Source organism: Lysinibacillus sp. NPDC059133, assembly GCF_042755925.1.
In the GTDB taxonomy this organism is placed as follows: Bacteria; Bacillota; Bacilli; order Bacillales_A; family Planococcaceae; genus Lysinibacillus.
In genome coordinates this window covers 24,861-71,780 of the sequence record NZ_JBHZDH010000020.1, presented here as the reverse complement: position 1 = coordinate 71,780, position 46,920 = coordinate 24,861, and the positions used below count along the sequence as shown (strand labels likewise).

At 35.8% G+C, this 46,920-nt stretch carries 47 protein-coding genes, 1 pseudogene and 2 riboswitches; of the genes and pseudogenes, 36 read left to right on the top strand and 12 right to left on the bottom strand.

The window, feature by feature from the left end; genetic code table 11:
• Positions 1-492: 492 nt before the first annotated feature.
• The 8 genes from sigX (at position 493) to ACFXN8_RS12855 (ending at position 9,035) form a co-directional block, all read left to right on the top strand.
• Positions 493-1,026, top strand: a complete 534-nt coding sequence (sigX, locus tag ACFXN8_RS12890; RefSeq protein WP_376069741.1) for an RNA polymerase sigma factor SigX — start codon at positions 493-495, stop codon at positions 1,024-1,026.
• On the top strand, positions 1,023-2,309 hold the full coding sequence (locus ACFXN8_RS12885; protein ID WP_386845548.1) for an RNA polymerase subunit sigma: 1,287 nt from the start codon (positions 1,023-1,025) through the stop codon (positions 2,307-2,309). The genes sigX and ACFXN8_RS12885 overlap by 4 nt, the downstream gene beginning before the upstream one ends.
• A gap of 313 nt (positions 2,310-2,622) precedes the next feature.
• A riboswitch (FMN riboswitch) is annotated at positions 2,623-2,813 on the top strand.
• Between the two features lie 222 nt (positions 2,814-3,035).
• Complete coding sequence (locus ACFXN8_RS12880; protein ID WP_376069747.1) at positions 3,036-3,620, top strand: ECF transporter S component; 585 nt, start codon at positions 3,036-3,038, stop codon at positions 3,618-3,620.
• Positions 3,621-3,704: 84 nt separating this feature from the next.
• A complete protein-coding gene (locus ACFXN8_RS12875; protein ID WP_386845546.1) occupies positions 3,705-4,586 on the top strand; it encodes a tyrosine-type recombinase/integrase in 882 nt (293 codons plus the stop codon).
• A 14-nt stretch (positions 4,587-4,600) separates the two neighbouring features.
• Positions 4,601-4,795, top strand: coding sequence for a hypothetical protein (locus ACFXN8_RS12870; RefSeq protein ID WP_386845544.1), 195 nt, complete (start codon positions 4,601-4,603; stop codon positions 4,793-4,795).
• Between the two features lie 974 nt (positions 4,796-5,769).
• Positions 5,770-6,681 carry a glycine betaine ABC transporter substrate-binding protein gene (locus ACFXN8_RS12865; RefSeq protein ID WP_386845542.1) on the top strand — a complete coding sequence of 304 codons (912 nt, stop codon included), beginning with the start codon at positions 5,770-5,772 and terminating at the stop codon, positions 6,679-6,681.
• A 262-nt stretch (positions 6,682-6,943) separates the two neighbouring features.
• Positions 6,944-7,396, top strand: coding sequence for a cytidine deaminase (locus tag ACFXN8_RS12860; protein ID WP_386845540.1), 453 nt, complete (start codon positions 6,944-6,946; stop codon positions 7,394-7,396).
• Positions 7,397-7,688: 292 nt separating this feature from the next.
• Positions 7,689-9,035 carry a sodium-dependent transporter gene (locus ACFXN8_RS12855; RefSeq protein ID WP_386845538.1) on the top strand — a complete coding sequence of 449 codons (1,347 nt, stop codon included), beginning with the start codon at positions 7,689-7,691 and terminating at the stop codon, positions 9,033-9,035.
• Between the two features lie 181 nt (positions 9,036-9,216).
• Here the strand turns inward: ACFXN8_RS12855 and ACFXN8_RS12850 are convergent, their stop codons facing one another.
• From ACFXN8_RS12850 to ACFXN8_RS12835, 4 genes are read right to left on the bottom strand one after another with little or no spacing between them, the layout of a single operon-like run.
• Positions 9,217-9,603, bottom strand: a complete 387-nt coding sequence (locus ACFXN8_RS12850) for an STAS domain-containing protein (RefSeq protein WP_376069762.1) — start codon at positions 9,601-9,603, stop codon at positions 9,217-9,219.
• Positions 9,604-9,657: 54 nt separating this feature from the next.
• A complete protein-coding gene (locus ACFXN8_RS12845; RefSeq protein ID WP_386845536.1) occupies positions 9,658-11,352 on the bottom strand; it encodes a methyl-accepting chemotaxis protein in 1,695 nt (564 codons plus the stop codon).
• A gap of 27 nt (positions 11,353-11,379) precedes the next feature.
• Positions 11,380-11,802, bottom strand: a complete 423-nt coding sequence (locus ACFXN8_RS12840; RefSeq protein ID WP_386845534.1) for an ATP-binding protein — start codon at positions 11,800-11,802, stop codon at positions 11,380-11,382.
• Between the two features lie 3 nt (positions 11,803-11,805).
• On the bottom strand, positions 11,806-12,936 hold the full coding sequence (locus ACFXN8_RS12835) for a SpoIIE family protein phosphatase (RefSeq protein WP_386845532.1): 1,131 nt from the start codon (positions 12,934-12,936) through the stop codon (positions 11,806-11,808).
• Positions 12,937-13,391: 455 nt separating this feature from the next.
• On the opposite strand from ACFXN8_RS12835, the gene glnA reads away from it, so the two are divergent.
• Positions 13,392-14,726: a type I glutamate--ammonia ligase gene (glnA, locus tag ACFXN8_RS12830; RefSeq protein ID WP_376069772.1), complete on the top strand. Its 1,335-nt coding sequence runs from the start codon at positions 13,392-13,394 to the stop codon at positions 14,724-14,726.
• A gap of 109 nt (positions 14,727-14,835) precedes the next feature.
• Here the strand turns inward: glnA and ACFXN8_RS12825 are convergent, their stop codons facing one another.
• The 3 genes and pseudogenes from ACFXN8_RS12825 to ACFXN8_RS12815 all read right to left on the bottom strand — a co-directional run.
• Positions 14,836-15,939 carry a hypothetical protein gene (locus ACFXN8_RS12825; protein WP_386845530.1) on the bottom strand — a complete coding sequence of 368 codons (1,104 nt, stop codon included), beginning with the start codon at positions 15,937-15,939 and terminating at the stop codon, positions 14,836-14,838.
• Positions 15,940-16,067: 128 nt separating this feature from the next.
• Positions 16,068-16,478: a hypothetical protein gene (locus ACFXN8_RS12820; protein ID WP_386845528.1), complete on the bottom strand. Its 411-nt coding sequence runs from the start codon at positions 16,476-16,478 to the stop codon at positions 16,068-16,070.
• Between the two features lie 82 nt (positions 16,479-16,560).
• Positions 16,561-16,736 (bottom strand): annotated as a pseudogene (locus ACFXN8_RS12815) (IS1595 family transposase); the annotation flags it as partial.
• Between the two features lie 218 nt (positions 16,737-16,954).
• Between ACFXN8_RS12815 and ACFXN8_RS12810 the strand changes: the two are divergent.
• Positions 16,955-17,131 (top strand): sporulation protein Cse60, encoded by a 177-nt coding sequence (locus ACFXN8_RS12810; protein ID WP_156304561.1) that lies wholly within the window; start codon positions 16,955-16,957, stop codon positions 17,129-17,131.
• A 22-nt stretch (positions 17,132-17,153) separates the two neighbouring features.
• Positions 17,154-17,363 carry a hypothetical protein gene (locus tag ACFXN8_RS12805; protein WP_386845525.1) on the top strand — a complete coding sequence of 70 codons (210 nt, stop codon included), beginning with the start codon at positions 17,154-17,156 and terminating at the stop codon, positions 17,361-17,363.
• Positions 17,364-17,394: 31 nt separating this feature from the next.
• On the opposite strand, the gene ACFXN8_RS12800 is transcribed toward ACFXN8_RS12805, so the two are convergent.
• Positions 17,395-17,724: an NUDIX hydrolase gene (locus ACFXN8_RS12800; RefSeq protein ID WP_376070018.1), complete on the bottom strand. Its 330-nt coding sequence runs from the start codon at positions 17,722-17,724 to the stop codon at positions 17,395-17,397.
• Positions 17,725-18,288: 564 nt separating this feature from the next.
• Here ACFXN8_RS12800 and ACFXN8_RS12795 point away from each other — a divergent pair.
• From ACFXN8_RS12795 to ACFXN8_RS12725, 15 genes are all read left to right on the top strand, one after another.
• On the top strand, positions 18,289-19,149 hold the full coding sequence (locus tag ACFXN8_RS12795) for an AraC family transcriptional regulator (protein ID WP_386845523.1): 861 nt from the start codon (positions 18,289-18,291) through the stop codon (positions 19,147-19,149).
• Between the two features lie 661 nt (positions 19,150-19,810).
• On the top strand, positions 19,811-20,551 hold the full coding sequence (locus ACFXN8_RS12790; protein ID WP_386845521.1) for a GntR family transcriptional regulator: 741 nt from the start codon (positions 19,811-19,813) through the stop codon (positions 20,549-20,551).
• Between the two features lie 17 nt (positions 20,552-20,568).
• On the top strand, positions 20,569-22,095 hold the full coding sequence (gene xylB, locus ACFXN8_RS12785) for a xylulokinase (protein ID WP_386845519.1): 1,527 nt from the start codon (positions 20,569-20,571) through the stop codon (positions 22,093-22,095).
• 141 nt (positions 22,096-22,236) lie between these two features.
• Positions 22,237-23,013: a glucose 1-dehydrogenase gene (locus tag ACFXN8_RS12780; RefSeq protein ID WP_386845517.1), complete on the top strand. Its 777-nt coding sequence runs from the start codon at positions 22,237-22,239 to the stop codon at positions 23,011-23,013.
• A 139-nt stretch (positions 23,014-23,152) separates the two neighbouring features.
• The gene (locus ACFXN8_RS12775; RefSeq protein WP_386845515.1) at positions 23,153-24,220 is read left to right on the top strand and encodes a substrate-binding domain-containing protein; all 1,068 of its coding nucleotides are present in this window, start codon (positions 23,153-23,155) and stop codon (positions 24,218-24,220) included.
• 113 nt (positions 24,221-24,333) lie between these two features.
• Positions 24,334-25,815, top strand: coding sequence for a sugar ABC transporter ATP-binding protein (locus tag ACFXN8_RS12770; protein ID WP_386845513.1), 1,482 nt, complete (start codon positions 24,334-24,336; stop codon positions 25,813-25,815).
• A gap of 3 nt (positions 25,816-25,818) precedes the next feature.
• Complete coding sequence (locus tag ACFXN8_RS12765) at positions 25,819-26,778, top strand: ABC transporter permease (RefSeq protein ID WP_386845511.1); 960 nt, start codon at positions 25,819-25,821, stop codon at positions 26,776-26,778.
• A gap of 20 nt (positions 26,779-26,798) precedes the next feature.
• Entirely contained in the window at positions 26,799-27,836 is a 1,038-nt protein-coding gene (locus ACFXN8_RS12760; RefSeq protein WP_386845509.1) for a zinc-dependent alcohol dehydrogenase, read from the top strand.
• Between the two features lie 13 nt (positions 27,837-27,849).
• Entirely contained in the window at positions 27,850-28,875 is a 1,026-nt protein-coding gene (locus tag ACFXN8_RS12755; protein ID WP_386845507.1) for a zinc-dependent alcohol dehydrogenase, read from the top strand.
• Between the two features lie 35 nt (positions 28,876-28,910).
• The gene (locus ACFXN8_RS12750; protein ID WP_386845505.1) at positions 28,911-29,855 is read left to right on the top strand and encodes a phosphoglycerate dehydrogenase; all 945 of its coding nucleotides are present in this window, start codon (positions 28,911-28,913) and stop codon (positions 29,853-29,855) included.
• 8 nt (positions 29,856-29,863) lie between these two features.
• The gene (locus ACFXN8_RS12745; protein WP_386845503.1) at positions 29,864-30,820 is read left to right on the top strand and encodes a phosphotriesterase family protein; all 957 of its coding nucleotides are present in this window, start codon (positions 29,864-29,866) and stop codon (positions 30,818-30,820) included.
• A gap of 19 nt (positions 30,821-30,839) precedes the next feature.
• Positions 30,840-31,793: a shikimate dehydrogenase family protein gene (locus tag ACFXN8_RS12740; RefSeq protein ID WP_386845501.1), complete on the top strand. Its 954-nt coding sequence runs from the start codon at positions 30,840-30,842 to the stop codon at positions 31,791-31,793.
• Position 31,794: 1 nt separating this feature from the next.
• Positions 31,795-32,370 carry a glucose-6-phosphate isomerase gene (locus ACFXN8_RS12735; RefSeq protein WP_376069822.1) on the top strand — a complete coding sequence of 192 codons (576 nt, stop codon included), beginning with the start codon at positions 31,795-31,797 and terminating at the stop codon, positions 32,368-32,370.
• An 11-nt stretch (positions 32,371-32,381) separates the two neighbouring features.
• Positions 32,382-33,026 carry a bifunctional 2-keto-4-hydroxyglutarate aldolase/2-keto-3-deoxy-6-phosphogluconate aldolase gene (locus ACFXN8_RS12730; RefSeq protein ID WP_376069825.1) on the top strand — a complete coding sequence of 215 codons (645 nt, stop codon included), beginning with the start codon at positions 32,382-32,384 and terminating at the stop codon, positions 33,024-33,026.
• A gap of 116 nt (positions 33,027-33,142) precedes the next feature.
• Positions 33,143-33,766, top strand: coding sequence for an HAD family hydrolase (locus ACFXN8_RS12725; RefSeq protein ID WP_386845498.1), 624 nt, complete (start codon positions 33,143-33,145; stop codon positions 33,764-33,766).
• Between the two features lie 252 nt (positions 33,767-34,018).
• Here the strand turns inward: ACFXN8_RS12725 and ACFXN8_RS12720 are convergent, their stop codons facing one another.
• Positions 34,019-34,543: a GNAT family N-acetyltransferase gene (locus ACFXN8_RS12720; RefSeq protein WP_386845496.1), complete on the bottom strand. Its 525-nt coding sequence runs from the start codon at positions 34,541-34,543 to the stop codon at positions 34,019-34,021.
• Positions 34,544-34,706: 163 nt separating this feature from the next.
• Between ACFXN8_RS12720 and ACFXN8_RS12715 the strand changes: the two genes are divergently transcribed.
• Together ACFXN8_RS12715 and ACFXN8_RS12710 are read left to right on the top strand one after the other, a co-directional pair.
• Positions 34,707-35,486 carry a GNAT family N-acetyltransferase gene (locus ACFXN8_RS12715; RefSeq protein WP_386845494.1) on the top strand — a complete coding sequence of 260 codons (780 nt, stop codon included), beginning with the start codon at positions 34,707-34,709 and terminating at the stop codon, positions 35,484-35,486.
• Positions 35,487-35,868: 382 nt separating this feature from the next.
• Positions 35,869-38,226, top strand: a complete 2,358-nt coding sequence (locus tag ACFXN8_RS12710; RefSeq protein ID WP_386845492.1) for a M13-type metalloendopeptidase — start codon at positions 35,869-35,871, stop codon at positions 38,224-38,226.
• 254 nt (positions 38,227-38,480) lie between these two features.
• On the opposite strand, the gene ACFXN8_RS12705 is transcribed toward ACFXN8_RS12710, so the two are convergent.
• Positions 38,481-38,774, bottom strand: a complete 294-nt coding sequence (locus tag ACFXN8_RS12705; protein WP_386845490.1) for a 3-isopropylmalate dehydrogenase — start codon at positions 38,772-38,774, stop codon at positions 38,481-38,483.
• Between the two features lie 536 nt (positions 38,775-39,310).
• A complete protein-coding gene (locus ACFXN8_RS12700) occupies positions 39,311-39,574 on the bottom strand; it encodes a Parvovirus coat protein VP1-like protein (protein ID WP_376069841.1) in 264 nt (87 codons plus the stop codon).
• A 221-nt stretch (positions 39,575-39,795) separates the two neighbouring features.
• Between ACFXN8_RS12700 and ACFXN8_RS12695 the strand changes: the two genes are divergently transcribed.
• The 3 genes from ACFXN8_RS12695 (at position 39,796) to ACFXN8_RS12685 (ending at position 42,956) form a co-directional block, all read left to right on the top strand.
• Positions 39,796-40,842: a DUF418 domain-containing protein gene (locus tag ACFXN8_RS12695; protein ID WP_386845488.1), complete on the top strand. Its 1,047-nt coding sequence runs from the start codon at positions 39,796-39,798 to the stop codon at positions 40,840-40,842.
• Positions 40,843-40,992: 150 nt separating this feature from the next.
• Complete coding sequence (locus ACFXN8_RS12690) at positions 40,993-41,682, top strand: hypothetical protein (protein ID WP_386845486.1); 690 nt, start codon at positions 40,993-40,995, stop codon at positions 41,680-41,682.
• Between the two features lie 14 nt (positions 41,683-41,696).
• Positions 41,697-42,956, top strand: a complete 1,260-nt coding sequence (locus ACFXN8_RS12685; RefSeq protein WP_386845484.1) for a glutathionylspermidine synthase family protein — start codon at positions 41,697-41,699, stop codon at positions 42,954-42,956.
• 597 nt (positions 42,957-43,553) lie between these two features.
• Here ACFXN8_RS12685 and ACFXN8_RS12680 read toward each other — a convergent pair.
• On the bottom strand, positions 43,554-44,027 hold the full coding sequence (locus ACFXN8_RS12680; protein ID WP_386845482.1) for a YbaK/EbsC family protein: 474 nt from the start codon (positions 44,025-44,027) through the stop codon (positions 43,554-43,556).
• A 130-nt stretch (positions 44,028-44,157) separates the two neighbouring features.
• Between ACFXN8_RS12680 and ACFXN8_RS12675 the strand changes: the two genes are divergently transcribed.
• The 5 genes from ACFXN8_RS12675 (at position 44,158) to ACFXN8_RS12655 (ending at position 46,818) form a co-directional block, all read left to right on the top strand.
• The gene (locus tag ACFXN8_RS12675) at positions 44,158-44,325 is read left to right on the top strand and encodes a hypothetical protein (protein ID WP_386845480.1); all 168 of its coding nucleotides are present in this window, start codon (positions 44,158-44,160) and stop codon (positions 44,323-44,325) included.
• Positions 44,326-44,360: 35 nt separating this feature from the next.
• Positions 44,361-45,305, top strand: a complete 945-nt coding sequence (locus ACFXN8_RS12670) for a PstS family phosphate ABC transporter substrate-binding protein (RefSeq protein WP_386845478.1) — start codon at positions 44,361-44,363, stop codon at positions 45,303-45,305.
• 31 nt (positions 45,306-45,336) lie between these two features.
• Positions 45,337-45,432, top strand: a riboswitch (guanidine-I (ykkC/yxkD leader).
• A gap of 207 nt (positions 45,433-45,639) precedes the next feature.
• Positions 45,640-45,981 (top strand): DMT family transporter, encoded by a 342-nt coding sequence (locus tag ACFXN8_RS12665; RefSeq protein ID WP_386845476.1) that lies wholly within the window; start codon positions 45,640-45,642, stop codon positions 45,979-45,981.
• Positions 45,981-46,295 carry a DMT family transporter gene (locus ACFXN8_RS12660; protein ID WP_386845474.1) on the top strand — a complete coding sequence of 105 codons (315 nt, stop codon included), beginning with the start codon at positions 45,981-45,983 and terminating at the stop codon, positions 46,293-46,295. Before ACFXN8_RS12665 ends, ACFXN8_RS12660 begins: the two co-directional genes overlap by 1 nt.
• A gap of 250 nt (positions 46,296-46,545) precedes the next feature.
• Positions 46,546-46,818 carry a hypothetical protein gene (locus tag ACFXN8_RS12655; RefSeq protein WP_386845472.1) on the top strand — a complete coding sequence of 91 codons (273 nt, stop codon included), beginning with the start codon at positions 46,546-46,548 and terminating at the stop codon, positions 46,816-46,818.
• Positions 46,819-46,920 lie beyond the last annotated feature (102 nt).

Below are 46,920 nucleotides of genomic sequence, written 5' to 3'. Positions count from 1 at the left end.
ACAGAAAACATTTGTTGCTGTCGCTGCGCTTTCGCACAGAAAACATTTGTTGCTGTCGCTGCGCTTTCGCACAGAAAACATTTGTTGCTGTCGCTACGCTTTCACGCAGATAAACAATGTGTCCGAAATCGGCTTTGTACTTGCACAAAGCCGATTTCGTGACACCCACTGAAAAGTAGCTTAAATACGGATTCTTCTCACCATCTATAGAGGTGGGAGATTTCTGTACTTGCCGTTTCACTTACGTTACATAAAACATCTGTACCTGCCGCTTCGCTTTCGGTACAAAAAACATTTGTACCTGCCGCTTCGCTTTCGGTACAAAAAACATTTGTAGCTGTCGCTTCGCTGTCGCTACATAAACACTTGTAGCTGCCGCTTTGCTTTCGCTGCCAACAACCTTGCTGAAAGAAGTTAAAAAGTGGTGTTAATTGGATGTAACTTCTATGAACATTAAGACGACAAATATAAATAGAACGGGGGTGGAGTGCTTTGAATGACTCCGTGTTCCATCGATTATACGATGCATATCATCAAGACGTGTTCCAGTTTCTTATTTATTTAGTAAAAAACCGTACACTTGCTGAGGATTTAGCGCATGAGGTTTATGTTCGCGTATTGCGCTCATATGATAAGTTCGCAGGCAATAGCAGCGAAAAGACATGGCTTTTTGCTATTGCTAAAAATGTCGCTATTGATCATTTTAGAAAGCAGGCTGTACGCCAAAAACATTCACTTGATTTTTTTGATTGGGAAACGGAACAGCTACATTCAACCACACCATTACCCGAAGACGTGCTGCAGGCAAGTGATGAATTTATGCAGGTTCAATCAGCACTTGAACACTGTACAGGTGACCAAAAAATGGTCATTATTATGCGTTACTTTCAAGATTTATCGATTGCAGAAACAGCACAAATATTAGATTGGACAGAAGCGAAGGTAAAAACTACACAGCATCGTGCCATTAAATTTTTAAGGCAACAGCTACAACAGGTTAGAGAACAGGAGGCGAAACGGCAATGACACATAATCAATTCGATGATGACCAACTGGAACATATATTGAATAATGCCCCTAAGCTTTCTGACCGCCGTTCGAAAGAAGAAATATTAAATCGATTATTGGCAGATGCTCGCTTGCAGGATCATGTCCAACTTCAGGCTATACAACAACCAATTGATGATGAAATAACATCGCAAGAACAACATAGGCAACAAGAAGGTACCGAGATAGCGACAATAAAGAAGGAAGGTCGTAAATGGCCAATTTTTATGAGTGTTGCAGCTGTCTTCGCTTTAACAGTACTTACAGGCTCTATGTTCATGAATAATAATGATGCAAAAATGGATCAGGCTAATGCTCCTGAAACTTCTCAATATTCAACAATGCAGGATAATCGTGCAGCCAATAGCTCTATCCATGATCGTATTATGGAGTCTAACATAGTATCAGAACATTCACGGATTATGTCTCTACGATCATCTGTTTATGAAGATGATTTAACTGATGCTGTAGCATTCCATATTGGTTTGGCAAATCGTGATAAGGAAAGCGTACCGATGACGTATGTTATTCCAAATGAACGAGTGGCTACTGATTTTGGAAAGAAAAAGCCTACAACATTACAAATGTACGAACAGTATGCGCCGCAAATTGATGAGGAAGCAAATGGTTTTACTAATTATCATCCATATAAAGGAGAATTGAAGGAGAAGGGCGATCAACTGGTTCATGTATTGCCGAAGAAAAATGAATATGATGTCGCTTCGAAAGATGCTGGAGAATATTTAGGGACATTACAGGATACTTTCTCAGACTCAGAGTATAAAGCTATTGAATTCAAAAATCCTGATGGTACAGCAAACGAGCTTTCCGAAGAAGAAGAGACAAGAAAGTCTATGGCACTAACAAGTTCAAATCATTTTAATTATTATTTATATAAAGATGAAAATGGAGTTGAATATTTATCACCCGATTCTCGTAAAACCTTTTCCACTGTAACAGAAGCTCTTACCGATATGAGAACTAAAAATGATGATGCATACGTTCCAGTCATTCCGGAAAATATAACATACACTGTGAAAGAGGTAGCAGAAGGCGTTATTGTTACATTTAACGAGCCGCTTGATTTAACGACAATGGAAGTGGTTCGAGCAACCCAATTAATTGAAGCAATGATGCTTACTGCTGCAAGCTTTGATCAACAAGTACGTCTAGACAATGTTGTACAGGAGAGTTGGGAAGGATTTGATTTGAAAAATTTCTTGCCAAAGCCTGTAGGAGCCAATAAACGATATATGCCATAAATAGCATAACAACAAATAAATCATGTAATTTTATAAGTGAATTTTTCGGAGCATTCTCGCCGCTATATGTGCGTGAATGCTCTTGTTAGTTTAACATCTTTCAGCAAATGTTTTTTGTAGCGAAAGCGAAGCGTCAAGTACAGAAGTCTCCCACCTCAATGTTGGTCACTCAGTCGTTACCACTGGACGTGGCGTTCTGAGCTATTAGCGAGTATCTGCAAAACATACAAGTTTAATCGGAATTTTTTAAGCAAAGCTATTTACTTTTCCTTCATAATTCATTATAGTAAGGCTATGAAATAAAAAAATATTGATTCATCTTCGGGGCAGGGTGAAAATCCCGACCGGCGGTAATAGAGTTGTAAATCGCTAATGTTTTTCATTAGCTCGAATGATTTACTAAAAACTCTTCAGCCCGCGACCTGTGCAAATAATTTTTTTTGCATGGCTGACTTGGTGCAATTCCAAGGCCGACAGTTAAAGTCTGGATGGGAGAAGATGGAGGTACGATCGTCATTCATTGTTATGAATTTAGCTATGTACGAGCGTTTTTTCGTTGTGGATTTACACAGCGGTAGCTCGAAAGTAGTTAATTAGTGGCGTTCTTTAATTATGCCTATTCTCCCTTATGCTCTTTTTGCATAAGGGTTTTTTCATAATAATAATTGATGAGGTCGTAACCTTTCTTCTTGCGAGATTGAATCAGCAAAGAGGAGAGAGTTTTCTATGAAGAAAAATGTTAAACTTCAATCGTATATTACGATTGGTATGCTGAGCAGTATTTCGTTTTTATTAATGCTTTTTAATTTCCCAATTCCGCCATTTCCAGCGTTTTTGGAAGTGGACTTCAGTGATATGCCAGCATTACTAGCGGCAATCACTATGGGACCTGTAGCCGGTATTTTAGTAGAATTATTTAAAAATGTGTTGGACTGGGTTTTCTCAGGCACGCCAACGGGAGTACCGGTAGGACATATCGCGAACTTTGTAACAGGTATTTTATTTATTCTACCAGTGAGCTTTGTTTTTAATCGCTTTAAAACAGTTAAAGGCCTTATCGGAGGTTTAGCTGCTGGAACAATTGTAATGGCAGTAGGAATGAGCATTCTAAACTATGCAGTATTTTTACCTATGTACACTTACTTTTTAGGTATGGAGCCTGTTGTAGGTGATTCACTATATAAAATGATCGTAGCTGGTATTTTGCCATTTAACATTGTGAAAGGTATTTTAATTACTATCATCATGGCATTGCTATTTACAACAATGCGTAAATGGATTGATCATCAGCGTTCTATGTATATGAGTTAATTTCGTGAAAAAAAGTATGATTTAGGATAGTGTTCAAGTAATGACACCTTATTGGACTGTTAAAGTCTAGGAGGTGTTTTTTTTTTGTTGCTTAAATTTGCGATTGCAGATTTTTTAGAGGAAAAAGAGTTTCAGAATTTAAGCAAAAGTACATTAGATGTATATAGAATATTTTTCCGTGAATTCAAACGCTGGTCGACTGAAAACGAGGTATTAGATGCTTCAGATGTCACACATGCCCATATTAAAAGTTACTTATTATATTGTAAAAATGAACGAGGGAATAATCCAACTACGATTAATGTTAAGCTAAAAAATCTCAATACCTTTTTCAACCACTTATTGGATAACGAGTATATTAAATCTAATCCATGTAAAAAAGTAAAACGTCAAGAAACTGACTATCGTATTGAAGTATTCACGGATTCGCATATTCGACAAATGCTTTCCTATTACAGAAGGTTGAGAAGAAAGGATCATGAATACACGGCATACAGAAATCACACTATTATTATCTTATTGCTCGGTACTGGCATTAGAATTGGAGAATTAAGAGGGATTAAGTGGTCAGATATTGATGAACAACATTTTCAGTTATATATATTTGGGAAAAATAGAAAGCAGGAAACAATGCCATTAACAGACAAGGTTATTGATGAGTTAAACGAGTTAAAGGCTTTTTGTACTCGCTACTTTAAAGAATTGCCAGAATACGTCTTTGTTAACAGGGATGGCTCGCAAATGGCTTATGACTCAACTAAAAGCGTGTTTAAACGTCTGCAAATAGCTATGAACTTTAAAGATGTTAGATTGTCGGCTCATACGTTTGCTCATCGATTTTTAGTTAATGGAGGAGATGTATTCACGCTACAAAAGATTCTCAGACACAAGTATCTTGCACTGTGGGGATCGGCTTTAAAAGAACAGAATGACAAATACAATCCATTAAATAATTTAGACATTTAGGAAGGATAAACCATATGAAAACAATTATCCATGAAACTTTAAATGGTATGCGTCAAATTACAACACAATGCAATCCTGAATTTAATTCAGTATCCTTTGAGGAAAATACTTTGCTACACAATGGTAGGCAATTTAATATAAGCCGAATGACATTGAGAAAAGAAGATGTACAAGCCATGCTTCAATATTTTGAGGAATTAGAGAAATAAGCAATAAAATAGAGGGTTAGCACTCGCAATGCTACCCTCCAACGCATTTAGCGGTACACCAATACAACTAAATATGAGCGGTTAACATGCCTTCATTCTACTTCAAAAAAAGTGGAAATGCAAAGTTATAGTTTTCTATTGTCTTTTTTAGGTAGCATGAGGTCATGTTGGCTCGTTGGTGGAAACCTAGTAACACCAATTGAATCTAAACTTGACAGGTTACTACCTTCCCATCGCACACAAAGGTATAGGACACCACTACAAGCTTCCTTGTTTGCTTGGGTGTCTGAATGGTGTTAGCGACCATAAACGGCTAGGGGAGGAAGGTCTGAGTAGCTACGGCTACGCAGGATACATCACACATTGTAATTTAAAAATGTAAATCTTTTCGAATAATATTTAAAAACTAATTTTAGTTATACCTCCTACTGTTTAATCTAGTGCTCCTAAAAAATACATCTACTTATATAAGGGAACATATGTATCGTAGTTTACTCGAACCTCGTTTAAATACCCCATTACAAATGGTAATTTTAATATGAGCAAAATGCTTCCTGTAAAAAAGAATATATTTGCTATTGAATTTCTGTTCAATTTTTTATCCCCCAACCAATAATTACGTTTTATTAGGAATTAGTAAACAATATCATCTTTTACCTTCATTTTAATATATTCATTCTATTTATTAAACAAATTATGGAAATATCTCACGGAAAAATAACCTTATGGATAGGCTATTTTTATTTTTTTAAAATAAAGAACTGAGAGCCGTTCAAAGGCTTTTTTTTTGTGAAGAATTATGTTAGTAAACGTGCAAAAATGGGTATTTAAAAGATTGAGTGGTTTGACAAAAGTAACAACCTGTTGTTAAAATCAAGTTGTTACTTTTGGTAGCGGAGTAAAAAATTTTTAATAAAGAGTTTCTTAGGAAGTCTCTAAAACTCTAAGTTTTCAAACTAGGGGGATGAAAAAAGATGAAATTGAAATCTGTAGGACTCACTTTAGGGTTAGCTATTTCGTTACTTTTAACAGGCTGTGGAGATGGAGATAGCAAAAAAGACAATGGCAATTCAACAGGAACTACGCCAAGCATAGGGGAGCAAGTGGACTATAAGATTATAGGAATTGAACCAGGAGCTGGGTTGACTGGTCTGGCGGAAAATACTATAGAGAAATATGAAAACTTAAAAGGCTGGGAGCTTGAACAAAGTTCTACACCTGGGATGTTAGGTTCATTAGAGCAGGCTATTCGAAATGAAGATCCAATTATTATTACCGGATGGACACCACATTGGATGTTTTCATCTTATGATTTGAAATTTTTAGAAGATCCTCAAGGGACATTAGGTGGATCGGAAAATATCAATACACTTGCGCGTAAGGGCTTGGAAAAAGACTTACCGGATGCGTATACAATTTTGGATAGATTTTATTGGGAACCAGAGGATATGGAAGCTGTAATGTTTGAAGCACAAACGAGTTCATTTGAAGATGCAGCAGACAAATGGATAGAAGAAAACCAAGACAAAGTAAGTGAGTGGACAAAAGATACGAAAAAAGTAAGCGGAAAAGAAATTGAATTAGCTTCAACACCTTGGGATTCAGAAAGAGCTTCGAGTAGTGTATTACAGGCTGTATTTGAAGAACTCGGATACACTGTCACAATCACACCTGTAGATCCTGCAATTATGTTTCAAGCTATCGCTACAGGCGTAGCTGATGCAACAGTAGCTGCTTGGTTACCAACAACACATAGCTCTTTTTATGAAAAATATAAGGATGACTTAGTTGATTTAGGTGAGAACTTAAAAGGTACAAAAAATGGATTTGTAGTTCCTGCATATATGGACATTGACTCAATTGAGGATTTACAGCCTAAGAAGTAATAAAAAGTTAACTACTGAATAATTTTGACCTTCAAACAGCCTTTCACATATTTAACCCTAAAAATGCCTCGATGTTTATCTCATCGAGGCATCTTCACTTTTAAAGATACTTTAGCATATGTTTATTTTTAATAGAATCTTTTGTTACATCTATTATACTGACAGATATCTATTTCACATATAGTATTAATAGTCCTGTCAACAAAATGTTGACGTTAAGGGAACTTTAAAAAGTTCATTCGTAGAAAAAAGGGTGGATATTATGAACAAAGAGTTATTAATGGAAAGTGCACGTAAGATGAAAGCGAAAGCATACGTACCCTATTCCAAATTTCCAGTTGGAGTAGCATTATTACTAAAAGATGGAGCTGTAATTAATGGAGTAAACGTAGAAAATGTTTCTCTAGGTGCAACTAACTGTGCAGAGAGAACCGCTATTTTTACGGCAATATCAAATGGTTATCAAAAAGGTGATTTCCAGGCTATAGCTGAGGCAGGTGATACGGTGGATTTTCTTCCTACACCTATTCTTAACGCATTAAAAAATGTTAGAAATACAGAATTATTTGTTTATAACTTAGACAATGAAGGTCTACTTCAGATTGAAGATTATAATACAGTTAAAGGTAGTTCGGTAAAAAAACCTGATCTTAAAAAAGTGTCTAAACGACTTAGGGGATATGTATATAAAGATCCTTCTTCAATACGATCGTAGCTGGTATTTTGCCATTTAACATTGTGAAAGGTATTTTAATTACTATCATCATGGCATTACTATTCACAACAATACGTAAATGGATTCATCATCAGCGTTCTATGTATATAACAAAATAATTTAGATGAGACCTCGAGCTGTTAATCGCTCGAGGTTTTTTGTGTAGAATGAATAGAATGATTGAAGTGTTGGATAATATTGCGTAAAAGTAATATATAGAATTAATCTAGTCGAGTATAGTATTTTCATGTAAAATAAAGAAGAGTTTAGAGAGTTAGAGGAGTTTGAAGAGATGAGTGAAAAAAAGAGTCAGTGGTCTAGTAAACTAGGCTTTATTTTAGCATCGGCAGGAGCTGCAATCGGGCTAGGGGCAATATGGAAGCTGCCGTATGTTACTGGACAAAGTGGTGGAGGAGCGTTCTTCCTAATTTTTGTTCTATTTACATTGTTGATTGGTTTACCGATGTTATTATCAGAATATATTTTAGGTCGTGGTACTCAGTCTGAGGCTGTGACTGCATATAAAAAAATTGCACCGACGAAAACAGGCTGGGCTTGGGTTGGTCGTATGGGTGTGCTCGGTTGTTTTTTATTATTAACTTTTTACAGTGTTGTAGGAGGTTGGATTTTTATATATAGTGGCCTTGGTGTGACTGGGGCTGTTATTGATCCTGCCAATGACCCTAGTGAGCTATTTGGAAAAATTGTAGGGACACCGTGGATTACATTAGTAGGTTTAGGATTGTTTACGCTAGTAAATGTACTAGTCATTTCACTTGGTGTGCAAAATGGTATAGAGAAGGCCAATAAGTGGATGATGCCTTTATTATTTATTATGTTTATTGTGCTTGTTGTGCGGGCTTTAACATTAGATGGAGCAATGGAGGGGGTTAAATTCTTCTTGTGGCCTGACTTTTCTAATATAACTGGTAAGGCTATATTAGAAGCGTTAGGGCAGTCCTTCTTTGGCTTAGCGGTAGGATTTTCTTGTCTTGTGACATACAGCTCATATTTAAAGAAGGATGTAAGCTTACCGAATTCTGCGGGCTCTGTTGTTCTTCTCACTGTGCTTGTATCGTTTTTAGCAGGATTAGCCATTTTCCCTGTTGTATTTGCTTTTGATTTAGAACCGGCATCTGGACCAGGCTTATTATTTACGGTTCTGCCAACAGCATTTAGTCAAATGCCATTTGGAGAAATATTCTTAGCGATGTTTTTATTATTATTTTTATTTGCAACGCTAACTTCTTCCTTCAGTTTATATGAAATTATCGTAGCGGCATTTATTGAGAAAGGGCGTATGTCTCGTTCTGCGTTGACAATGCTACTAGGTGTAGTAGTCTTTATTGCGGCGATTCCTGCAGCGCTTTCATCAAGTACATTAGCGGACGTATCAATCTTTGGGAAAACAATTTTTGATGCAACCGACTTTTTAGTTTCTAATTTAATGCTTCCGTTGGGTAACTTATTGATTGCTATCTTTATTGCGTATGTAGTTGATAAAGAATTTGTGAAGAAAGAATTGTTAATAGGAAGTAAGTTGGGGCAGGGTTTCTATTCAACATATCGTCTTTTGATGTTAATAGTGGTACCCACTGTGATTATCGTTGTGTTTGTAAATATGCTATTACAATATTAAAGAGAGTAGGTTGCAATCTTTTTTACAGAATGCAACCTTCTTTTTTATCTTCAATCAGCAAATGTGTTGGTAGCGAAAGCGAAGCGTCAGCTACAGCAGATTCCGACCTCTGAAGGTAGTGATAAAGCCTGGACGTAATTACATCCAGGCGAAATTGATAATGATGGGGGCAGCAATAGGGTTAATATTCGCTGAGCGAGAGCTCGCCTAACCAGCCTTCTTTCATGATTTGTCTTGCTTGCTCTTCGCTTTCAGTAAGAGGGAATACTTTATCGACTTGCGAAATAGCAAACAAGTTGCGAATGAAATTATCGACGACAATAATGGCGATTTTCTTTTCTTTTACAGCTACTTTCTTTGCGAAATTGACGATCATGCCAAAGCCGGTACTATCAATATTTGTAACCTTTTGCATATCGATAATGTATCCATGCTTTGTTTCCAAGCTTAACGATTGAAGCTCTTTTTTTAACTCTTCAATCATCCCGTATTCTAAATCGCCAGTAAACGCAATCAAAATATAATCAGCCCTTGTGTCAATATCCATCGCGATTTTCTTCTGATTCATACTATAGCGCCTCCATTTTCTTTTTCATGTTAGGGAATTCTAAATCTATAGAAATTAAAACTTGAATTTATTGACTTCATTTTGTAATTTATCAGCAATTGATGCTAATTCATCTGAACTTTGCGTAATTTCTGCAACGGTTGCATATTGTTCTTCTGATGTTGCGGCTATTTCTTCTGTTGCTGCTGCAGAGTCTTCAATGATACGGGAAATATCTTGAATAGCTTGTTGAACACTTAAGGAGTTGTTGTTTACATGCGTAAATGCAGCTTTCATTTGCTCAACGCCTTTTTCTGTTTCTTCGACTTTTTCAACAATTTCCTTTAAAGCTGTTCCTCCTTTATTGATAATTATTACTTGCTCCTCTACTGCTAGCAGATTGCTTTCCATTGTGCGAACGGTCACAGAGGTTTCAGCCTGAATATCATTAATGAGATTTGTAATTTGTCCTGATGCTAAACTTGATTGTTCAGCTAGCTGGCGTACCTCTGATGCAACAACTGCAAACCCTTTTCCTTGCTCACCTGCTCGTGCTGCTTCGATGGCTGCATTGAGGGCAAGTAGATTTGTTTGCTCAGCAATACCGGTAATAACAGTAATAATGCCACCGATTTCCTCGGAGCGTTTACCGAGTTTTTGGATAGAATCTGTCGCGTAAGACACTGTTTGTGTGACGTCGCTTAAATGTTTGATAGCCTCATTAATAGCCTCTTCACCTTTACGTGCAATATGGGTCGATTCTGTAGCACTATTTAACGTGTTCTCGGCCTTTTGTAAACTACTTGATACTTCTTCAATCGTTTTTTGCATCATTGACACTATTTGTTCAGCCTGATCAGATTGAGTCGTAGTGCCAACGGCGATTTCGTTCATCGTAAGTGCAATTTGGTTAGAAGCCTCACTTGTTTGGTGTGATGACTCTGCTAATGAATGCGATGAGTTAGTTATTTGGTTGGCGCTACTAGCTACGATTGTCATCGTCTCCGTTAAGTGATTTTTCATATCACTGAAGGCGTTTGCTAAAACAGCAATCTCATCTTTACCTTTAGGGTTTAATAACTTTACATTTAAATTTAAATCTGCTAAATCTTTGGCATTTGTACTTAAAATATTAATGGGTGTGATGATTTGTCGCTGTAAAAACCAACTAATCCCAACAATCATTAAAATGGCAATTCCTAAGGAGACCGCTACATTTTCAAGTGCAGACTTTGTAGCAATATTTATATATGGAGCGGTAGGTACAGCTGTTGCCCATACGCCAATAACATCTCCTTGGCTGTTTAAAATGGGGTCGTAGGCTCCTTGATGCATACTACCTAGGACGTTTGCTGATCCGATAAAACGTTTTTTTTCTCCTAACACAACTTTCGCAACTTCGTCAGAAACCTTTGTATTTAATGCGCGTTCGCCATTCTCGACTATATTTGTACTAATGCGAGTATTGTTTTGGAAGATCGAGACGACGTTTCCGTTTGTTAGCTCTCCAACTTTATCAGCGACGTCAAAATTGTCTACCATTTTGACGTCGCCTTTATACAATTGATTGTTTTTAATGGACCATTCTCCAGGGAATTTAGCATCTAAATATTCATAGCCCAGTTGAATATCTGATAAAAGCTTTGTATTTGCGCTTTCTAAAAGATTTTTTTTGGCAACATAAAAATTAATTCCAGCTAAAAGTGTTGTAAGTAACAAAATACACCCGAATATTAACAGGCTCATTTTCTTTCGGATTGACAGCTTCATGAAAACTCCTCCAATTTTACGTTTACTTTATACATGAATCTTTTTTGAAATACCAACTAAAAATTTTGTTGCAGATATATTTTCAAACCAAATATGGTCGACCATATTTTTTACAAAAAATAAACCTCGCCCACGATCTGAATAATCGAGTTCGTTTAAATCAAATTGTAGGGCCTTATCCCAATCCTTTTCAGCGATCCCTTTTGCTTCATCGGTAACCGTTATTTTTATTTCTTCATGAGAGTGGGATACATGTACTTGCATTACCTTTTTGGAGTATGGTTCAAGCTTTTCCATAGCTTCTACAGCATTTATAACTAATTCGTGTACGACAAATCGTATTTCTCTTTTAAAAGGTAGATTATATATATTTGTATAATTCTCCATAACTTGATCTACATAAGCTATAGCTTGTGTATCAGGATTTACATTGAGTATGAATTCCATCATCAATCACCGACCCTGTAATGTAATTGTTATTGAAACTACTGTTATATCATCGCTGTAATCATTGTCGAATAAGTCGTATTTTTGAGAAAATTTTCGCAAGGCATAGCTATTATCTTGTGAAGCGTATGAATGGAAAAAGTCCATATCAACGACTTGTTGCTCATTTATTGTCAATAATCCATCCGTATAAAGTATTAGGCGATGCCATCCGGATAAAGGTATCGTTTTTTTATTGATATGAATAGTTGGGAATAACCCTAGAATAGGTGTATTTGCTGGAAGGAACACCGTTTCTCCGTATTTTCCAAATAAGAAACCAGATGGATGAGCCGCATTAACATAGTGTGCAGTTCCGTTTTTCGTATCAATGAGTATGTAGATAGCTGTCATTAAAAAACGGTCCATATCTTCATCAGAAAATAACTCGTAAATTTGGCGATTAAGTTCTCGAATTACTAAAACTGGATCAATTAATTTCGTAATTATTCCTTTTAACAAAGATCTAATGGACATTGTAACGAGTGATGCGGCAATTCCATGCCCCATTGCATCGTAAAGAAGAATGGCAGTTAGATGTTCGTTAATCTTAAACCAACAATACATGTCGCCTCCTAATGTATTGGATGTAACATAAAGTCCATCGATCTGAATATGCTCCAGATTCAATGGGGGGGATAGTGCATTTTTTTGGAACTTCTTCGCGACAATTAAATCTTTTTGAATAATACTTTCTTGCTGCTTTCGGAGCTTTGTTTCCTTTTGATATTTAAGGGCCACCTGAATCCGAGTTTTAAATTGAGTGAAATCAAATGGTTTTAAAATAAAATCGAAAATCCCGGCTTCAAAAACCCTATCAATTGTAATGCTTTTTTCGTAAGTAGTAGAAAGAAGGATAGGGGTATCAACCCAGTTTTTTAGTTCGCCAATTTGTTGACAAATATTCTCGCAATTTTTAAGCGTCATTTTTGCATCGAGAATAATTAATTCCAGCTCTTCTTTCAAAGAATCTGATAAATAATTCATTGCTGCGTCAGTTGTTGTGAAGCAATGAATATTATTGATGTCGATACGATGAAAATATTTTTGCAGACGCAACGCATCATTACTTACGTTGCCAATAATTAATACTGACATGCTTCCTACATTCACCGCCTTATGTATCTTTAACAGAAGATAAAGCCTCGGACGAAATTACGCCAAGGCAAAATTGATATAATAATTTCCGACTATTATATATACGCCATATTTACTTATCTAATGAATAATATAGAAATTCTAATTTGCTATAAATTTACCAATAAATATGATATTATACAAGACTAATGTGATATAAAATATGGAAAAAAAGTTCTTGCTTCAAGCAATAAAGTCAAAATTTTTTTAACAAAAGCGCTTTATTATAAGTCTAAAGACACCTTTAAATGATATTCAGAGAGGGGACTCTATCCATCTGAAAAAAAGATAAATATATTCGATAAAATGCATGTAACAAAACCTTACATAGATATTGTGTTTTACATCCTTTTAATGTATTTTAAAAACAGTTATAAAAATCTGTGTTAATTAAAATTACATTGGAGTGGTGAAAAATGAAATGTTATACAAAAGAGGATATTAAACTTCGTGTTAAGGAAGAAAATGTGAAATTTATTCGCCTACAATTTACTGATATATTAGGAACAATAAAAAACGTTGAAGTACCAGTTAGCCAATTAGAAAAAGCATTGGACAATAAAATTATGTTCGATGGTTCATCAATTGAAGGTTTTGTACGTATTGAAGAATCAGATATGTATTTGCGTCCTGACCGTGATACATTCGTCATTTTTCCGTGGACTGCGGAGAAAGGCAAAGTGGCCCGTGTTATTTGTGATATTGTTAGACCAGATGGTACACCGTTTGAAGGCGATCCCCGTTCCAATCTGAAGAGAGTTTTAAAGGAGATGGAGGAGTTAGGTTTTAGCTCATTTAATTTAGGACCAGAGCCAGAGTTTTTCTTATTTAAGCTAGATGAAAAAGGGCATCCAACGCTTGAGTTAAATGATAGTGGTGGATACTTCGACTTAGCCCCAACTGACTTAGGGGAGAACTGTCGACGTGATATCGTATTAGAGTTAGAAGAAATGGGCTTTGAAATTGAGGCATCACACCATGAGGTTGCACCTGGTCAACATGAAATCGACTTTAAATATGCAAATGCTATCGAAGCATGTGATAATATTCAAACGTTTAAGCTTGTTGTAAAAACGATAGCTGCACAGCATGGACTGCATGCAACCTTTATGCCAAAGCCACTATTCGGTGTTAACGGTTCTGGTATGCATTTCAACTTATCATTATTTGAAGGGGATAACAATGCGTTTTATGATGAACGTGCAGAATTGCAATTGAGCCAAACAGCGCGTAGCTTTATGGCAGGGATACTAAAACATGTACACGGCTTTACAGCTATCACAAACCCACTTGTTAATTCCTATAAACGATTAGTGCCGGGCTATGAGGCTCCTTGCTATGTAGCATGGTCTGCACAAAACCGATCACCACTTATTCGAATTCCAGCTGCAAGAGGATTATCAACACGTATCGAGCTTCGTTCCGTCGATCCGGCAGCAAACCCTTATTTAGCAATGGCTGTTATTTTAGCATCTGGGCTCGATGGAATTCGCAAAAATCTCACACCACCGGATGCAGTAGATCGAAATATTTATAAAATGTCACGAGCTGAACGTGAATTGAATGGTATCGACAGTCTCCCATCGTCATTGGAATACGCACTCCTTGAACTTGAAATGGATCATATCATACGCGAAGCACTTGGGGACCATATCTTTGAAAAATTCACTGCTGCAAAAGAAATAGAATGGAATAAATACCGCACGCGTGTCCATAACTGGGAGCGGGAAGAATATTTAAGAATGTATTAGAGGGGAGTGTTGGGGCTTGGTGCTCCAACACTTTTTTGATCTAAAATGTCTTTCAAATTTTATAAAGAAGAAGGCCATCCCAATCTTTCCTTGATAGGGATAGCCCTTTTTAGTTAGTTAGCTTACTTTGGATAACTAAATTATATTTTCCATTTGGAAGTTCTTGATCATGGATATAAACACCATTTTCAGCTGAAAATCTATAAAAGTTAGGTATTTCTAACCAGCCATCCTCAACTAATAGATGATCCTTTATCATAAATTTTTTATAGTACTCATTTTCATTGAAATATAAAAATATTTGATCATTAAAATCAGTGTTAAGATCACTTACACTATCAATATCCGAAACAACTTCTTGCGTATGATTTGTCGAAGCGTCATAAAAAATTAGCTTACCATCACCAGTTGAAGGTTCAGAAGGGTCGTCAAATGTTAGGTAAACCCATTGTCGATCATTTAGTAGTCTTGCCCTATCAATAAATTCATATGAACTCTTAAATTCTTTTATTTCTTTACTTTTTACATCATATAAATAGAGGTATCCAAAATGATCTTTTTCATCAGTAAATAATATTTTTCCATCCTTTGCAGACAAAGACATATTTCTGAATGTAAAGCTATTTGAATTAATTATACTTATAGTTTCGTCTGTTTTGAGATTCTTAAGCATAACTTCCGCTTTTTCACTTTTTCTGTCCTTTTTAATCCAAGTAGCGTAGTCTCCGATCAGTATGGGGAAATAATTAATAACATTTTCTTCATTTTCTTTTGTTAATGGTTGAATTTCTTGCGTCTTTAAATTCATAAAATATGGATTCAGATACCCTCCGTTTTCATCGGTATCTACCCACAATAACCAATTATCATTTAATTCTATCCCTTGAACTGACGGTAATTTAAATTTACTGTTAAAAATGGTTGTGCATTTTTGAGTCTTGCGATTGTATTGAACAATTTTATTATCAAGAGAAGGACTCTCTTGATCTACGCTCATATAAATATAGTCAGCATTACCCTTATATGAGGTGATATCAGTAAAAGGTACGTCTACTGTTTTATTAAAATCTTTATCGATTATTTGATAATAATTTGAACTTTGCGGTTTAATTAAAGATCTATTTGACAGTACACCATTATATACGGCTTTAAAAACAATGAATAGGAATATAGCTGCACACGATAGTATTATTGTTCGCTCTATTATTTTCAAGTGAATCTCTCCATTTGAACTACGATATTTTTATAGGCTACGTTAATGTTTAATGTTGTTTTTTAAAATGAATTTTAGGGAAAGGGCTTCTCAATCATATTTCAACTTCATGTAGTTCATAAATGCCGCTATATGGATAAATATTTTGCATAATCTTCGAACTGAGATAAATAATTCTTTAAATTATTACCCACTTCATTCAAATCACCATATATATTTTGGTCTGCTAAATAAAAAGCATCCGACAAGTAATTCATTTCAACCTCTATCCACTCATTACTTTCTTCTAACTGTAAATGGTCACTTAATCGGAATAACATTGAAAAAACGTCTGATACGTTGTTGATTGAAAGAAAATATTCGTTCAGCAGTCCGAGTAATATCTTAGAAGGAAGGTCGTCATTATTTAAACCTCCATTGAACAATTTTAATTTCGAACAGACATCAATGGGTTTTTCCTGTGAAGACAATGATATTTCAATTACTTCATACGGTGGATTATCAAGGCGTTCAATAACATTATCAGCCCATTTAATCACATCTGAACAGTATAAAGACCTATTAAAATCTCCGCCGTTACATTTATATCCATACTAAAACTCCTATCTTTAGCAGAACCAGCTAAAAATTAAATATGGACAGACGAAGACTTTCAATGGTATCTGTCATTTCGAACAAAAAAGATGTAAACAAGAACTCTTTAATATTGTGTTTTGTACTTTCGTTACTACGATATCGACAAATAAGAACCAAGTAAGATAATTATCAAGATACTTAGTTGCAACACCTTTAAAACGAACTTGAGGGATTCATCTTAATGCTGATCCTAAGAAGTTGCTCAGCTTCGCTCCAATCATCTCATGTTTAAAAAGGAATTTGAAGCATATATTACCGAATATTCCGTATAATATTCTCGTGGTCTATCTACTCCTATTGCGTTCCCAGCTACTACCGAAAATATTTTGTGACAAATACTTCCTTTTAAACTATGATTAGAAGAAAAGGGTGAAAATGTATGACGCAAGCAACTCAAGTAGTAACGATTCAAAATAATGATATTGTACAATTTGAACATGATATTAATAACGCTTTATTAGATTTAAGCGAGTATTTAATAGTTGATATTAAATACAATACGTTATATATAGGGGAACATACAGTTATACATTCAGCTTTAATTATTTATAAATGATTGATCCAGAGGGGGAAATAACTTGTCGAAAATATATTGGGTATCCATTGCTAAAAGAACAGATGAATTTGAAGTGGAGCAGAATGTCATTGAAAAAATATTTGCGAAGAAATCGGAGCTAAAGGATTTTCTAGAACAAGAAGGCTATTGTAAGGCAGCGAGAAATCAATATATTAAAATCGGTGATAAATTGATATACGAAGCGGCCGTTGAAAAGGTAAAAATGAAGTAATATTTTAAGAGTTTACCCGCGGAAGAGAGGTTTATTGAAAAAATGATAAAAGAAATTGTCTATCTTCAGGGAAGGATAATGTTAAATCGAGTAATTCATCTTTTGATTTCCACGCAATTTCATAAATCAATTCATCGGGATCATGTATCATCATTTGTCCACCAGTAATGATCGTCTCAAAATAACGAACTTCCACTGCATCATTATTTTTTTGTAACACTTCTCTGATGATGTCTACTACATATCCTGTTTCTTCATACACTTCACGAATACAACATACCTCGAAATTTTCAGTATCTTCTTTTCCGCCAGATGGTACTGCCCATGTTTTTGCCTCTTCTTTAGTACCTTGTAAAACCATCAATAATTGATTATCTTCATTTAAACAAATTCCTGCAGCTCCTTGCCATTTAACCAATATCAATACCTCCAATCTAATTCTGTTATTTAATACTAATTTTAACCTATAGTATCTAAAAGTTGAGATGAAATTTATTAATAACTATGTAAATAGGTTGATTGTAGTGGAGGCTGGGCGACTCTTCGGGGATCAGCAATAGAGGAACGAAGGCTAAAAGCATCACATCCTGTGATAACGCCGTCGTGACCAACATCGGTGCTGTTGCTGTCGCTTCGTTGCACTACGCTTTCGCACAGAATGAAACCCTTTTGCTGACGCTGCGTTAGCACTACGCTTTCGCGCAAAAAACATCTGTTGGCCCGAGACCCTGCAGCGAAGCGGATGTTTTCTGTGCGAAAGCGAAGCGGCAGCAACAAAGCGCACAGTCGGAACGGAAATCAATCCCACGCTATAGTGATGTGCCAATAAAAATAAAGCTTTCATTTTAACCAGTCCAAAGTTAGCATAAAAAGACAGGAATAACTAATTCTGATGTTTTAAGCTATAAACAAGGAGTGAGAGCAATTGAGTTGGATTGAGTCGATTCAAAAAGCAATAAATTATATCGAAGAGCATTTATTAGATGACATCACAATGGAGCAAATTGCACGAGAGGTAAATTCTTCGGTCTTTCATTTTCAACGGACTTTTTCGATTTTAACGGATATGTCTATTGCAGATTATATAAGACGAAGAAGGTTAACTTTAGCTGCACAGGAATTAATAAATACAGAGCAAAAAGTAATCGATCTCGCCTACAAATATGGCTACGACTCTCCTGAAGCTTTCACCAAGGCATTTCGTAAGCAGCACCACGTAACGCCTAGTGAAACAAGAAAGAAGCAAGGACAACTACAATCATACAATCGCCTAATTATCCAGGTGAGCCTGAAGGGAGCAGAACCAATGAAGTATAAAATCGTAGAAAAAGAAGAGTTTCAAGTGGTAGGAGTGAAAAGAACGTTTAATTATCAAAATGGTGAGAATTTGCGAGAAATCCCGAAGTTTTGGGATGAAATTAACAGCAAGGGGATAGATCATCAATTATTTGCATTAAATAATGGAGAGATTAAAGGGGTGCTTGGCGTCTGTGCACCAAATGCCAGCGAACAAAATGGTTTTATTGATTATTGGATTGCAACGGATCATATTGGGGATGTTCCAGAAGAACTGAAAGCAATGGAAGTACCAGCATCAAAATGGGTTGTGTTTGAAGTACACGGTCCAATGCCGGATGCTATGCAAAAAACTTGGAAACAAATTTACTCTGAATGGTTCCCATCCAACCCGTACGAGCCTACTGGGACAGCTGAGCTGGAAGTGTACTCGGACGAAGATCCATTTAGTCCCGACCTTTATTCTGAAATTTGGATTCCGATTCAATAAAGATAAAATGGAATTGGTAAACAATTCGTTTGCCAATTCCATTTTTGTAGTGAGGATGCTTTATATAGTGTAGTCCAACATAAACACTGCATCTCATAACTAAAATATATCATTATGTCATTACATAATAACATTGATATATTTTAACTTAGTGCTATAATGAACCAGAAGTAAGTTCTGAATTTTCTAAAGTATATAATTTTTCAACGATTTTTCATTATTAATTATATATAGAGGAGAGCTATATACACATATCTTTACTATAAAAAAGCTAGATATTGTAAGAGAAAAAAGCTTGAAAAATTTTTAGTGAGATTAGTTAATGTTGAGCCTTCTCTTTATTGATGATGAAAATATATCATTTACATTTGGTTTATATAAATAAAGTCCGATTTGTATTGTAATCAATTATGTCTCAGTTAATGTGTTTGTACAGATTTTCCCTTCGCTCATGCAGGAAATCCTTTTTAAAATCTGTGACGTTTAATAGAGGATTTATCTTGATTATTAACTAAGCATATATGTAAATATTTCAAAATACTTTGCTTTTAACTAGAACATTTATAAAATAATCTTATGGAAAGTTCTATATAGTAAGGAACTTTACTGACTAAAAAACGGGCTTATTTATTTTAAATAGCTGCATGTTGGAGGTTTAACTATGGCTCATCAATTAGATAAATCAGTACCAATTCCTTTGTATTATCAATTAAAGGAATTGATTTTAAACGATATTAAAAATGGAACATTAAAAGTAGGTGATGCGATACCAATAGAAAAAGAATTAAGTGCTATTTATGGCATTAGTCGAACAACTGTACGTCAAGCAGTAGCTGAACTCGTTCAAGAAGGATGGTTATACAGAGTAAAAAGTAAAGGAACATTTGTAAAAGCGCCAAAAATTGAACAAAGCTTTATTCAAGCACTTGGTTCATTTAATGATCAAATAAGAGACCTTGGTATGTCACCAAGCACGGAAGTAGTGGAATTAGAAGTAATAGATATACCTGGATTTGTATCAGATAAATTAAATATTCCATTAGGCTCAAAAGTTATTTATTTACATCGAAGAAGATTTGCAGATAATGAGCCAATTGTGATGGTTAAAACGTACCTTCCATATGATAAATGTAAATTTGTGCTCGAAAAGGATTTTGTAAAAGAATCTTTGTATCCTATCTTAGGTGAATCTATAGAAACACAAATAAGTAAAATTAGACGTTATATCGAAGCAGTTGAATCGGAAAAATACGATTTTGACTATTTAAATATGGAAAAAGGTAAGGCGATCCAAAAATTTATTTCCATTGGATTTAACTATCGAGATGAACCAATTGAATATTCCATTGCACGATATAGAGGAGATAAAAATAGTTTTGAAATAATAATTACAACTACTTAAATAGGGGGAGCAGAAAAGTGGAAAGATATATTTTAGCACATGATCTTGGTACTTCTGGAAATAAGGCAGCGTTATTTCATGAATCAGGAAGATTAATAGATAGTTATATTTCTTCGTATCCCACTCACTATTTTAATGAAAATTGGGTAGAACAAAACCCAAATGATTGGTGGGATGCGGTTTGTTCATCTACTTTGAATATCCTTAAAAACTCAAATATTGACCCAAAACAAATAGAAGTAGTGAGTTTTAGTGGTCAAATGATGGGGTGTTTAGTAGTAGACAAAAATGGAGAGCCATTACGCCCATCTATTATTTGGGCTGATCAACGAGCAGTTAAGCAATCAATTGAATTAGGGAAAACCATTTCTCAAAAAGAGTTTTATCAGATTGTTGGTCATCGTAATACACCTTCTTATGGTATACAAAAATTAATGTGGATACGGGATAATGAACCTGAAATTTATAAAAAAGCTCATAAGACTCTAAATGCTAAAGATTATATTGTATTTAAATTAACAGGAAAATTTGTCACTGACTACTCGGATGGAAATAGTATGGGATGCTTCGATTTGAAAACGTTTACATGGTCTAAACATATTATCGAGGCGAGTGGCATTGATCTATCGAAATTACCGGACTTAAAGCCATCTACTTATCAAGCGGGTGTAATTTTACCGGATGCAGCAAAAGAAACTGGTCTTGCTGAAGGAACAAAAGTTGTCATTGGTGCTGGGGATGGTGTGACAGCTAGTATCGGTGCGGGATCTGTTAGGGAAGGAAAGACGTATTGTTCTCTTGGTACATCTGCATGGGTTACTACGACTTCTAAAAAACCTATTTTTGATCCAGAAATGCGCATTGTAACATGGGCACATGCTATTCCAGGATATTATGCGCCTAACGGTACAATGCAATATGCAGGTGGTTCGTTCAACTGGATGAAGAATACACTTTGTCAAGTTGAAATACAAACTGCTGAGCAAACAAGTAGTTCACCATATGATTTAATAAATAAAAAGATTGAAAAGGCGTCGCCTGGTTCGAGAGGTGTTCTATTTTTACCGTATCTTTTGGGGGAGCGAGCTCCCCGCTGGGACACCGTTTCTAAGGGAAGTTACTTAGGGATTAAATCAGATACCACCTATGAAGAAATGCTAAGAAGTGTTGTAGAAGGTGTTACCTATAACTTGGGGATTATTTTTGACATTTTAAAGGAGCATATCGACATTGATGAACTGATTGTGATTGGTGGTGTTGCTAAAAGTAGGGTTTGGTGCCAAATTATTGCGGATGTATTTCAGTTACCTGTCCATATCCCTAATTATTTAGATGAGGCTGGATCTATGGGTGCGGCAATTATAGGCGGTGTGGGCGCAGGTATTTATGATAGTTTTGATGTAATTGGAAATTTCTTGCATATTCAAGATTCACAACAGCCTAATCCACAGTTGGTCGAAATGTATCAACTTGCTAAAAGACAATTCGATGACTTTTACTTTGCTCTACAAAAGGTATATGAAAAATATAAAACTGTATATTAGTTTAATAATGAAGGAATAAGTAGCTAAGTAATCATAAACTGAAATTTATGCATCTTTAATATTCTGAATGTTATGACTTTAGGTCTGTGATATAGGCGATATTGATTTGAATAAGGTAGACGAAAAATGGGAGGGATGGATGTGCAAATATTGAATGAGTTATTTTCATTAAAAGGAAAGACCGTTTTAATCACAGGAGGAGCTCGTGGCATTGGCAAGACTGTTGGAGAAAGCTTAGCTGAAGCGGGGGCTAATGTAGTTATTTTTGATATCAATGGTGAACAGGCAGAAGTGACAGCAAAAGAAATTGCAGAGAAAACAGGGAGAAGGACATTTTCTCAGGAAGTAGACGTTACAGATTATCAAGAAATTAAAAAGGCATTAGAACGTTCGATTCATGAAATGGGTAAAATTGAGTTACTTTTTAATAACGCAGGAATTGTTATTCAAAAGCCAGTAATTGAGTCAACACCAGAAGAATGGAACCGCGTCATAGATGTAAATCTAAATGGGGTTTATTATGTCGCTCAATTATTTGGTAAGTATTTAGTAGAAAATCAAATCAAAGGTGCTATTGTAAATACAGCATCAATGTCAGGTATTATTGTTAATTATCCACAATTACAGGCATCATACAATACATCGAAGGCGGGTGTTACACATTTAACAAAATCATTAGCTTATGAATGGGCTAAGTACGGAATTCGAGTAAATTGTATGAGTCCAGGATATATGTTTACGGAGCTTACAGCGTTTGTTCGAGAGGATTGGCGAGAACAATGGGCTACATTGACACCAATGAAACGTCTGGGTGACCCAGCAGAATTAGTCGGGGCAGTTATTTATTTATTATCAGATGCAGCATCTTTTACTACTGGAAGCGAGCTTGTAATAGATGGAGGATTTACGATTATTTAAGGTTTGAAAACTAAATATACTGAATAATTAAAAAATATAGTTGTAAACGCTTCCTTTAGATAGTATAGTATGTCTTATTAAGTTGTAATGTCATGACATAGTGATATTACGATAAATTCAAATATAAGGAGGAAAAACAATGAGAGTAAAAAAGTTTATGTTGTTTCTAGCATTATTTGCAGTGATGCTTATCACGGCGGCATGTAGTAGGGATTCAAATTCAGCAGAAGATGGAAAAAGTGATGACACATTTAAAGTAGGTTTTGCTATAAAAACGCAAGATTCACCATATTTTGTATCTCTTGTAGAAGCTGTTAAAGAATATGCAAAAGCTGAAGGATGGAAAGTAACTGTACTTGATGCGAATGGTGATTCAACAAAAGAAGCCGAAAACATGGAAACATTTATTTCACAAGGTATGGATTTAATTTTCCTAGACGCAACTGAACCAGATGCAGTAGTACCAAGTATTAATAAAGCAGCTGAAGCTGGTATCCCTGTTATTAACTTAGATAGTGGTGTGGCAGAGGAAGCGAATAATGTAACGACTGTTTACTCTGACAATAAGCAAAATGGTAGATTAGTAGGTTTAGCCTATGCTGAGAAAATGGGCGATGCAGAAATTATTTCAATCATTTTAAGTGGAGCAAAAGGAAATGTAGCAGGTATGGAGCGTCGAACAGGTTTATTTGCTGGTATTTTAGAAGGTAAATTAGGTGTGTCAGAAGACGAGGCTTGGAAATTAGCAAACGAAATGGATGCACAACTTGCTTCAAGTGGTAAAGCTTCAAATGCAGATGCAAAATTTTCTGTAGTTGGTCAAGGATGGGGTGCTTGGACTCGTGAAGCAGGTTTAACTGCTGGGGAGGACCTTATTACAGCAAATCCAAATATTACGACTATATTAGGTGAAAACGATCATATGCTATTTGGTGCTATGACAGCCCTTGAAAATGCTAATAAATCAAATGTAGACATTGTAGCAGCAGCAGACGGTGCTATCGAAGCCTACGATTTAATTAAGGAAGGTAAATATTTCGCAACTGGTGAAAACAGTCCATTCAAGGTAGCTAAATTAGGTGTAGAAATTGCTAAAGAAATTTTAGTGGATGGCAAAGATCAAAAAAGCTATGAAGAAATTACGTTGACTCAACCAGCAGCAGTTACAAAAGATAATGTAGATGAATATTACGAGTTTGGTTTCTAAAAAGTTTCATATAAAGAATCTCTACTTTCTAAAGGTAAGAGTGGGGATTCTATATACATATAATTTATTTAGCTTATAAGTAAGTTGAAGAATAAGGAAGGAGTGTAAGCAAATTGGATTTTAAATACATCATCGAAATGAATCATATATCAAAATACTTTGGTGGTATTCAAGCACTGAATGATGTGCAATTAAAGCTGCAAAAAGGAGAAATACATGCTCTTATTGGTGAAAATGGAGCAGGGAAATCCACACTGATGAAAATATTGGCTGGAGCTTATGCAAAAGATACAGGTACGATTGTTATTGATGGTCTAGAAGCAAAAACAGCAACACCGAAAGCAATGATTGATATGGGAGTTTCGGTTATTTACCAAGAATTTATGCTTGCTCCCGATTTAACAGTTGCCGAGAATATTTATATTGATAAATTAAGCAACAGCGGTATTTTTATAAATTGGAAAAAAATGAGGAAAAATGCACAAAAAGAGTTAGATAAAATTGGGTTTGGTCATATTGATCCGAATACAAAGGTTGGAGAATTAAGTGTAGCCTATCAACAAATTATTGAAATTTGTAAATGTCTTGCGAAAAATTCTAAGATACTTGTATTTGATGAACCTACAGCAGTACTTACTCATTCTGAAACCCAAAAATTATTGGAATTAATCAAAAAATTGCAGGCACAAGGCGTAACAATTGTATATATTTCACATCGTCTTGAGGAACTATTTGCTATTAGCGATAAAATTACTGTATTAAAGGATGGAAAATATATTGATACGGTAGAAACGAAATCAATTTCAAAAGAGCAACTTGTCACAATGATGGTTGGACGAGAAATTCAAACATTATTCCCTGAAAGACAAGCTACAATCGGTCAAGAAGTTCTAAGAGTTGAAAATCTAACTACAGAAGAACTTATTCATAATGTAAGTTTTTCTGTTCAAGCTGGTGAAGTAGTTGGATTTAGTGGTTTAGTTGGCTCAGGTAGAACAGAGACGATGAGAGTTATTTTTGGTGCTTCTCCAAAAAAGGAAGGAAAAATTATTTATTTTGGGAATGAAATTAATGTAAAAAGTCCTAAACAAGCCATTAAATTAGGAATTGGTCTATTACCTGAAGATCGAAAAAAACAAGGATTGTTGTTAAAACAATCTATTCGTTTAAATACAACAATGGTTTCCAGTCAATCTAATGGATGGATAGCACACTCTAAAGAAAAACAGAAAGTCGCAATGCTATTAGCTCGTATTAATACAAAGTATGGTTCAACAGAGGATCTCGCTGATAGTTTAAGTGGTGGTAATCAGCAAAAGATTGCACTTGCTAAATGGTTAGCAATTGATACGAAATTAATCATTTTGGATGAGCCAACACGTGGGGTAGACGTAGGTGCTAAAACGGAAATTTATAGGCTTATCAATGATTTGGCGGAAAAAGGAGTTGCTATTATTGTTATTTCCTCAGAAATGCCTGAAATTATAGGGCTTTGCGATCGCGCAATAGTAATGCGTGAGGGACAAATTACAGGAAGCTTAGAGAAAGAATCTTTAACAGAAAATAATTTAATTAAATTAGCGATGGGGGTTTAAGTGATGACATCTACAGCTAAGAAATTTAACTGGAAAGGATTCCTGATTAATAATAATACTTTTATTATTTTACTGTTGCTTATTATTATTAGTGCAATACTTTCTGATACATTTTTAACGACAATGAATATTCGTAATATTTTACTGCAGCAAGCAGGCCCAATACTTGTAGCAATCGGTTTGCTTTATGTTATTTTAGCTGGTGGTATTGACTTATCAGTAGGTTCTATTATGGCATTAGGGGCTACTATATCAGCACTTTTAATTACTGATATAGGATTACATTTTTCTGTATCAATTGCGATAGCAATTATAGTGGGACTCTTATTTGGGATTTTTTCTGGTGCACTTGTAGCTTATACAGGTATTCAAGGTTTTGTAGCTACCTTAGCAACAATGACAATTGCTAGAGGGGTGGCCTTTGTTATAACAGAAGGTAGACCAATAAAGGTTGAATCTGGAACAATTAATGTGTTGACGAGTAAAGATTTTCTGTATCCACTTATTTGGATAGCATTGATATTGATTGTGATATTTACACTTATTCAACGTTATACAGGTTTTGGACGCAAGATTGTAGCAATTGGCAGTAATGAAACAGCTGTTCAGTTAGCGGGTGTCCGTACAAAGGTTTATGTGATGTCAACCTATGCAATTTCTGGTGCACTTGCTGCATTAGCAGGAGTGTTTGTAGCTTCACGTACGTCTACTGGTAGTGCCACTATTGGAATGGGACAAGAACTAGATGCCATTGCAGCAGTTGTTATTGGTGGTGCAAGTTTAATGGGTGGGAAAGGCTTTGTATTAAATACAGTAGCGGGTGCTTTGATTCTGGGTCTTATTGGAAACATAATGAATTTAATGGCTGTACCGTCGTACCCTCAGGATATTATTAAAGGAATTATTATTATTGCTGCTGTACTTCTTCAAATTATGACTAGTAAAAAGGAAAGAACTATTTAGATAAAGAAGGGGGAGGTATAGTGAAAACGCTAATTGTTAATGCCGAAAGTGAGCTGTTTTTTAAAGAAGTGCCAATGCCAACGATTACTACAAAACAAGCGCTTGTTAAAATGTTAGCATGTGGTATTTGTGGTACGGACGCCACAATTATAAAGGGCGGATTTAAAGGCTTTAAGACATCATCATATCCAATTATGCTTGGGCATGAGGCAGTAGGTCGTGTGGAAAAAGTAGGAGCGGAGGTTGTTTCCTACAAAGAAGGAGACATCGTTATATTGCCTTTTGCACCAACAGTTCAACTAGATGATGGAACAATAGCTACTTCAGGCTGGGGTGCTTTTAGTGAATTTGGTGTAATCGATGACCAACAAGCATATGAAGACGATGAATGCCCAGAGGTTGCTTATGCTCAGCAAGTACTGCCTGCTAATCTTTTAATAGAAGAAGCCCCTATTTTTGTAACTTTGCGAGAAGTATATAGTACGATTCAATATTTCGACATTAATGAAGGTGCAACAGTATTAGTTTATGGTAGTGGTCCTGTGGCATTAGCATTCATTAAGTTGATGCAATTAAGTGGTATCGAATCAATTGCAGTAGTTGTTAGAAATGGGGCGAAGGAAGAACTAATGCGTAAGTCTGGTGTAGCAACCATTATTAATACTGAAAACGGATTAGTAAAAGAACAAATCCAAAAAATTTATCCGAACGGTGTTGAATATGTATTAGATGCTGTTGGGAATGAGCGAATTTTGAATGAAGGTCTTACTTTATTAAAAGACCGTGGAGAATTGCTTTGTTACGGTGTTCCTAAAGGAAGCCAACTGCATTTAGATTATGAAGAAGCTCCTGATAATTGGAAAATTAATTTCCAGCAGATACCTTATAAAAATGAAGAAGGTGCTTGTCATGAAAGAGTTCTTCAGTGGGTTGAGGAAGGAAAGTTAGTGTTACGTGATTTTTTATCGGACGTTTATTCATTTGAAAATATTATACAAGCATTTGAAGATTACTTATCTGGTAAAACAGAGCGCAAAGTAGTCATTGTGTATGGATAGAGGAGGAAATGGCATGAAAATGAAGCAAGCCATTATGACAAAGCCCGCCACAATTATATTTCAAGAAGTGGATGTCCCAGCAGTAGGAGACAATCAAGTGAAATTAGCAATCAAAAAAATTGGTGTTTGTGGATCGGATATTCATGTTTATCATGGGCAACACCCTTACACGCATTTTCCTGTTGTACAAGGTCATGAAATAGCTGCTGAAGTTGTTGAAGTAGGTACTAATGTATTCTCTGTACAAATTGGAACAAAAGTGACAGTCCAACCTCAAGTAGTTTGTGGAGAATGCTTCCCTTGTCAAAATGGCATGTACCATGTCTGTGAGGATTTAAAGGTGATGGGCTTCCAAACAACAGGACTTGCTTCTGAATATTTTGTTGTCGATGCAGATAAATTAACAGTACTTCCTGATAGCCTATCATTTGATAAAGGAGCTATGGTTGAGCCATTAGCTGTTGCTGTACACGCTGTGAAAAGGGTTCTGAATATTGGGGATAAAGATGTGTTAGTAATTGGCGGAGGACCAATTGGAAATCTTGTTGCGCAAACGGCTAAAGCATTTGGGGCAAATAAGGTCGTTGTGTCAGAGCTAAGTGAAGCAAGACTTGAAATGGCTAGAAAAGTTGGATTAGAGATAATTGATAATAAAAGTGAAGATTTACAAGAGGGCATTATTAGGCACTTTGGTATGCGAAAGGCAGATGTGATTTTTGAGTGTGTAGGTTCTTCATTGACTGTAGCAAATTCTATTAATATTGCTAGAAAAGGTAGCACAGTCGTTATTGTAGGTGTTGTGTCGAATCTTACGGAAGTAAATATGGGTTTTGTTCAGGATCGAGAGCTACAAATTTTAGGTACGGCAATGTATCAATCACAAGATTTTGATAAAGCTGTCGAGTTATTAATAAATAAAGAAGTTGAGGTTGAATCATTAATTACAAATCATGTGAAATTTGAAGATTATCTAGAGGCGTATCATATTATTGAGGACAACAAAGATAAAGTAATGAAGGTCGTTATTGATGTTGATTAATATGATTTAAGCTTCATGTAAAAGGAGAGAAGCAAATGCCGAAAATCTTAATTACGCCAAAATCATTTCAAAAATATAAAGAAAAGCCAATAGAAATGCTAACAACTATGGGCTATGAAGTAATCGAAAATACGACAGGTAAAACATTGACAGAGGAGCAATTATTGAGCTTCACAGATCAAGATGTTGTAGGGATTATTGTTGGTGTAGACCCTTTTACAGAAGAAGTATTACACAAGTTTACTAGTTTGAAGGCAATCTCAAAATATGGTGTAGGAATGGATAATATTGATTTACAGGCAGCTACAGCACTAGGGATTAAGGTGGAAAATGCAAAAGATACAAATAATATTTCGGTATGTGAATTAGCACTTGCTTTAATGTTTGAATGCGCAAGAAAGCTGTCCTCCACAATCAAAGGTGTCAAAGATTTCGGATGGGATCGTTCTATCGGAATTGAACTAACAGGCAAACATTTATTGATTGTCGGTGGCGGGAAAATAGGAAAAGAAGTTGCGAAACGTGCTAAAGGCTTAGCGATGGAAGTTACGATTTACGATCCATATATGCGAGATGAAGAATTCCTTCAAGCACATCAAATTGGTTATGCGACTGATTTTACAGAAATTATTCAGCAAGCAGATATCATTTCTTTGCATTTACCTGCGACATCTGAAACAAAGCATATTATGGATGCTGCAGTTTTTGAAAATATGAAACCGTCCGCGATGCTCATTAATACAGCACGTGGGGAATTAGTAGATGAACAAGCGCTACTAAGTGCATTAGTTCAAGGACAAATTGCTATTGCTGCTCAAGATGTTTATTCGGTCGAGCCACCAGAAGTAGGAGATGCTCTTGTTCAGCTCGATAATTTTATATTAACACCACATATTGGTGCTTATACAGAGGAAGCGGTAGAGCGTATGGCGATTGTTTCAACACAAAATATACTGAACCTGTTGAATGAGCAGGGGTGAATAGTAAAATGCAAATGACTATTACAACGATAACTGGTGAAAAGGGAAGAAATGAACTGGGTATTACACATCCACATGAGCATCTTTTTTTAAAAAAAGGCGTTCCGATGCAGGTAGATGCGTCACTTGTTATTGATGACTATGAAAAAACGAAAAATGAAGTGCTATTGGCAATGGCGCATGGTGTGCAAACAATTGTAGATGCGCAGCCAGTCGGTGCTGGAAGAAATGTAGCATTGCTAAAAAAAGTATCTGAGGAAAGTGGGCTAAATATCATTGCATGTACAGGTTTTCATAAGCTTGTATTTTATAAAAACAATCATTGGATACATAGCACCTCTTCAGAAGAATTGACTGAATTATTTGTCGATGAATTAACAAATCGTCTTTATCAGGATGGTGAGGACAATTGGCCGTCTACAAGCATTGATGGAAAAGCAGGACTTATTAAAACTGCAGCAGATATGCAAGGGGTAGCAGGTCGATATTTCTCATTATTTAAGGCAGCAGCTACAGCTTCAAAATTAACGAATGCAGCTATCATGTCTCATACAGAACTAGGTTATCATGCTTTAGAGCAGATTGCTTTTTATGAAAAACATGATTTAGCACCTGAAAAATTGATTATTTGTCATTTAGACCGAAAGACGGAAAACTTGGAATATATGCTTCACGTAGCTGAAAGTGGCGTTTATATCGAGTTAGATACAATCGGTCGTTTCCGATATCATTCGGATGAAGATGAGGTATATATGATTTTAAAACTTTTAGAAAAGGGACATGAGGACCGTATTTTACTTAGTCTTGATACAACAAATAAAAGAATGCGTCATTACGATGGCGGTCATTTAGGCTTAGATTATTTACAGACAACATTTTTACCAATGCTAAAAAAAGCAGGAGTTAGTGACAGCATGATTAGAAAAATGACGATAGACAATGCTGCTCGCGCATTAGCAAAGTAAGTGGGAAGGATGACTAAACATGGCTAGCATACCGCAAGTAGCAACCGTACCAACAATGTATTTTATAGGTGTGACAACGACTAAATCTTCTATTATGAGGATTTTTCCAGAATGGATGAAAGTTTTTGGGGTTCCAGAGGCAAATTTAATTGGCATTGATTTACCTATTCATGCAGCGAAAGAGGAATATAGAGCAGTTGTTGAATTTATTAAAAATGACCCACTATCTTTAGGCGCACTTGTGACAACGCATAAAATTGATATTTATGCCGCAGCTAAAGATTTATTTGACGAACTAGATGAATATGCTCAAATGTTTGGTGAATTGTCATGTATATCTAAAAACAATGGCAAGCTAGTAGGTCATGCTAAAGACCTGATTTCTAGTGGACTAGCATTACAGCGCTTTATTCCTAGCGGATATTGGCAAGAGCATAATGGAGAGGTCATGCTATTAGGTTCTGGGGGTAGCGCCATAGCTATTTCATCTTATTTATTGAGTAAAGATAAAGGGCAAGAGATTCCTCAACGTATGATTATTACCGATTTAGATATGAAACGCTTGGAAGAAATCGAGCATATTTTACAAGATGTAAATAGAAAAGCAAATGTCGAATATCATTTAGTTACCTCACATGAACAAACAGATGAATTATTATCTTCATTACCGTCAAATTCATTGGTCATTAATGCAACTGGATTAGGAAAAGACCGTAAAGGATCGCCGATTAGTGATAAAGCTGAATTTCCACGCGATAGTCTTGTATGGGAATTAAACTATAGAGGAGAATTAGATTTCCTTCATCAAGCAGAGAAGCAAAAACAAGTCAAAAATTTACGTGTAGAAGATGGCTGGATTTATTTTATACATGGCTGGACACAAGTGATTTCTGAGGTTTTTGATATTCAGCTGACAGATAAAATAATGGAAGAAATCGAGCTTACTTCAACGATTAAAAGGTGGAGGGATTAATATGACGCAGTCAGTAAAAGCATTTACTACAGATTTTGATTTAACTACAGGTTTATCTAAAAAAACACCTTCAGTTAAACGTCAACTATCAAGTATGAAGAATATGTATGCCAATCAACAAGCATATAATGGGAAGCTACAAAACGAAAATAATCCGTTAATTTATGAATTTTATGAATTGGATATCCCACAAACAAGTGGTGACATCTTATTTGGTACGAGCGTTCTATATCCTGGCAAAGTGGGCGAGGAGTACCATATGACAAAAGGACATTTCCATACAATTTTAGAAACAGGTGAAGTATATTATTGCCTAAGCGGAGAAGGGTTTATGTTAATGGAGAACCCAGAAGGTGATTGGCAAATTGAAAAATTCAGCCAAGGTCAAGCAGTTTACGTCCCACCGCGTTACGCACATAGAAGCATTAATACAGGTAATAAGCCACTTATTACTTTTTATGCATTTCGTGCAGATGCTGGCCATGATTATGGCACAATCGAAACAAAAGGCTATCGCAAGCTAGTCGTTGAAAAAGATGGTCAGCCTGAGGTTATTGATAATCCTAAGTGGAATTAAGGGGTGTCACAATGATTACAAAACACAATACATTAAAGCAGATTACAGATGCTGGACTTGTCGCAGTTGTACGTGCAGATAATATTGAACAAGCCAAAAAAATTACCGAAGCAGCCTTAAATGGCGGTGTTTCTGCAATTGAGATTACTTATACCATTTCAGGTGCAACAAAGGTGATTGAAGAACTGGCTAATACTTTCCAATCGGATATTATTTTAGGAGCTGGCACAGCATTGGATGCTGAAACAGCTCGAATCGCAATACTTGCAGGGGCAAAATATATCGTTAGTCCAAGCTTTAACATAGAAACAGCCAAGCTATGTAATAGATATCAAATTCCTTATATGCCAGGTGTTATGACAATTGAAGCAGCGATACAAGCAATGGAATATGGTGCAGATTTGCTAAAGGTGTTCCCTGGCGAGTTAATGGGACCGAAAGTAATTAAAGCATTTAAAGGACCTTTACCACATGCTAATTTAATGCCTACAGGCGGTGTCAATATTAGTAATGTAGGTGAATGGATTCGTGCAGGCGCTGTAGCTGTAGGGGCGGGTGGTAGTCTTATCGGCAATCCAGAGGTTGATGGATACGATAAAATTACACAAACAGCAAAAGTATTTATACAAGAAATACAGCAAGCAAGAAATAACTAAACTCGAAGCAGGTCCTGACGACCACTGTAAAAGCATGTTTATGTTGCAGGATGTTGAGAAATTTTCACATTTCTCAACATCCATATTTTGTATAATATTGATGAAGGAGGTTGCATATGGACATAGATAGCATTATTTTCGATTTGGATGGGACACTTTGGGATTCAAGAAAAACAGTAGCGCAATCATGGACGCAGGTAGTTCAGGCGTCTCCTTACGGTAAAGGGAAGATAACCGAAGAGGATTTATCTAAAACGATGGGCTTACAAATTAAAGAAATAGCTGCTGTATTATTTGATTATCTTGATGAAGAAAAGCAGATGGAGCTTATTTTAGCATGCTGTCAGCAAGAGCAAGATGATTTATTACGTAATGGCGGTAATTTATATCCGCAGTTAGAAGAAACTTTACTAGCTCTTTCAAAAAAATTCCGCTTGTTCATTGTGAGCAATTGTCAGGAGGGCTACATAGAAACATTTTATGCATTTCATAAACTAGAGAAATATTTTCTTGATTTTGAAAATCCGGGGCGTACAGGCCTGTCAAAAGGAGAAAATATTCAATTAATTATGGAAAGAAATCACATAAAAAACGCTGTATATGTGGGAGATACACAGGGAGATATGCTTTCTGCAAAGTTTGCAGGGATTCCCTTCGTTTTTGCTTCATATGGTTTTGGTAAACCAGAGGAGTATGACTATATCATCGAAAAGCCATTTGATTTATTAAATATATTTTAAACAGAGTATAGAGTCTGTCTTTTCTGACGGTCTCTCTACTCTGTTTTGGTTAAGGAGAGTAGGGAATTTTAACATCATATTTATTTGTACAAACAAACCTGCTGGGACAGCTGAGCTGGAAGTGTACTCGGACGAAGATCCATTTAGTCCTGACCTTTATTCTGAAATTTGGATTCCGATTAAGTAACAGAAATGAAAGTAGCCAAGAATGTTCATAGATATCATTCTTGGCTTTTATTTTTTTACATTAATCTATTTTCTTAAAGAATAAACATTAATGTCATAAAAAGATTCTTTTGATTCTTCATATTCCTGAAATGTTCCTTCAAAAGTAAAATTCAATTTCTCTACTACTTTTATAGAATTCCTATTACCAGGCTCTATTTTTGCTTCAATTTTAGTTATGCTTAAAGTGGTGAAAGCATAATCAATCAAAGCGGAAATATATTCTGGCGCATAGCCCTTTCCCCAATAAGCTTTAGCAAGATCATAGCCAATTTCCGCTGTAGCGCTCTCTACGTCAAAAGAATTGAATCCACAAGAACCGATAATCTCATTGGATTCCTTCTCAATAATTGATAAGCGAATAGCCTTGTGCTCCTTAGCTAGTTGATCAAAAAGCTCAATCATTTCCTGCGCTTGTTCTTCATGAGTAAAATTGGTGATATTCATAAATTTGGTCACATCGGGATCTGACCAAATTTTAAATAAACTATGTGTATCAGCCATCTTCATTTTTCTTAAATATAATCTTTTTGTGTAAATTTGTTCTATCAATACTTTTACCTCCAAGTTGTAATTAATAAGTTTGGATGAAAAATATTGCTATCTGCGCATAATTCAGTCCCTTCAAATTTCATGTATCTATTATACAATAATTCTAGTAATTTCTAAAATGTTAATCTGTATGAAGAGATACAAAAGAATAGGGGAAATGATCATGTTCAAGGTAACGACCGAGAATTACTCGATTATCAAAGAAATAATAGAAAGCGCGCCAACATTTGTCTACAGTATTCTAGATCAGGTAATAGAAGGTGCTGTCTATGCCGACAATGAAAGCCTTCATTCACTACTGTTTCAAACCAAATCAGGAATATACTATGTTTATGGTGATTCATCCAGCGAGCAAGTTATAAGTAAACTCGCGGCTTTACTACAAGAATCTATTGAGGAAAGTAAACGTTTCACATTATTTTCTTACTCAGATGATTGGAACACAAAAATTGGACAACGATTAGATGGTCTTGTGAAAAAATTCGAAAGATACACTTTTACTTTTGCTATAGATGCTTATAACGATAGAGAAAGACGAGAACCGCTAGACTACGAATTCATTAAAATCAAGCAGCATCAAATTGAGCATTGTTTAGAATTTGACAATCAATATTATGAGGAATACTGGGGTTCTACCGATAATTTCCTTGAAAATGGTTTTGGTTTTTGTCTTCAGCATGAAGATAAGATTATTAGCGAAGCGGTTTCTATTTTTAAATCACATCAATTAGCAGAGGTTGATATAGTTACTGATCCGAATTATAGAGGTAAAGGATTAGCAAGCTTCATTGCAGAGAAATTTATTGATTTTTGTATTTTAAATGATATACAGCCTTGTTGGGATTGTGATATTCACAACCAAGCATCTTATCATTTAGGCACTAAGCTAGGATTTACTAACCCGCAAAAATATGCAATTTATATAAAATCTAAATGTTCATAAAAAATGCTCACGGTGAAAAAATATTTTATTAAAAGTCAAGGCTGAAACTATTTTAAATAGTGAATTCTTATTTAATGTCACATATTATATGTATAGAAATTAAAGGATAGAAGAGCCTAAATAAATTCGCTCTATCTATCCTCTTTTTTACCAGAATGACCCTATTTACTACAACAACTAATTTGTTCGTTAATCAATCTAATGTTGCGGTAATTCAAAAGGAGCTCTCAAAGATTGTTGCTTCCAGTTTGGCTACCTTCTTCCAAAGCTTCTTACATATTTTCAAAATGAAATAAATGAACTACAATGGTTTTTGAATGGTGGAAATTCTAAATTCTACCCATTTAACTTTATTTATACAAATCTACTATAGAGGAGCACGATGATGAAAAAGAAGTTTTTATCCTTACTCATGTCCATTATAATGGTCCTATCTGTTAGCGTATCGGTGTATGCCGATGAAACGTCGCCACCAGCGACAAGAGGAGAGATCGTTAAAACCTTGTTGATGGCAGCAGACGCTTATCAACAAGGAATTAATAAAGAAGCCGTTATGCAAGGCTCTAAAAACGGAGATTTAAGAGAGAATGAGCCAGCTAAGAAGGTTGAAGCTTTAGTCATGTTGAGCAGGGCATTCGGCAAATTGCCGAAGCCTGTCGGAAATGATCTGCGCAGTGGAACATTTGGCGTCGAGTTCACCGATGTACCCGCCTGGGCTAAGAAAGATATCAATAAACTGTCAAAAGCAGGCGTACTGACGGGCAACCCTGACGGCACATTAGGCGTAAATGACACGATTACGATCGATGAGTTCCAAAACATTATTGCCAGAATTTGGACGCTTAAAGGCTCCCATTTAAATGACGATTTTTATGAAGCGATCAATAAGGAATGGTTAAATAAATCAACAATTCCGGCAGGAGAAATCATGGGCGGCGTATTTTCAGAGCTGTACAAGCAAAATAACGATAAAATAGAAAAAATAATAGATGAGCTCGTTGGCAAACAGTTCGCAGAAGGAACAAAAGAACAAAAAATTGCCGACTTCTATTCGACAGCGTTAGATTCAAAAAATAGAAATAAACAAGGGATTGAGCCCATCCAAAAATATGTAAAGGCAATTGACGGGGCTAAAACGCTTGATGAACTCGTTCAAGCAGATCTTATCCTGGAGAAAGAATTGGGTCTAACCTCATTATTCAGCTTTTCAATCATGAACGATGCAAAGAACAGCAGTGAAAATGCTTTGTATTACTCTGGATTAACTACTGGTCTGGATAAGAACAGCTTTGTAACGGAAGACTCGAAAGCGAAAAAAGCCTATATTCAATATATGACCAGACTGCTTGTGGCATCGGGCGAGGAAAAGTCTGCTGCGAAAGCAATTGCCGAAAAAGTTTACGAAATGGAGAAAAGCTTAGCTTCTGTATCGCTTGAACCTCATGAACAAGGCGACGTCAATAAATACTATAATCCGTATACAATCGAACAATTCGATGAACTGTTCAAAACAATAGATATGAAACAAGTCTTGAAATCGATGAAAGTCGACAGTGCTGATAAAGTGATCGTAACCGATGTGAAGCTGGCGAAAAAAGGCGCGGATCTCTTGACTGAGACTAATCTTAACGTACTTAAAGCTTACTCCAAAGTGCAATTGCTTATGGCAACAAGCGGTTCGTTGTCGGATGAATTCAGAGATGCTGCAATTGAGTTTGACGCAACGTTATACGGCGTTACAGGTGAAAAAACAGCTCAAGAAATTGCAGTAGCCAAGACAACTGGCACAATGGGCGGATATTTGGAGCAAATGTTTGCCGAGAAACATTTTTCACCAGAAGCTAAAAAAGATGTTGAGCAAATGGTAGAGAAGTTAATTGCTACGTATGAGGAAAGAATCAAAGCTCTTGATTGGATGTCAGAAACAACAAAAGCGAAAGCAATTAAAAAGCTGGATACGATGGTTGTTAAGATCGGTTATCCAGATAAATGGGATACGACATTAGATAAAGTAGCTATCAAGACATATGACGAAGGCGGTTCGCTGTTCACTAATACCGTCACAGTAAACAAAGCATACATTGATGACATGAAAGCCAAGCTAGGAAAACCCGTGGACAGAACGAAATGGGCAACGAGTGTATATACCGTAAATGCTTTCTACAATCCTTTTAATAACGAAATTACGTTCCCTGCCGGTATTCTTCAAGCGCCTTTCTATGATGTTAAAGGTAAACCTGAAGCAAACTATGGTGCCATTGGCATGGTCATTGGCCATGAAATCAGCCATGCATTTGATAACAACGGATCTGCATACGACGAACATGGAAATGCAAATAACTGGTGGACAGAAGAGGACTTTAAGAAATTCAAAGAGAAAAACCAGAAACTGATTGAGTTCTATAATGGAATTGAGATTATTCCGGGTGTGTTGAACGACGGTCAGCTTACACTAAGCGAGAATGTCGCTGATTTAGGTGGAATGGCTGCTTCACTGCAAGTTATATCCAAAATGAGTAATCCGGACTATAAAGCATATTTCGAAAGCAATGCAGAAGTGTGGAAATCCACAACCACAAAAGAATTTGCAGCGATGCTGAGCAAAAACGATGTACATTCAGCTGCTAAAATTCGGGTAAACCGCACGATTGTAAACTTCCAGCAATTCTATGATACCTATGGAATTAAGCTTGGAGATGGCATGTATGTAGCTCCGGAGGATCGAGTTTCCATCTGGTAAAAATTAGAGCCGATAGAGCAATTCCGATAGCACTTACATTAATAAAGGTAAAGAGGCTGTCTAGGAAGTCCTTTTTAGAGTAAGGCTGTTTTCCTCAAAGATTGTTGCTGTTAAAACAAAAAGGCAGATTTAATCTACAAAACGTGTAGAATAAATTCTGTCTTTTTGTTTCGATATTTCGTGAATCGAAAATGTAACTAAAGCGCCCGATATTTTAAGTGTATTCATTCACAAACTAAGTTGATTTTGCATAATCACATTTTTCTACTATTATATTTTTTAATTATAGTAACTAAAATCGCAAGAAGAAATACGATAAGACTATTTATTAGTAAATAGTAGGCAAGATTCAGCCCGTAGAATACCGCAAAGGCATCACGAATAATAAATAGTGCTAATAAGCTTCCTAGGCCACCAAATACACCTGCTAGTAGTAATATTATGAAAGCAGTAGAATATAGATTTTTCTTTTTTTTGAAGAATATAAACCCAATAACATTTGCCATAACGATAAAAAAGCCCATAAGAATTAAGAAAAAAACTTCCATTTAACTCCCTCTTTTCAAAAAACGATTTTTCTTAATGGGATAACTATCCCTTGGATTACTTTTCCTTCTAGACTCATTATATACAATAAATGTAATTAAGGTGGAGTATTGTACAAATTTCCCTAATAATACTATCACCAGTTTAAGATAGTTTAAGATGATATATCCAATCTTTAATTACTGAACAATATGTGAAAATTAATAAATAAGGTGTAACCCACTTTTATTTGCGAATATCCAAGAATTTGTGAAGAATCATATTGAAGAAGATAGCTAAACTGGAAGCAACAATCTTTGAGAGCTCCTTTTGAATTACCGCAACATTAGATTGATTAACGAACAAATTAGTTGTTGTAGTAAATAGGATCATTTCTGGTAAAAAAGAGGATAGATAGAGCGAATTTATTTAAGCTCTTCTATCCTGTTAATATATACATATAATGTGTGACATTAAATAAGAATTCACTATTTAAAACAATTTCAGCTTATAACTTGACTGTTCATAAAAAAATAACATCGTGAGCTTTCTTTATTATTTAAAAGAACCCATTGCGCATTTCAAAGATATTGTAAAACAATCTAGCATCTCTAGCCATTTTACTATTAGCGTTCATTTGTGGTCGTAAGCAGTTTTGGAACATTTCATCGCAATATCTTGATCTACCATATCGAGCATAACATTCGTCGTGTAATTTGCAGCATGAATCTACGGCATTGATAGGTCTACCTGGTCCTGAACATCCTGGTCCACAGTATTTATAACCAGGGTAGCAAAAACCAAATCTGCGGTGTCTGTACATTATCTATTCTCCTTTTTAAAAGAAATAATTGTTACTATAAAATATGAAATTTTTGCTTTTAGAAAGGGATTAAAAACTAATGTAAGCGAAAAAAGGCATTAACTTATGAGAAAAATCTATAAATGTAAGGTTCCTGTAAGCTTATAAAAAAACTGCTGTAAGGATGGAAAGCTAAAATAGCTATAGTGCAGTAAAGTTTGAAAGATAAGGAGTTTTAAAGAATGAATCCATCCGTACCTCAAAAAGAAAGAATCGTTTCCTTAGACATTATTCGTGGGTTAGCGTTATTTGGCATTTTGTTTATAAATGTAGGGGCCTACCAGGTAATAGTAGAGGGAGGACCGATGCCTGACTATAGTGGAATTAATGGTATTATTGATACGCTTATTGATATTTTTATTGAGAAGAAATTCTTTTCGATTTTTTCATTCCTCTTTGGTGTAGGTTTTTATATTTTTGCTTCGCGTGCAGAAGCTCGTGGCGATAAGCCAAGATGGCGTTTTGCAAGACGTTTACTAGCTTTATTGTTAATTGGCATTGTTCATATTTTTGTTTTCTGGGGATCAATCCTTGCTATTTATGCAGTAATAGGTTTCTTACTGATACCTTTTTATCATGCAAAGATTTCAACAATTAGTAAATGGTTATTTGCGATTATTACTGTTCATATCCTGTGTATTCTTGGACAAATATTAATGCCAAATCAAGAAGCCTTTTCAACTGTTTTTGGTTTATTAGGAAATGATGCAATTACTATTTTTATCATGTTTTTAACTGGTTTTTTAGTAGCAAAAGCTGATTGGATTAGTCATGTAAGTGAATACTCAAAACAAATAAAGTGGCTACAATTTGTGACGTTCCCACTTTTTGTTGGCATTTCAATATGGATTTGGTTTGCAGCTCAAGGTGGATACGAAAATCTAAATTCCGTTATTAGTTTAGGGGTAATTCCGACAACGTATTTTTACTTAGCTTGTCTATTTGTTATGTTAGAAAATAAGAAAATTGCGAAGCTGCTTAAGCCAATTGGACGAGTTGGGCAAATGGCATTTACAAACTATTTAGCTCAAAGCTTTATTGGCCTAGCTCTTATGTCGTTAATGGGGCTTGAAGTTGTTTCACCTTCTGATGCGGTGATTATTGCAATCTTAATTTTTATCATTCAAATTATCTTTAGTGTCATCTGGTTCAAATTCTTTAAAATGGGGCCATTTGAAAAGCTATGGCGCTTTATGACATATGGAAGAAAAGCAGTACCGACTAAATAAATATCTTTGCGCGAAACTCCCTGGAGATGAATGATTCCAATTCACCAGGGGGTTTTTAGTGCTATGATAATATGTATGAATTTGTAAAAAATGAAACCTAAAGAAGAGGATATCCGTAAATTAGGTATCGACATAAAGGAGAAATACGAAATGGCAAAACAAATGAAAAAATATATAGCAGTCACAACAGCATCATTTATGGCTATGCAATTAGCCGCGTGTGGGAATACAGAAAGTCAAAATGTCGGGGAGTCCTCTGCCTCTTCAGCTGATACAAATAATGTAACGGAAGAAAACAATACGGCAACAGCTAGTGGTGATTTACAAAGTGTGTATAACAGCGACATGGCAAATGCATGTGATGAATGGAAAGAAAGTGATGATGGTTCGTTCGAGTGTTTAGATGAAAATTCGCCTCATTATGCACATCATTTCTTTAATGGACTTATGTATGCAACTGCCGGAGCAATGCTAGGAAGTGCCATTTATAAAAGCCGCAATCTAAAGGATGGTAAAGATAGAGAGGATAGAGGTGGCGGTTCAGCAGTGCCACGTACGAATCATAGTAATGCTAGCGAAAGTAAAAATACAAATGGAATTACTACGAACGGCTCTCAAAATTCGTCTGGTACAACATCTAATAGTTCAAATAACTCAACAACAAATAGCTCTAATTCAAATACAAGCGGTTCCAACTCTTATTCGAGTGGCAAGCGTTCATTCTCAAATAGTTCAGATTCATCTTCGAATAGTTCTTATTCAAATCACTCATCGTCCAGCACTGGAAAATCAGGCTTTGGCTCAGGTGGTGCCTCTCGAGGTGGCTCTTCATCTTCTTAAAAGGAGAAATCAATATGGGCAATTATTTTCAACAACGCCAAGCATTTTATTCTAAATTTCCTAATTTCTTTCCAGACTTTGAGGATCTAGAGTACGCCTTATACGATGTACTAGATTTACCCAAAGAGAAAATCGATGAAATTAACTATGCATCTACTATACTTTGGAAAATATTTTTAAAGGTTGGCAAACAATTTAAGTATTTATCGGATGAACAACTTTTAGCACTAGGCATTCGTTCTGAAATGCTGCCATACATCCAATTAGATTATTTACAGCAACAATCGATACTAGCTCGCTTCGATTTTATATGTACAGAGGACGGACAAATAAAATGTCTTGAATTAAATGGTGAAACGCCATTTCTTGTCCAAGAAACCTTTGAGATCAATGAAGCGCTTTGTCAGCATTTAGGATTTGATAGTCCGAATGATGTTTCGGCATTACATAAAACCTTGTCTGGTGCACTTTTTGCGGCTATGCATTATTTAAATGATGTGAAAAAACCTAAAATCATCATTACAGGGAAAACGGCTGCGGAAGATTATGAGGAATATTGTCAGGTACAGTTTTTAAAGAAATGTATACCTTTTGATGTGGAATATGTTCCTATACAAGAGCTTATCATTTTTTCTAGTAACACTGCTAATATAGCTCGTGGCCTATATACGCCAGCCATGGAGAAAATTGATATTTTATATCGTCCTGCACACCCAGTAGAGTTTTTAATAGATGATATGTCTTCCGATGGTGAGCGTATAGGTCTACAATTATTGGAACTTGTAAAAGACGGGCAGCTTGCTATTATTAACGCACCCGCTGCATATGTATTGCAATCGAAAATTTTATTATGGCTGATTTGGGAGCGAAAAGATGATCCGCTTCTTTTTAATGCAGAAGAGCGAGCTGCTATTCAGAAATATATGTTGCCAACATACCTTTCGGCAGAACCATTTGTTCAAGAAAATTTACCGTTTGTAAAGAAACCTGTCTTTTCGCGGGAAGGGAATACTGTAGAAATTTTCGCAGGGGATGGTACGAAAACGAATGCCTCTGCGTATACCCATTATGATGATAATTTGTTTATTTATCAGCAATATGTAGAAATGCCCTCTATAACGATAAAGCTTAAGGAAGGATTACAAACAAAGAAATGGTTAATCGGCTCATTTATCGCTGATAATCGTGCATGTGGCTTATCTTGTAGAGTAGGCAATCAAATTACAGAATGGGATTCCCACTGGTTAGCTGTTGGATATAGGGAAGAAGCTTAAATAAAAATTGGCGAGACTTTCTATAAAGTTTCGCCGATAATGATGCAATGTTACTCCTTCCAGCCTTTACGGACGTCAATCCATTCTTTATATGGTGTATAGGTTTCTAATACAGAAATAGTAAGCCTAATGGCGGTGTTGCTACTGCCACATGCATGGAATATTAGCCCCGTAAATCTTTATTTTTTTCTCGTTTATAGTCTTGTCTAAAGAAAATAAGGGAAAGTATCAGTAAAATTATTGGAAGAAAAAAGAATCCAGAGTCATATTTAATTGAATGCTCCAGTTTTAGTCCAAACAAATAAATGAATAAAGTAAAAGAAACAGATAAAGAGATTGTTCCCGCTATAGTCTTCATTGCAAGCCCTCCGTTATATTTTCTTACACCTCGATACTCCTAAATATTTTATACTCTCAATTTAAATGTAGTAAGGCTTTTTTCTGGTATTAGAATGAAACAACTATATAAACCTTAAACATTACTAAAAAATATGTTTCGCTTTAAAAAACATCTTGCATGCTGCCGCTTCGCTTTCGCGCAAAAAACATTTGTTGGCCTAAAGCCTCTGGCGGATTAAAGTATCGCCGATAATTATTTTACTCGTTCCAGCCTTTGCAAACGTCAACCCATTCTTGATATGGAGTATAGGTCTCTAATTCAGAAATAGTAAGCTCAATGGCGGAGTTGCTACTACCACATGCAGGGAATACCGTTGTGAAGCGTTTAAGTGATTCATCCAAATAAATAGCAACGCCCTCATTCACGCCAAAAGGACAAACACCTCCTACATCGTGTCCAATCTTTTCAAGTACTTCATCTTTTCCAAGCATCTTTGCCTTTGTACCAAAGGCTGCTTTAAATTTTGCATTGTCGACTTTGGCATCGCCTGTAGCAACAATTAGTATCGCGCCATCGTTCACAAGAAACGATAACGATTTTGCAATGCGTTCAGGCTCGCACCCGAGTGCCTGTGCTGCTAGTTCAACGGTCGCCGAGCTTTCGTTTAGTTCCTGTATTTTGTGTTGCACATTCCATTGTGCTAAATGTTCACGTGCTTTTTCAATTGCCATATGTAATACCTCCTTACAATACTACGTTTTATTTTAACATAATTTTCTGAATAAATAGTTGTGTTATCTTCCGGAAATAACCTATTATAAAAATAGTTAGTATAAAATTACTCTTTTGGAGGTGGAGCCGTTGATTATGAAAGTGCTACAGTCTCTTTTTGTACTAATCGGGTTATTATTTTTCACAGGAGTAGTTGCTTTGTATTTAATGATTAGTGGCGGGCTACATTTTAGTGGACTACTCTTAACCGTTCCGATATGTTTACTTGTCTTATTTGTTTGTTTAATCTTTGATTGACAACAACAAAACGGAAAATATGGTTAGCTGGAGTAATGGGCATTGCGTTGTTGATTGCCTCGATTAAGCCTATTCAACATTACTACAAAATGAGTATTCCAACTGTTGATGCAGAAATTGATGTGTCACTCTATCAACCATTTACAGAGCAAAATAAAGTAGTAAAGTCAGATACAAAGGCTTCATTGCAATTATTTGAGTCACTACCACGCTTAGATGGGGCGACGGCGATGTATCCACTGTATGCTGCCTTTGTAGAAGCAACCTATCCAAAGGGTTACTATCCATATGATAAAAGTAGAGTGATGGTGAGTCGTACACCTGAAGCTTATCAAAATTTGATTTCAGGAGATGTTGACCTTATTTTTGTAGCAGCGCCATCTGAATCACAAAAGAGGCAAGCTGAGATGGGAGGTCTTACATTTGACATGACCCCCATTGGGCGAGAGGCATTTGTCTTTTTCGTCAATCAAAAGAACAGCGTAGAAAATTTATCACTGGAGCAGTTTAAACAAATATACGCTGGGAAAATTACGAATTGGCATGAAGTCGGTGGTGAAAATGCTGCGATTCGTGCCTTTCAACGCCCAGCTGATAGCGGAAGCCAAACAGCACTTGAAAGAATGATGGGAGATACACCAATCATGGAAGCACCTGCTGAAAATGTTGTGACAGGTATGGGTGGTATTATTCATGAGGTATCACAATATCGTAATTATAAAAATGCCATTGGCTACACGTTTAGATTTTACTCAACAGAAATGGTGAAGAACAAAGAAATTAAATTATTGTCCATTGATGGAATTGCGCCTACAAAGGAAAATATTCGTAATGGTACATACCCACTCGTATCTGAATTTTATGCTGTTACAGCAGGAACAGATAATCCTAATGTAAAGAAGTTTATCGACTGGATTGTATCAGATGAGGGGCAAGCACTAGTTGAAAAAGTTGGTTATGTACGAGTAGAAAATGACTGAATAGTTTGCTATACTAGTAGCACAATCAAATAGGATAGTTTTCTAGGGTTCCGTAGCAATGCTAGTCTGGTCCGAGAGAAAACCACAAATTGATTTTGTGACACGGAAGGATAAAAGCCTGGGAGATACTGTTTACAACAGTGTTTCTTAGGCTTTTTTTATTTTGGTTACTAGGGGAAGGGAGTTAAAGAAAAATCTTAGTTCAGGAATAGACAGAGTGAAGTGCTCGGGTAGGGAAGAGAACTGATCAGGTATACCGAAGAAGTGATCAGGTAGGTCAGAGAACTATAATAGTCATTCATCCGTGTTTAACAATAAAATGGAGGAATTCACAATGAACAAACAATGGTTAAGTGTCGTAATTGCTGCTTTTTTTGAAGTTGGTTGGGTTATAGGTTTAAAGCATGCAGGAAGTGTATTTGAATGGATTGGTACCGCTATTGCAATTGTTGTTAGCTTTTATTTATTAATTAAGGCTGGAGAAAGCTTACCAGTCGGTACTGTTTATGCAGTATTCGTAGGCTTAGGGACAGCGGGTACAGTATGTGCGGATAGCTTACTGTTCGGAGAGCCATGGAAATTAGCTAAGATTTTATGTATTGTCGTTTTACTTGCAGGGGTCGTCGGTTTAAAGCTAGTGACAGGTGAGCCTAAAGAAAAAGAGGTGAACGAATAATGGCATGGGTTGCATTAGTAGTCGCGGGACTATGTGAGATGATGGGTGTTTATATGATTAGTAAATATAATGATGCTAAAAGTATAAAAAATTTGGTGTTATTGATTTTCGTATTTACTTTGAGCTTTGCTGGCCTTGCATATGCTATGGAAACATTACCAATGGGGACAGCCTATGCAATTTGGACAGGAATTGGAGCGGCAGGTGGCGCTTTACTAGGAATGTTGTTTTTCAATGAATCCAAGGATTGGAGACGTATTGTTTGCATTGCTCTTGTTTTAGGGTCAGCTATATCTTTGAAATTATTATCTTAGCTAATAGTTTAAATAGTCGCCTGGCATCGGTCAAATCGTTGTAGGGTGACTTTTTTATTTATCATACCCGACAAAAGTTCGCTGTTGCTTTAAAAAGAAATAAATAACACATTTAAATATTATTCAAAATTTGTTAAAATAAGGATATGCATTGTTGGTGTTTAGGAGTTCTTGAAATTTTTCTAAGTAGATGTTAATTATTCCTATGAGGCTATGTTATTTTATATAGCATGTGGAGCTATTTAATGATATGGAAGCAGTCTTAAATGATGTTCTTCAATCAAGTTATGAAAAGCCTTTAAAAAAAGACAGACAACCACTCATTAGTTGTCCGTCAATTTTTAACTACTTTCAGCAAGTGTCTTTTGTAGCGAAAGCGAAGCGTCAGCTACAGAAGTCTCCCACCTCTATAGGTGGTGAGATGAATGCAGGTTTAAGTTGCTTTTCAATGGGTTTCCAAACATCCGCTGAAATAGAGGAACTCAGTCTAAGAACGCCACGTCCTGTGGCAACGACTGAGTGACCAACTTCGTGTTGGCCTAAAGCCTCCGGCGGATGTCACAGAATCGGGGGGGTGGGTGTGCGATCAACACAAAGTTAGCCAGAAAGAAGAGCGTCAAAATTG

What these genes read in the sequence shown, in the direction of transcription:
- ACFXN8_RS12870 (WP_386845544.1), top strand. Translation starts at nt 4,601, where the DNA reads ATGAAAACAATTATCCATGAAACTTTAAATGGTATGCGTCAAATTACA.
- ACFXN8_RS12855 (WP_386845538.1), top strand. Translation starts at nt 7,689, where the DNA reads ATGAGTGAAAAAAAGAGTCAGTGGTCTAGTAAACTAGGCTTTATTTTA.
- ACFXN8_RS12880 (WP_376069747.1), top strand. Translation starts at nt 3,036, where the DNA reads ATGAAGAAAAATGTTAAACTTCAATCGTATATTACGATTGGTATGCTG.
- ACFXN8_RS12840 (WP_386845534.1), bottom strand. Translation starts at nt 11,802, where the DNA reads ATGATGGAATTCATACTCAATGTAAATCCTGATACACAAGCTATAGCT.
- ACFXN8_RS12655 (WP_386845472.1), top strand. Translation starts at nt 46,546, where the DNA reads ATGGAAGCAGTCTTAAATGATGTTCTTCAATCAAGTTATGAAAAGCCT.
- ACFXN8_RS12835 (WP_386845532.1), bottom strand. Translation starts at nt 12,936, where the DNA reads ATGTCAGTATTAATTATTGGCAACGTAAGTAATGATGCGTTGCGTCTG.
- ACFXN8_RS12670 (WP_386845478.1), top strand. Translation starts at nt 44,361, where the DNA reads ATGGGCATTGCGTTGTTGATTGCCTCGATTAAGCCTATTCAACATTAC.
- ACFXN8_RS12800 (WP_376070018.1), bottom strand. Translation starts at nt 17,724, where the DNA reads ATGGTTTTACAAGGTACTAAAGAAGAGGCAAAAACATGGGCAGTACCA.
- ACFXN8_RS12700 (WP_376069841.1), bottom strand. Translation starts at nt 39,574, where the DNA reads ATGTACAGACACCGCAGATTTGGTTTTTGCTACCCTGGTTATAAATAC.
- ACFXN8_RS12850 (WP_376069762.1), bottom strand. Translation starts at nt 9,603, where the DNA reads ATGAATCAGAAGAAAATCGCGATGGATATTGACACAAGGGCTGATTAT.
- ACFXN8_RS12765 (WP_386845511.1), top strand. Translation starts at nt 25,819, where the DNA reads ATGACATCTACAGCTAAGAAATTTAACTGGAAAGGATTCCTGATTAAT.
- ACFXN8_RS12705 (WP_386845490.1), bottom strand. Translation starts at nt 38,774, where the DNA reads ATGGAAGTTTTTTTCTTAATTCTTATGGGCTTTTTTATCGTTATGGCA.
- ACFXN8_RS12750 (WP_386845505.1), top strand. Translation starts at nt 28,911, where the DNA reads ATGCCGAAAATCTTAATTACGCCAAAATCATTTCAAAAATATAAAGAA.
- ACFXN8_RS12715 (WP_386845494.1), top strand. Translation starts at nt 34,707, where the DNA reads ATGTTCAAGGTAACGACCGAGAATTACTCGATTATCAAAGAAATAATA.
- glnA (WP_376069772.1), top strand. Translation starts at nt 13,392, where the DNA reads ATGAAATGTTATACAAAAGAGGATATTAAACTTCGTGTTAAGGAAGAA.
- ACFXN8_RS12740 (WP_386845501.1), top strand. Translation starts at nt 30,840, where the DNA reads ATGGCTAGCATACCGCAAGTAGCAACCGTACCAACAATGTATTTTATA.
- ACFXN8_RS12695 (WP_386845488.1), top strand. Translation starts at nt 39,796, where the DNA reads ATGAATCCATCCGTACCTCAAAAAGAAAGAATCGTTTCCTTAGACATT.
- ACFXN8_RS12775 (WP_386845515.1), top strand. Translation starts at nt 23,153, where the DNA reads ATGAGAGTAAAAAAGTTTATGTTGTTTCTAGCATTATTTGCAGTGATG.
- ACFXN8_RS12860 (WP_386845540.1), top strand. Translation starts at nt 6,944, where the DNA reads ATGAACAAAGAGTTATTAATGGAAAGTGCACGTAAGATGAAAGCGAAA.
- ACFXN8_RS12685 (WP_386845484.1), top strand. Translation starts at nt 41,697, where the DNA reads ATGGGCAATTATTTTCAACAACGCCAAGCATTTTATTCTAAATTTCCT.
- ACFXN8_RS12885 (WP_386845548.1), top strand. Translation starts at nt 1,023, where the DNA reads ATGACACATAATCAATTCGATGATGACCAACTGGAACATATATTGAAT.
- ACFXN8_RS12665 (WP_386845476.1), top strand. Translation starts at nt 45,640, where the DNA reads ATGAACAAACAATGGTTAAGTGTCGTAATTGCTGCTTTTTTTGAAGTT.
- ACFXN8_RS12845 (WP_386845536.1), bottom strand. Translation starts at nt 11,352, where the DNA reads ATGAAGCTGTCAATCCGAAAGAAAATGAGCCTGTTAATATTCGGGTGT.
- ACFXN8_RS12735 (WP_376069822.1), top strand. Translation starts at nt 31,795, where the DNA reads ATGACGCAGTCAGTAAAAGCATTTACTACAGATTTTGATTTAACTACA.
- ACFXN8_RS12660 (WP_386845474.1), top strand. Translation starts at nt 45,981, where the DNA reads ATGGCATGGGTTGCATTAGTAGTCGCGGGACTATGTGAGATGATGGGT.
- ACFXN8_RS12810 (WP_156304561.1), top strand. Translation starts at nt 16,955, where the DNA reads ATGACGCAAGCAACTCAAGTAGTAACGATTCAAAATAATGATATTGTA.
- ACFXN8_RS12745 (WP_386845503.1), top strand. Translation starts at nt 29,864, where the DNA reads ATGCAAATGACTATTACAACGATAACTGGTGAAAAGGGAAGAAATGAA.
- ACFXN8_RS12730 (WP_376069825.1), top strand. Translation starts at nt 32,382, where the DNA reads ATGATTACAAAACACAATACATTAAAGCAGATTACAGATGCTGGACTT.
- ACFXN8_RS12710 (WP_386845492.1), top strand. Translation starts at nt 35,869, where the DNA reads ATGATGAAAAAGAAGTTTTTATCCTTACTCATGTCCATTATAATGGTC.
- ACFXN8_RS12790 (WP_386845521.1), top strand. Translation starts at nt 19,811, where the DNA reads ATGGCTCATCAATTAGATAAATCAGTACCAATTCCTTTGTATTATCAA.
- ACFXN8_RS12680 (WP_386845482.1), bottom strand. Translation starts at nt 44,027, where the DNA reads ATGGCAATTGAAAAAGCACGTGAACATTTAGCACAATGGAATGTGCAA.
- ACFXN8_RS12755 (WP_386845507.1), top strand. Translation starts at nt 27,850, where the DNA reads ATGAAAATGAAGCAAGCCATTATGACAAAGCCCGCCACAATTATATTT.
- ACFXN8_RS12725 (WP_386845498.1), top strand. Translation starts at nt 33,143, where the DNA reads ATGGACATAGATAGCATTATTTTCGATTTGGATGGGACACTTTGGGAT.
- ACFXN8_RS12690 (WP_386845486.1), top strand. Translation starts at nt 40,993, where the DNA reads ATGGCAAAACAAATGAAAAAATATATAGCAGTCACAACAGCATCATTT.
- ACFXN8_RS12865 (WP_386845542.1), top strand. Translation starts at nt 5,770, where the DNA reads ATGAAATTGAAATCTGTAGGACTCACTTTAGGGTTAGCTATTTCGTTA.